Origin of the sequence: Gordonia sp. (in: high G+C Gram-positive bacteria) (genome assembly GCF_020438995.1) — a bacterium.
In the GTDB taxonomy this organism is placed as follows: Bacteria; Actinomycetota; Actinomycetes; order Mycobacteriales; family Mycobacteriaceae; genus Gordonia.
Window position 1 is genome coordinate 1 of the sequence record NZ_JAGQTN010000269.1, and the last position, 45,938, is coordinate 45,938.

Consider the following 45,938-nt stretch of genomic DNA (forward strand, 5'->3'; position numbering starts at 1 on the left):
CACCGCCGGACCCCGCGCGAGGTACCGATTTTCGTGATCCAGGAACATCACGCCCGCCGGCTGCACTACGACTTCCGGCTCGAACACGACGGGGTGCTGGTGTCGTGGGCGGTGCCGAAGAATCTGCCGACCGGCCACGATCAGAACCGGCTCGCCGTGCAGACCGAGGACCATCCGCTCGACTACGCGGATTTCTCCGGCGACATCCCGGCCGGCGAATACGGCGGTGGGCACGTCGAGATCTGGGACAGCGGCACGTATGAACTGGAGAAATGGCGCGACAAGGAGATCATCGTCCGGTTGCACGGACGCCGAATCCAGGGCAGATATGTGCTGATCAAGACCGGTGAACGCAATTGGCTGGCGCATCTGATGCACGACGAACCGCGTCCCATCAAGGCCGATCTGCGCGATCCGCGGCCGATGCTGGCCGTCGATGAACCGATCGAGGGTCTGGACGAACGTGATTGGGCGTTCGAGGGGAAGTGGGACGGGTATCGGGTGCTGGTGCGCTCGGTGGGTGGTGAGTTCCGGCTGTCGTCGCGATCGGGCCTGGATCTGACCGCAGAATTTCCCGAGTTGCGCGGCATCGTCCAGGAGTTGGGCCTGCTCGATGTGGTGCTCGACGGTGAGGTTGTGGCGATCGACTCGTCGGGCCGTACCAATTTCACCATTCTGGCCTCGCGCGGTACGACCGCCGAACCGTACCGGCTGCGGTTGCTGCTGTTCGACATTCTGTACCTGAACGGCAAACAACTTCTCGATGTGCCCTGGTCACAGCGTCGGCAACTGCTCGACGAACTCGCGCCGCTGTTCGCGAAATCGCCTTACACGGAGGTGCCCGCACTACTGGAAGGTTCGGGCGCCGACGCCGTCGCCCACAGTCGCGAACACAACTACGAGGGTGTTGTCGCCAAGCTGCGCACCTCCGTCTACCAGCAGGGACGACGGTCGACGCAGTGGCGCAAACACAAGAACTGGAACGACATCGAGGTGGTGATCGGCGGCTGGCGACCGGGTAACGGCAACCGCGCCGACACCATCGGGTCGTTGCTGCTGGGGCTGCCGGAGGCAACCGGTCTGCGATATGTGGGGCGCGTGGGCACCGGCTTCACCGACGCCCAGTTGCGGGCGCTCGCCGACGAACTGGAGCCGCTGCGAATCCGCATGTGCCCGTTCATCGACGCCCTCGACCGGCCTGTCGCATCGACGGCGACGTGGGTTTTGCCCAAGCTGGTCGGTGAGGTGCGGTTCATGGACTGGACGTCGACGGGGCACCTGCGTCATCCCAGTTGGCGGGGTATCCGGCGCGACAAACTGCCCGGCGACCTGTAGCGAGGCAAACCGTGCGTCCATCAATGTGCTTCAGCGAAGTCGGAGGACTAGGGTGTCTGAGATGTTCGTAGTCGCCCACATCAGCGACCTGCATTTCAACGGCTCGGAACACCACCGCAGCCGCGTCGAATCGGTGCTGCACTACATCAATTCCCGCGCCGAAGGCATCGACGCGCTGCTCATCACCGGCGACCTCGTCGACCGTGGGACGGCAGCCGAATACGACGAGGCGTTCGAGACGATTCACAGTCCGTTGCCGACGGTCATCACCATCGGCAATCACGACGACCGCGAACACTACAACGACCGGTTCCGCCACGATCCCAGCCTGGCGCACGCCAATTCGTCGCTCACCGTGAACGGGGTGCAGTTGCTGCTCGTCGACTCATCGATCCCCGGCCGGGCGGGCGGCTACATCGACGACGACGACCTCGACTGGCTCGAAGATCAGTTGCACGACGCCGAACCCGGTACCCCGGCGCTGGTCGCATTCCATCATCCGCCGGTGACCGTGCACATGTCGTACATGGACACGATCCGGCAGACCGGCGAGGAGCGACTCGCCGAACTCGTCGACCGCTACCCGAATATCGTCGCGTTCCTGTGCGGCCACATCCATTCCGCCGCCGTCACCACTTTCGCGGGTCGCCCCCTGTGCGTCGCCCCCGGTGTCTCCTCCACCCTCAACCTGCCGTTCGAGGGATCAGGTGTCCTCAACGAGGGTCAGCCACCGGGCATCGCGTTCCACCTGATCGGCGACGACAACCGCATCGTCACCCACTTCCGCGCCGTCATGGACTGAGCTGTCGCGACCGGAGTGGTTATGTCATGCGTGTACCTCACCGGACCCTTCGTGACCCTCGCTCGTACCTCGCTTCGGCCTCAGGGATCAAGAAGTATGGTCGCCCACATACCTCGCTTCGGCCTCAGGGATCAAGAAGTATGGTCGCCCACACCGCCCCAGGGATCAAGAAGTATGGTCGCCCACACCGCCCCAGGGATCACGATGGATGGTCGCCCGCAACAACGCATCGAACCGCGATGGCCTATCCGCGACCACACTTCTTGATCCCTGAGGCCGATGCGACGAAGGAGCGAGGGTCGCGAAGGGTCCGGTGACATTCCACCATGGCGTCACCACCTCAAAACCGTTGAAACATCAGGTAAGTGAGGCCATTGCCTTGTCAGCGGTGCCCGGCGAGAAGTAGTTGATGACCGGCAGCACGGCGGCCAGCGGGGCGGGGGCGACGGCCTCGGGACGGTGGGTGATCGCCCGGACGATCCAGCGCGCCGCCTCCTCCACGTCAAGAGCGGGAGCTTCGGCATATTCGGCTGTGGGAGCGATCATTTCGGTACGCACCAGCGGGAAGTAAACGTTGGTGGCGCATACCTGCGGGTGTGGCTTCTCCGCGTTCAGGCTGCGTCCGAAAATGCTCAAAGCGTTTTTGGACGCCGCGTACGCCGAGAATCTCGGGAATGTTCCCGACAGCAGACCCCAGGTGCACACATTGACGAACTGCCCCTGCCCACGGTCGATCATCCCAGGCAGCAATCCGAGCGTAAGCTGCACCGGCGCATAGTAATTGAGCTGCATGGTGCGCTGAAAGTCGTGCAGTCGGTCCGTCGAATCAACGATCTTGCGGCGAATGGACCGGCCGGCATTGTTCACCAGCACATCCACCCCGACACCATTGAGATCTTCGACCAGACCGGTGATAGCGGTCTCCTCCGACAGATCGCATACCCGGTAGTCGGCACCGATATACTTTGCAAGCGTGGATAATTCGTCCTCGCGCCGGGCCACCATGATCACCTCGGCCCCGCGACCGGCCAGGTCGATGGCGGCGGCCCGCCCGATCCCGCCGGACGCCCCGGTCACCACCACCCGCAGCCCCGCGACGTCGCGGCCGGGTCCGCCGAAAAGCTCTTCCACCCGGCCGGGCAGCCAGGTCCGGCGCTGCATCGCACCGGCCACCGCCCGACCGAATCGTTCCTGCGCACCCATGATCAATTCCCTCCGTCGGATCCGCCGACGCCGTTGAGTTTGTCGACCTCGGTGAACAGATCGCCGATCGCATAGTTGTCGACGGCCACGAAATTCGGGATCTGACCACGTTCGGTCCGGCACTTGGCCAGTCGCGGCCCCAGAACCGCCGACGAGTTGACGGTATGGGCGTCACGGATACGGCTGGCGAAGTTGCCCAGCCAGTGATTGATCAGGAACAACGGGGCATCGGCGGCACCCCGATTGGGTCGGCAGTTGAAGTCGGCGACCTTCTTGAACTCGTACGGTGTTTCCTGCACCCAGATATCCGACGGCAACACCCACGGGCGCGCAGTCCCTCCGCCGGTGTTCTCATGAATCCACACCAGACGTTTCCCGGAGTCGATCATCTCCTCCAGCGTCGGCCACGGCTGCCCGAGCGTCGGCGTGTACAGCATGTCGTACATCCCGGCCGATTTCAGCAGCGTCTCAACGTCTTCGGGAGTCACCTTGTCCTGCACCATGAATGTGATGACCTCGCGCGGATGATCACGCATCCATTCTTTGACCCGCACCATCAGCGGCAGCCATTCGGTGGAGCCCAACTCGCAGAGTTCGTGGCACAGATAAGGTTTCACCGCACCCACCGGTTCCAGGTCGAACGAGTCGCGCACCCGCAACGCGCTGCGCACCACGTCCTTGCCGTAGGTCCTCTCCGCCGCGGCGAACGCGTCGGCCCGGCTGGCCTGTGTATTGGCCACCGTCGGTGGACGATCCGACATCTGTCCGTACCAGCTGTCTACGAGAAACACCCGCACCCCGTCGCGCAGTTGGCCCATCACCCCGGTGGGCTGTTCGCCGATGAACCAGCCGTTGCCGTCGGCGGCCGACATCGAGTTATGGGTCGACGGGTACGCGACGTCGTTGTACCTGCGGTCGCACAGTTCGCGATGCCCGTTACAGGCTTTGGGGTCGTAGCCCTTCGCGGCGACGATCGCCATGTCGCGGGCCTTGGGCCAGGCCAGATAAGCAACCGACCCGATCACCAGTGACACCACCGCGAGCGCGGCAAGCGGGATGGTGGCCTTCTCCAGGTGCAGCTTTCGCTCGGCGGATCGCAACCAGCTGAGCCCGGCGACGATCAGATCCCTGCCACCCCAGCCGATCAGCGCCAGACCCGCCGCACTGCCGATGATCGCGAGTACCGCCAGCGGGCGCAGTACCGTCAGAATCCCGATAATCGCGATCAACGATCCACGCGCGGCGAGCGCGGTGCGGGTGGCCCGGCGTGGCCGGATCAGCCAGTGCCCCAGATCGATCCATTCCTGCTGGGTGGTGGGGATCGACCGGATGCCGCCCATCGCATGCCCGATCAGCCCGACCACCAGCGCCAGGGCCGCGATGATCCACAACCGACCGTCGATCTCGTGCCAGGCGGCGACGGTCAGCGCGCCCTTGATGTCATCTGTGGGGATGAGCACCGACGCCAGCGTGGCCCCCAGGATCACCCCGACGATGATTCCGCCCAGCCACATGAACGCCCGGCCGAACGTGCGCGAAATCTGTGCCCACGTCTTCTCCCGCAACAGCGCCGACCCCAGCAGCAGTAGCACCGCCAGCATCGGCTGCAGCCAGGCGGTGATCCGCACCCAGTGCACCGTCGACACGATCTGCTTGTCGAAGCCCGACGCCCCGATCTGCGACAGCGTCACATCCATGTCGTCGGGAAGCTTGGCGGCGGCGTCGGGGGCGATGGTCTTGAGCGCGGCGATCGCAACGGCCCCGATGTCGGCGATCCGCAGGACCGGCAGCGCGGTGTCGCCGGTGGTGAACGCACGATGCAGCGGCACCGCCGCCGACCGCACCACCGGACCCGCCGCGGGCGAGGAGATCACCGACGACGACACCGACTCCACCAGCGGACGCAACGCCACCAGATCGGGCGCGGCGTCCAGCAACCTGTCGGACACCGCCAACCCGACGACGCGTGCCACCTCGGGATCCTGGCGCACCGAGTCGACATGCCGGGCGAACCGCTCGGAGTCGATCACCTCACGGTTCAGCAACCCCGCGAACAACCCCAGCACCAGGCATCCGGTGCCGAGCACGAACAAGATCCGGGCCGCGATCACACGCATGCAGCCCATTCAAACACCCGAGACGTCACAAACCCCACCGATAGCCCCCGGCATCGCAATAATTGTCGTGCCGGGGCTCAGCGGTGGGGTTTGTGACGGGAACCTAGAGTGCCTTCAGTTCCTCAATAACACCATTCACCGACTTCTTGGCATCACCGAACAGCATCGAGGTGCCCTCGCCGAAGAACAGCGGGTTGTCGATGCCGGCGTAACCGGAGCTCATCGACCGTTTGAGGACGATCACCGAGCGGGCCTCGTCGACGTTGAGGATCGGCATACCGAAGATCGGCGAACTCGGATCGTTGCGGGCGGCCGGGTTGGTGACGTCGTTGGCGCCGATGACGATGGCCACATCGGTGCGGCTGAACTCGCCATTGATGTCGTCCATCTCCTTCATCGCGTCGTAGGCGACGTCGGCTTCGGCGAGCAGCACGTTCATGTGGCCGGGCATACGGCCGGCAACCGGGTGGATCGCGTACTTGACCTCGACACCCTTGGCTTCGAGCAGCGCGGCCATCTCCTTAACGGCGTGCTGCGCCTGGGCCACGGCCAGACCGTAACCGGGCACGACGATGACCTGGTTGGCGTACGCCATCTGGATGGCGGCGTCGGCGGCCGAGGTGGCCTTGACCGTGCCACCGGCTCCACCTGCACCGCCACCGGCGGTGCCGTCGGGACCGGCACCGAACGATCCGAACACGATGGCCGGGATCGAGCGGTTCATCGCCTTGGCCATCAGGTTGGTCAGGATCGAACCGGATGCGCCGACGATCATGCCGGCCACGATGAGCGCGGTGTTGTCCAGCGCGATACCGGCGGCGGCCGCGGACAGACCGGTCATGGCGTTGAGCAGCGAGATCACCACGGGCATGTCGGCGCCGCCGATCGGCAGCACCACGAACAGACCCATCACACCGGCGGCGATGAGCAGACCCACCATGAACCAGATCGCCGAACCGTCACCGGAAGCGGCCTTGACACCCATGAAGACGGCCAGGACCAGGGAGACGATCAGCAGGATGATGTTGGCCAGCTGGAACAGTTTGGCGTTGCCGACGGAGAACTTCTCCAGGCCCTTCGGCATGATCTCCTGCAGCTTGGTGAACGCCACCAGCGAACCCCAGAACGAGATCGAACCGATGATCGCGGCGATCAGCGAACCGACCACCATCGGCGAGGCGGGCTCCACACCGTGGAACTCCTTGAAGCCGTCGGTCTCGATGAACTCGGCCCACGCGATGAGCGCGACGGTACCGCCGCCCACACCGTTGAACAGCGCCACCAGCTGCGGCATCGCGGTCATCTTGGTCTTGAGTGCCGGCGGGATACCGAGCGCGACACCGATGATCAGGCCGACGGCGATGAGGATCCAGTTGATCGCGGGCACGCTGTCGCGGCCGTGTGCCCCGGCCTCGGCGACGGCGCCCTGATTCCAGACGAACAGCAGCGTGGCGGCCACGGCCAGGCCCATGCCGACGGCGGCGATCCAGTTGCCGCGGACGGCGGTCTTGGGGCCGGTAAGGCCCATCAGGCCGTAGATGAACAGGGAGAACGCCGCAATGTACAGCGCCATCACGACGTACGAGATCGTCTCGCTGGGGTCATGGGTGCCCTGTGCGAGCAGGAGAACGTTGTTCACTTGGCGGCCTCCTTCTTACCCTTGAACATGCCGAGCATGCGGTCGGTGACGGCGAAGCCGCCGATCACGTTGAGCGTGCCGAACACCAGCGCGACGAACGCGATGATGCGCACACCCCAGCCGGCATCGGCCGGGAGCTGGCCGAGCACCACCAGCGCGCCGAGCACGACGATGCCGTGGATGGCGTTGGTACCCGACATCAGCGGGGTGTGCAGGGTGTTGGGAACCTTGGAGATGACGGCGAACCCGACGAACCCGGCCAGGACCAGGATCGCGAGATTCGCCAGAAGCCCGGTGTACATCAGGCGGTGGCCTCCTCACGGGTGACACACGCCGCGGCGAGCACCTCGTCGTCGAAATCGGGGGTGATGGCGCCGTCGTCGCCGAGCATCAGCTCGATCAGGGCCAGCAGGTTCTTGGAGTACAGCTCGCTCGAGTGCTCGGGCATCGTGGCGGGCAGGTTGAGCGGCGAGGCGATGGTCACGTCGTGCTTGACGACGGTCTGCCCCGGCTCGGTCAGTTCGCAGTTGCCACCGGTCTCGCCGGCGAGGTCGACGACGACGCTGCCGGGCTTCATGCCCTCGACGGCCGCGGCGGTCACCAGGCGCGGTGCGGGACGACCCGGCACGAGCGCGGTGGTGATGACGACGTCGAAGCCCTTGATGGCGTCTTCGAGTGCCTGCTGCTGCTGAGCGCGTTCTGCTTCGGTGAGTTCACGGGCGTAACCGCCCTCGCCGGCGGCCTCGATACCGAGGTCGAGCCACTGGGCACCCACGGACCGGACCTGCTCGGCCACCTCGGGCCGCACGTCGTAGCCGGTGGTGCGGGCGCCGAGGCGCTTGGCGGTGGCCAGGGCCTGCAGCCCGGCCACACCCACGCCGAGGACCAGCACGGTGGCCGGCTTGACGGTGCCCGCGGCGGTGGTCAGCATCGGGAAGAACCGCGTCGATTCCTCGGCCGCCAGGATGACGGACTTGTAACCCGACACGTTGCCCTGCGAGCTGAGCGCATCCATCACCTGCGCACGCGAGATACGCGGAATCGCCTCCACCGCGTACGCCTCGACGCCGGCGGCCTTGAGCGCGCCGATCTTGTTGTCGGCGTTGCGCGGGGCGAGGAAGCCGATCAGCTTCTGGCCCGGACGCAGTTTGGCGATCTCGTCGTCGGACGGCGGGGCCACCCGCAGCACGACGTCGGCCGCGTACGGGTCACCGATGGTGGCCCCCGCATCGACATATTGACTGTCCGGGATCAACGCATCGATCCCGGCTCCGGACTCGACGACGACGTCGACGCCCTTGCCCACGAGCGAAGCGACCACCTTGGGGACCAGCGCCACGCGGCGCTCCCCGTCGGCCGTTTCGCGCACGACACCCACACTCATTTTTCTGTCACCTTGTCTGGTTTCACAATCGTCGTCTGATTCACCATCGCCGCTGGTTCACACCCGGCGATCGCATCGACAACCGATGCGTGGAACGACGGAAAAGGGTGATGTCGTCCCGGTCACAAAACTAGCCAAGAACATAGCATGGCCTAAGTGCCACAAGGTAATGCGGTAAGCTACCTCACTTTCGCTTGACGCGAGGGCCTTCGGCACTGTCGGCGGACCGAACAGCTCGCGCGAATACCTGACCGGACACCTGTCCAGAGATTGTTCTAGAACATGTTCTAGTTTCGGGTTACGCTCTACGACATGGCTGGAAGCACAGAGATCCCGCAGACCGTCGCCCTCGCCGACGTTCCCCACTTCACCGACGAGTTCGACGTCGTGGTCGCCGGCCTGGGCATGGCCGGCGGATGCGCCGCCGTCGAAGCCGCGAGCAACGGCGCCCGCGTCCTCGTCCTCGAACGCGCCGCCGTCGCCGGCGGCACCACATCGCTGGCGGGCGGGCACTTCTACCTCGGCGGCGGCACCGCCGTCCAGGAGGCCACCGGGCACGCCGACTCGGCCGAGGAGATGGAGAAGTACCTGACCGCGGTGTCGGCCGACCCCGACCCGGAGAAGATCCACGCCTACTGCCAGGGCAGCGTCGAGCACTTCACCTGGCTCGAAGCGCTCGGCTTCAGCTTCGAACGCAGCTACTACCCCGAAAAGGCCGTCATCCAGCCCCAGACCCAGGGCCTGATGTACACCGGCAACGAGAAGGTGTGGCCGTTCCGCGACATCGCGGTCCCTGCCCCGCGTGGCCACAAGGTGCCCGTGCCCGGCGACACCGGCGGCGCGTCGCTGGTCATCGAACTACTGGTCAAGAAACTCGCCGAACTCGGCGTCGAGATCCGGTACGAGACCGGCGCCCGGCAACTCGTCGTCGATGATGAGGGCCGGGTCGCGGGGATGGCGTGGAAGTCTCCGGAGGCCTCAGGCTTCATCCGCGCCAAGTCGGTCATCATCGCAGCCGGTGGATTCGTCTCCAACTCCGAAATGGTGGCCGAGAACGTCCCCAAGATGGCCGAGAAGTCGTACCCGCTGGGCACCACCTACGACGACGGCCTCGGCCTGCGCATGGGTCTGTCGGTGGGCGCGCAACTGCGCGGCATGGATCAGACCTTCGTCACCGCTCCCATCTATCCGCCCGCCAGCATGGTCATGGGCGTGATCGTCAACAAGAACGGTGACCGATTCGTCACCGAGGATTCCTACCATTCCCGGACATCGGCATTCGTGATGGATCAACCCGATTCGGCGGCATTTCTCGTCATCAACGAATCACATATGAGCCAGCAAAAGAATTATCTGGTGCCACTGATCGACGGCTGGGAAACGGTCGAAGAAATGGAAGAAGGGCTCGGAATTCCGGAAGGAAGGCTGCGCGCCACCATCGACCGCTACAACGAGCACGCCGCCGCCGGCGAGGACCCCGATTTTCACAAGGCCCCCGAGTACCTCGCTCCGCTGACCCAAGGTCCTTGGGCCGCATACAATCTGAGCCTCGGCAAAGCGATCTACGCGGGCTTCACCATGGGCGGAATGGTCACTTCGGTGGACGGACAGGTCCGCCGCGCCGACGGTTCGGTGATCGACGGACTGTACGCGGCAGGTGCCTGCGCGTCGAATATCGCCGAGAACGGCAAGAATTACGCCAGCGGCACCCAGCTCGGTGAAGGATCGTTCTTCGGCCGCCGGGCCGGACGTCACGCCGCGGCAGCCGCGGCGAACTGACCTACTTCCGCCCCCGCAGCGCGGCGGCGAGCTTGGCCAGCGCCACGGCCACCTCGTCCAGCGCTTTGCTGACGGCTTCGACGTTGGCGACCGCGCCGGCACGGACCACGCTCTGCGCATCCGACACAGCCCGGGCGATCGCCGTCGCCGGCAATTCCGGCAGGGCGGGAGGCCCCGATCGGACAGGAACGGGCGGCTGGGCGGGTACCGGAGTGCGAGCAGGTACGGCTGCCTGAGCGGGTTCGGTCACCTCAGGGGGTGCGGATGTCGGCTGGACCTCCGACGCACGGGGCGCGTGATCGTCGGCATCGGGTGCGCGCCTGCGGCCCCCACCCCGGACGGCACGCTCATCCACCCCCGCACCCCGCATCGGTGACTGGGCTTCCGGGGCAGCGTCGTCGGCCGAACGCCGGGCATGATGCCCGGTGGCGGACTGCTTACCCTGTTTCGGCTGCGGCGGGGGAGATACCGGACGCGGTTTCTGCGGCCCTGAACCGGTGTTCGCCGGGCGCGGGAAGGCACCCGACCCGGACGCGGGCGCCTGACGGCCCGGCGGGCGCGGCGCCGGGCCGGTGGCATGCGGCGCAGGCCCACCCGCCTTGGGCTGACCACCGGTCTGCGACGCCCGTGGCGGCGGCTGCTGCTGCCCGGGACCGGACTGCGGTGCCGGCCGGTGCGCGCGGGGCTCGGGCATCAGGTGCCGCCGCCGTTCGAGTCCGTCCATCGACGCGCCCTCGACCACCGGTGGCTCCATGTTCGTCGAACGACGGCCACCGCGATATCCGTCACCCGGAAGCGGCCCCGACGGAGCGCCGGCCGAACCCGCACCGGGCCCACCGGCGCCCGGTCCGGTATTGATCGGCCCGGTGCCGGTAGATCGGCCACCGGCCGGACCACCGCCCGCCTGCCCGTTACCCGAGGCTGCGGCGATGGCGGTCGGTGCGTGCCCGTTGCCGGTCGCATAGAAGTGCGGACCGCCGTGCGCCTCGAAGAACAGACAGTGCGCCCCCGTGAGAGAGCGCGCGCTGCACGGATTGCGCTCGATCAGCGACTGGGCCTGGGTGTCGAAGTCGTTCCACTCGAGCCAGAGTCTGCGATCGGATCGCGGGTGATCGCTGGCGTCGGTGGCGTGGTTACCGGAGTGCCCGACGGCCAGCCGGCAATGCACGAGCCACTGCAGGTCGTTGGCCAGACCGAGCCGGGCGCGCTCTTCGGGGGTGCACACGACCGTCGACCAACACCCGGCACCGTTCATCGAAGAGCTCCCATCACCACGCCTGTCCCAAACCGCCGGCCCCGGCCCCCGTCCGGTCTCCGGACCAACGGCCAGTCTATGGACCTGGCGCAGCAGTCGCCACCACTCGCCCCCTATCAAGTCCCACCGAACCCTGTCCGCATCGGACAGTCGAGAGACCGGACGGTCTACACCGGCGTCCGAACGTCCCGAACGAGTTCATCCCCACCCAGCACGAATACGTGCGAGGCCGCGTCGGATGAGGTGCCCGGATAGTCGAGCCGCACGTGCGATCCCCGGGTCTCGGTGCGGGCCGCCGCGGCCGCGACCACCGCCCGCGCGGCCAGAGTCAGAGCCGCGTCCTCGACCTCCCGCGTGGTGGCGGGCGCACCCGGCCTGCGCGGGGCGGCGTCGAGGATGCCGACCGCCGCGTCGAGCCCGGCGGCGTCGCGGCCCAACGCGGCGTACCTGGTCATCGTGTCCTGCAGGGCGGTGCGGTCGAGTACGCGCGGTACCGGGCCGTCTGCCTCGTCCGCGATTTCCGATATCGACAGGTCACGACGCGAAATCGCGAGCGAGGCCGCTCGGCGACCCACCACAAGGCCCTCGAGAAGGCTGTTGGAGGCGAGCCGGTTGCCTCCGTGCAGGCCCGTACGGGCGACCTCACCGGCCGCGAGCAGACCGGGCACAGATGTGGCACCCGAGGTATCGGTGACGACACCGCCGCACAGATAGTGCGCGCCCGGCACCACCGGAATACGCCCCGACGACGGGTCGACGCCCGATGCCATCAACCCCGCGGTGACCGTCGGGAACCGGACCTCGAATCCGCCGTGCGCCGCGCCGACGCCGGTGACGTCGAGGTAGACGCACGGATGTCCGGTGCGGGCGATGGCCGCATGCACCGCATTGGCGACAACATCCCGGGGTGCGAGGTCGCCGAGCGGATGCACACCGTCGGTGACGGAGTGGCCGTCGACGTCGACGAGCCTGCCGCCCTCACCCCGGACCGCCTCGCTGATCAGCGTGCGCCTGCCTCGATCACCGTCCACGAAAAGCATTGTCGGATGGAACTGGATGAATTCGAGGTCGGCCACCTGCGCGCCCGCTCGCAGCGCCAGGCCGATGCCGTCAGCGGTGGCCCCCGCAGGGTTGGTCGTCGCGGCGTACAGGTGTCCGGCGCCGCCGGTGGCGAGCAGGATCGTCGGTGCGTACACGGCGTGTTCGGCGCCATCGCGCAGGTAACGCACACCGACCGCCCGGCCGCCCGACCGGATCACGTCGGTGGCGATGGCCTCGTCGAGCACCTCAACGAACGAGCCGGGGGTCGGTGAGTGGGAGGTCAGTTCGGTGACGCGACTACCGAGGGCCCGCTGGATGACCGCGCCGGTCGCGTCGCCGCCGGCGTGGATGATGCGCCGCACCGAATGCCCGCCTTCGCGGGTGCGTGACAGCAGTCCGTCGGGGGCGCGGTCAAAGTCCGCACCCCACTGCATCAGTCCCCATACAGCGTCATAGCCGTCGGCGAGGATGGGCCGCGCGGCCACCGGATCGGTCAGCCCGGCCCCAGCGGCCAGCGTGTCCGTCAGGTGCAGGTCGACCGAATCGGCCGGATCCCCGGGGTCGAGCGGGTCCTCGACGGTGACGACGGCGACGCCGCCCTGGGCGTAGAAGGTGGACGTCGACTGTTCAGCGCGGTCGGCCCGCCATGCCGGTCCTTTGTTGAGGATCACGACGCTGCAGCCGGCCTCGGCCGCACGGATCGCCGCGGTCAGTCCTGCGATCCCCGCCCCGACGACCACGAAATCGGCACGATCGCTCTTGCCCGCGGTCATGCTGTCCGGCATGCGGCCTCCTTGATTCTCGAAGTGGGATTCCGGGAGAGGTTTTCGACTTTCAGTCGAAAACCATACGCCGAGAGTGGCCCTTCTCATAGGTGCACGTATGCGCACATATGAGATACTTTCTCGCATGCCCCTGCTGCACAATCACCTCTTCCGCCGGTTGTATGCCGCGCAGGTGGCCTCCCTACTCGGCTCCGGACTCCTCACGGTGGCCCTCGCATTGCTCGCGGCACGCTTGGCCGGTGACGACGCCGGCGTCGTCCTCGGCACCGCGCTGACGATCAAGATGGTCGCCTACGTGGGCATGGCACCGGTCATGCGCGCCGCCTGCGAACGATTCCCGCGCGCCACGGTGCTCATCGGCGCCGACGCCGTGCGACTGGCGATGGTCGCCGCGCTCCCCCTGGTCACGCAGGTGTGGCAGGTCTACGTCCTGGTGTTCGCACTACAGACAGCGTCGGCCACGTTCACCCCTACCTTCACCGCGACGATCCCCACCGTCGTGCCACACCGCGACGACTACACGCGGGCGGTCGCCGCCTCCCGCATCGCCTACGACCTGGAGGCCCTGGCCTCCCCCATGCTCGCGGCGGCACTGCTGTTCACGGTCCCGCCTTCTGGTATATTCCTCGTCGCCGCAACAGGATTCGCGGCCTCGGCCCTGCTCGTCGGCTCGGTCCGCACCGCCCTGGGCACCGCGACCCCGGCTGCCGGCTCCGCACCGTTTCATCGCCGGGCCACCGCAGGACTGCGAATCATGTTTTCGCGCAGCACTTTCCGCGGTCTCATCGCGATCAACCTGTGCTGCGCGGCTGTCACCGCACCGGTGATGGTGTATTCGGTGGTGTACGTCGACACCGAACTCGACCTGGGCGCCGGCGCCCTCGCCCCCCTGCTCGCCGCCTGTGGTGTCGGATCACTGTGCACCGCAATTCTTTTGCCGATGGCCGGCCGCTACATCACACCCCGGTCGACGGCATTGGCCGGGGCGGTCATCGGCTGCGGGGCCCTGCTGGCCACCACCACCGCACACCTGGCGGGCCTGACCTACCCGGCATTGCTCGCGGTCTGGTTCGTCATCGGCATCGCGACATCCCTGATGAACACGTCCGCCCCCAGACTCATCGCCGATCACACCGACGCCGGCAGCGCCGCCGATGTGTTCACCGCCCAGTTCTCCGCATCGCATGCCGCCTTCCTGATCACCTACCCGCTCGCCGGGGTCACCGCCACGCACGGCGCGGCCGGCCCCGCGACCCTGCTGACGGTGGCGCTGACCGGCCTGACCTGCGCCGCACTCGCCTGGCACACCCCCGTCGGCACTCGCGCGGCCCACCAGCGGGCACCCGCCCCCTCGACTGCTTGAATGGGCCATGGCACCGAGCCTGAATCCCCCGAGCCTGAATCACCGTGTCGAACCCGGAACCGAACATCTGCTGGCGGCGACGGAGATGTTCGCGATGCTCGCCGACCCGACCCGCTTAGGCCTGCTCTGGCACCTCACCAACGGCGAAGCCGACGTCACCGCCCTGACCGGCGCCGTCGGCGCATCCCGCACCGCGGTAAGCCAGCACCTGGCCAAACTGCGCTTCACCGGGCTCGTCGACACCCGCAGGGAGGGACGCCGCGTGGTGTACCGGATCCGCGACGGCCACGTCGCCAGGCTGGTCCGCGAAGGCCTCAATCACGCCGACCACCGCATCACCGGGGAACCCGCACACGACTGAAAACCGCTCCTGTGGCAGAAAACCGCACCATCATGAGACCGTACGTACTATCCGGACGGCAGCGCGGGTTAGGGTAACACCGTCATGTGCAACCACAGGAGTCACGAATGAGACGTTTCTGGCCGGCGCTGCTGGCATTGTTCGGCTTCGCCTTCGTCACCGCGGCGATCCTCATCCCTACCGTCCTGGTGTCGCAGCTCCGCGTGGTGCCGCTGGACCTCGACATCACCTCCGACGCCACCACGGTGTCCGCCGACGGCAACGCCGACGACCGCTTCCCGGCCGTCGTCCTCGACCGCTGCTCGCTCACCGCGCCCAAGGTCCGTCAGCTCGACGCCCACCTGACGCAGCAGCGCCGCTCGGTCATCATCGACCCGTCCAGCAAGACCCGTGCCACCGTTCAGTCGGCGCAGACGGTCCGGATCGACCGCGTCCGCGACGCCGATGGCAAAGAGACCGACCTGTCGTTCGCGGCCGCCGGTGAACCCCGCACCTGCAAGGACGGCCTGCTCAGCGCCACCATCGACCGTGTCTCGGTCAACCGCAAGACGTCCGTCCCCGACGGCAAGGTCCACTCGATCCAGTTCGAGGCCCTGCCCGAAGGCGGCAACCTCGACGACGTGTCGGTGGACGTCCCGCGTCAGGGCTTCCAGTACAAGTTCGGCTTCAACGTCAAGAAGCGTCCCTACCTGTACTTCGACACCAACACCCGCACCGACAACCCGGCCAACTTCGTCGGCGAGACCACCCTCAAGGGCGTCAAGGTGTACGAGTTCGTCAGCGAGGTCCCCGAGACCGACCTGTCCGAACTCCCCAACCCGCAGGGCGAGGCCTCCCTTGGCACGCTGCTGACCCAGCCGGCCAGCTGGTGGGGCATCACCGGCCAGGGCATCAAACCGACCGACCCGGTCACGATGCACCGCTACGGCAAGGCCACCCGGCACGTCTTCGTCGAACCCGTCACCGGCACCATCCTCGACGGCAAGGAAGATCAGGAGCAGTACTACCGCTCCCCCGATCAGAGCCAGTCGCTGCCCACCGCGATCCGCGAATTCAAGCTGCACGCTCTCAAAGGCACGTTCAAGTGGGCCGACAGCACCGTCGCACGCCAGGCCGACAAGGCCGACCACTACAAGGGTCTGCTGAAGATGGCCAAGTTCTGGCTGCCGCTGATCCTGGGCATCATCGGTGCGCTCCTGATCCTGGCCTGGTTGTGGCTGTTCCTGCGGGACCGCCGCCGCACCGCCGCCGACGGACCGTCCGGCGACAGCGCCTTCGACTACGAGGGCCCGGGCACCGCCGCCGGCGCCTGGTCGGAACCCGAGCCGTCCACGGAGGCCACCACGGTGATCCCCACCGACGACGCCACGACGGTGATCCCCACCGACGACGACGCCACCACGGTGATTCCGACGACGGAGGACACAAGCTCCACCGCCGGTGTCGGCCCCTGGGACCGCCCCACCGAACAGATCCGGCCCATCGACTCGGGCGACGAACCGGACGATCCCCTCCGCAAACGCTGAGCTGACAACCCCGCTGAGCTGACAACCACTGTGCCCCCACGATCCGATCGTGGGGGCACAGTGCTGTCAGCCCTCCCTCTACCCCTTTGTGCTGCCCACTTCGCCGGTCGAGGCATGCGTGGATGGCAACCAGCCGGGGATGGCAACCAACCGGGAATGCGTGGATGGGGGGCGGGGTCCGGTGAGAAACCACAGAGCCGGTGACCCGAAGGTCACCGGCTCTGTGTTGTTACCGTCTACGCTCGGCTCAGAAGAAGGCCGGCTTGAAGGTGGTGTTCCAGGACTCCTTGAAGCGGTCCTGCCAGTAGTCCCACCAGTGACCACCGTCGGGCGAGATGTGGGTCTTGAGCTTCACACCGGGTACCGCGGCGAGGCGGGCGATGTAGAGCTGGCTGCTGGTGGAGGCGGCGACCTCCAGCGGAACCATCTGCGCGAACTTGACGGCGTCGAAGTTGGCGCTGCCGGGGACGAGGGCCGCGTTGCGGTTACCGACGCCGCTGCCCGACGACACGTACACGTACTTGCCGGCCAGGTTGTTGGCGGTCAGGAACGGGTCGTTGGCGGTCCAGGCGCCGAACGGTGCGATACCCCACATGTTGATGGGGTTGCCGCCCATCTCCATCACCGACACCTGGATGCCCTGGTTGAAGCCGGGCATGGTGACGGTCGGGTAGCCGCTGTAGGAGGCGACGGCCTTGTAGAAGCCGGGGTGCCGCGAGGCCAGGTTGAGCGCCGCGGTGCCGGACATCGACAGACCGGCGACACCGTTGCGACGGTTGTCGCTGTTGTACTTGCGCTTCATGTAGCCGGGCAGTTCACGGGTGAGGAAGGTTTCCCACTTGTTCTTGCCGAGCTTGGGGTCGGTGGTCTGCCAGTCGGTGTAGAAGGAGCCTCCGCCACCGAACGGGATGGCGACGTTGACACCCTTGCCGACCATGTAGCTGTCGACGTTGGTGTTGATGAGCCAGCCGCTGTTGTTGTTGGGGGCGCGCAGGCCGTCGAGCAGGTAGAGCGTGGGCTTGGCCGCCCCGCCGCCACCGCTGATGATGCGGACCGGGACGTTACGTCCCATGGCTGCCGAGTAGACGTACTCGGTGGTGCCGGCCGCGGCGGCCTCGGGTGCGTGGGCGACCACGGCCCCGCTGGTGACTGCGACCGCGGCGACGACACCGGCCACAAGGCGCTTTCTCACGCGCTTGAACATGTACTGATTCCTAACGATTCTGGCCGGGGTGGCCCCGCTCGACGAGGATGTAGTTATACCGGCCGGCCTCGGATTCGAGGTCGGCCGGTCCATCGCATGACACTGTAACGGATCAATAACAGGCCAGCAAAGGGTACGGCCGGGTCAAAGTTGTTCTTTTCGGCAGTTCGGCGCCGGTTTTCGGTGCTTTCGCACGCTTGGGACAAATCCCGCGCGGCGTGTCGACTGCCAGTACCGGCGGGTAATGTCACCGACGGATTCACCGAGCCACCGCCCGGACGAACCACATGCCGCGATGAATGGAGTTCCTCAGTGACGCAGCAGCAGGCCGACGCCGTCGTCGTCGGAGCGGGCCTTGCGGGTTTGGTCGCCACCTACGAGCTGACGAGGGCCGGCCGCAAGGTGATCGTCGTCGATCAGGAGAACCGGAACAATCTCGGCGGTCAGGCCTTCTGGTCGCTGGGCGGGCTGTTCCTGGTCGACAGCCCTGAGCAGCGTCGTCTGGGCATCTCCGATTCGGCCGAGCTGGCGTTGCAGGACTGGATGGGGTCGGCCGGTTTCGACCGTGAGGTGCAGGACTACTGGCCGCGTCAGTGGGCGCGCGCGTACGTCGAGTTCGCCGCGGGCGACAAACGGCAGTATCTACACGATCTGGGGTTGCGGTTCGTGCCGGTGGTCGGCTGGGCCGAACGCGGCGGCGGTTTCGCCGACGGCCACGGCAACTCGGTGCCCCGGTTCCATCTCACCTGGGGCACCGGTCCCGAGGTGGTGCGGATCTTCGCCGAACCGGTGCTGGAGGCCGAGAAACGCGGTCTGGTGGAGTTCCGGTTCCGGCACCGCGTCGACGAGCTGATCGTCTCCGGCGACGCGGCGGTCGGTGTCCGCGGCGCCGTCCTGGCACCGTGCGACGATCTCGACCGCGGCCGGGCGTCGAATCGCGACGTGGTGGGAGACTTCGAGGTGCGGGCGGGTGCGGTGATCGTCACCACCGGCGGCATCGGCCACAATCATGAACTGATCCGCGAGAACTGGCCCACCGAACGCCTCGGCAAGGCACCCGAGCACATGATCTCGGGGGTCCCCGCGCACGTGGACGGCCGGATGCTGGGTATCGCCGAGGACGCGGGCGCGAGCCTGGTCAACCGCGACCGCATGTGGCATTACACCGAGGGCATCCACAACTGGGATCCGATCTGGCCCGATCACGCGATCCGCATCATCCCGGGACCGTCGTCGTTGTGGCTCGACGCCGAGGGCAATCGGCTCACCGCCCCCAACTTCCCCGGTTTCGACACCAATTCGACGATGCGCGAGATCCTCAAGACCGGCCACGACTACTCGTGGTTCGTGCTCACCCGGAGCATCGTCGAAAAGGAGTTCATGCTGTCGGGGTCCGAGCAGAATCCGGACGTCACCAGCAAGGACTTGAAGATCCTCGCCCGCAGCCGGGTATCCAAGGGCGCACCGGGCCCGGTCGACGCGTTCACCAGACACGGCGTCGATTTCGTCGTCGCCGACGACCTGCCCGCGCTGGTGGCCGGCATGAACAAGATCGCCCGCGGCCCCGCGCTCGACCTGGCCCATATCGAACGCGTCATCTCCGCCCGGGACGCGCAGATCGACAACAAGTTCTCCAAGGACGCGCAGATCATGGCGATGACCAATGCGCGTCAGTATCTCGGGGACAAGGTGGTGCGGGTGGCCAAGCCGCACAAGCTGCTCGACCCGGCACACGGCCCGCTGATCGCGGTACGCCTGAACATCCTGACCCGCAAGACCCTCGGCGGTCTGGAAACCGATCTCGACGCGGCAGTGATGCGCCCGGACGGTTCCCGGTTCGACGGCCTGTACGCGGCAGGTGAGGTGGCCGGTTTCGGTGGTGGCGGCGTGCACGGTTACAACGCTCTGGAGGGCACATTCCTGGGCGGCTGCATCTTCTCCGGCCGGGCTGCGGGACGGGCCGTCGCCCGGGGCTGATCGCTCCCGGAGTCAGGCTAGGCGCGCCTTCATGGAAACGAACGCGTCGCCACACTAACGTGGATCAACGTGACAACTCCGCAGACGATCCTGACCCGAAAGACCAAGGCCGCGATCTTCCTTGTCGCAACCATCAACGAAGGCGCCGAGCAGACCGTCCACGATTTCCTCCCCGAGCTGGGTGGTCTGACGAGTTCGGTGTCCTCTCGTGCACCGGAGGCCGCGCTCGCAGCGATCGTCGGGATCGGCGCCGACGCCTGGGGCCGGTTGTTCGACGCGCCGCGCCCGTCGTCGTTGCGGCGGTTCACACCGCTGTCGGGCCCGGTGCACAGCGCACCCGCCACGCCGGGTGATCTGCTGCTGCACATCAAGGCCGACCAGATGGATCAGTGTTTCGAGGTGGGCCGGCTGATCACCGAAGCTCTGGGCGATGCGATCACCGTCGTCGACGAGGTGCACGGTTTCCGCTATTTCGATCTGCGCGACCTGATCGGTTTCGTCGACGGCACAGAGAATCCGACGGGACAAGACGCTATCGACACCATCACCACGACCGACGACGACGGTTACGCGGGCGGCAGTTATGTCGCGATTCAGCGGTACGTCACCGATTTCGGGGCGTGGCGGGCACTGAGCACCGAGGAGCAGGAGGCGGCCATCGGTCGTTCCAAGGCCGACAACATCGAGATGTCCGACGATGTGAAACCCACCAATTCACATATCGCGCTGAATGTGATCACCGACGACGACGGCAATGAACTCGACATCGTCCGCGACAACATGCCGTACGGAGATGTATCGGGAACCGGCGAGTCGGGTACATACTTCATCGCCTATTCGGCTACCCCTGACATCACAGAACGTATGCTGCGCAACATGTTCCTGGGCGATCCACCCGGAAACCACGACAGACTGCTGGATTTCACCACCGCGGTGACGGGTGCGCAGTTCTTCGCACCGACCGTCGAATTCCTCGACACCCCACCACCGCTTCCCGATACCGATACCGCACCCCGAACACCGCCGTCACGGCCGTCCAACGGCTCACTGGGCATCGGCTCACTTCGCTGATCACCTCACAGACTGACCACATCACTCCAGAGAGGGAGAACCAATGAACAATCTGCATCGCGAACTCGCCCCCATTTCCGAAAGCGCGTGGCAAGAAATCGAGGACGAGGCCACCCGGTCGTTCAAACGCAACAGTGCCGGCCGGCGTCTGGTCGATGTGAATGGTCCGCTGGGTCTGGACACCGCGTCGGTGACGCTCGGCAGCCGCGCCAAGATCGACTCCCCCGCCGACGGCATCTCCGCTTTCCTGCGCCAGACGCAGCCACTCGTCGAGTTGAAGGTGCCGTTCGCGGTGACGCGCGAGGCCATCGACAATGTCGATCGCGGTGCCAAGGATTCAGATTGGGATCCGGTGCGTGATGCGGCCGCACAACTCGCGCTTGCCGAGGACCGGGCGATCTTCGAAGGTTATGAGTCGGCCGGCATCACCGGTATCGGCAGCCGGGCTGCCTCGCATGCGATGGCCCTGCCCGAGGACGTCCGCGACTACCCGGAGGCGATCAGCCAGGCCCTGAACCAGTTGCGCCTGGAATCGGTCGACGGCCCGTACTCGCTGGCCCTGTCGGCCGACCTGTACTCGCAGGTCGCCGAGACCTCCAACCACGGTTACCCGATCCGCCAGCACATCCAGCGCATCCTCGACGGCGAGATCGTGTGGGCGCCGGCGATCGAGGGCGCGTACCTGATCAGCACCCGCGGCGGCGACTTCGAGCTGACCATCGGCCAGGACGTGTCGATCGGTTACGACTCGCACGACGGCGATTCGGTGAACCTCTATTTCCAGGAGTCGTTCACCTTCCTGACCTACTCTCCCGAGGCCGTCATCCCCCTCACCATCCCGTAGCGGCGAGCCCGGCATTTCGGGCGCGAAATCCGTTCGCGCCGTTATTCACTCGCACTGAGTCGGAGCCGGTTGCTAGCGTGGTCGGGTGCCCCAGGTCTGCCGCCCATGTTGATCCGACTCGTCCGAACCTATCTCCCGCCGTACACCAACAACCTCGTCGCTGTCGTGCTGTTCCAGTTCGTCGCGACGGGCGCGATGCTGTATCTGCCCACGCTCAACGCCGACATCATCGACGGTGGTGTGGCCAACGGCGACACCGGCTACATCCTGCGGGTGGGCGGCGTCATGCTCGTGGTCACGGTGTTGCAGGTGTGCACGACGATCGCCGCGCAGTTCTTCGGGGCGCGTGGCGCGCTCGGCATCGGCCGCGACATCCGGCACGACCTGCTGCACACCGTCGACGGCTTCTCGGCGCGTGAGGTGGGCCGGTTCGGTGCGCCGTCGCTGATCACCCGCACCACCAACGACGTCCAGCAGGTGCAGATGCTGATCGTGATGGCCGCGGCGATCCTCGTGTCGGCGCCCATCATGTGTGTGGGCGGCATCGTGATGGGCGTGCACGTGGCCTCTGGGCTGGCGTGGGTGCTGGTGGTGGCCGTGCCCATCCTGGGCGGGGCGATGGCGGTGCTGATCAGCAAGATGGTGCCGGGTTTCCGGGCGATGCAGGACAAACTCGATGCCATCAACCGGGTGCTGCGCGAGCAGATCACCGGCATCCGGGTGGTGCGGGCGTTCGTCCGCGAACGCTACGAGACCGACCGGTTCGCCGTCGCCAACGACGAACTGTCGGCGGCCACGCTGCGCGTCGGCAAGATGATGGCGCTGATGTTCCCGGTGATCCTGCTGGTCTCCAACGTGACCATTGTCGCCATCATCTGGTTCGGCGGGCACCGCGTCGACGACGGCCACCTCGAGATCGGGGCGCTGACGGCGATGATGTCGTACGTCATGCAGATCATGATGTCGGTGATGATGGCCTCGTTCCTGGCGATGATGGCCCCGCGCGCCGCGGTGTGCGCCGAACGCATCCTGGAGGTGCTGGACACCGAGTCGTCGGTGCACGCTCCCGACGCACCGATCGGCTTTTCCGCGGACCCGGCGACAGCGGAGTTCTCCGGCGCCGAGTTCCGCTATCCGGGTGCCGATTCGCCTGTGCTGAGCGATATCTCGTTCCGGATCACCCCGGGCACCACCACCGCGATCGTCGGCTCCACCGGCGCGGGCAAGACCACCCTGCTCAGCCTGATCCCACGGCTCATCGATGTCACCGACGGTTCGGTGTCGGTGGGCGGCACCGATGTCCGCCGGCTCGACCCCGACAAGCTGCGGGAGGTGATCGGGCTGGTCCCGCAGCGACCGTATCTGTTCTCCGGCACCGTCGCGAGCAACCTGCGCTACGGCAAATCCGACGCCACGGACGAACAGATCTGGGAGGCACTTCAGATCGCGCAGGCCGCCGATTTCGTGTCCGCGATGCCGCAGGGTATCGACACCCCGATCGCGCAGGGCGGCACCACCGTCTCGGGTGGTCAACGGCAGCGACTGGCGATCGCCCGGGCCCTCATCCGCCGCCCGGCGATCTACCTGTTCGACGACTCGTTCTCGGCCCTCGACCTGACCACCGACGCCCGGCTGCGTGCGGCACTGGCCCCGGTCACCCGCGATGCTGCAGTTGTGGTTGTGGCGCAACGTATTTCGACGATCACCGAAGCCGATCAGATCGTCGTCCTCGAACACGGACGGATCACCGGCATCGGCACCCACGACGAATTGCTGGCGTCGTGCCCCACGTACGCCGAGATCGCCGAATCCCAACGCGCCGTGGAGGATGTCGCATGACCCGCCCAGGAATGCAAATGGGTAACGTGCCCGGCGACAAGGCGCGCTCGTTCGGTCCGTCGATCAAACGGATCGTGCGGCTGTTGTCTGAGTACCGGGTACTGATGCCGACGATCCTGCTGGCGCTGACCGCGTCGGTGATCTTGCAGTCAATCGCGCCGCGGGTACTCGGGCACGCCACCGATCTCGTGTTCAACGGCGTTATCGGAAAAGTCCTGCCTGCCGGGCAGACCAAGGCCGAGGCGGTCGCCGGGCTACGCGAGAAGGGTCAGGACACATTCGCCGACATGGTGTCGTCGATGGACGTGATCCCCGGTACCGGAATCGATTTCGGCGACGTGGGACGCGTCCTGCTGATCGTGCTGGCGTTGTACGTCGTATCGATGACACTGGCGTGGCTGGCGTCGTATCTGCTCAATATCGTCGTGGTGGCCACGATCCGGCGCCTGCGCGCCGACGTCGAGGCCAAGATCCATCGACTACCATTGCGCTACTACGACTCTCAACCGCGCGGTGATCTACTCAGCCGCGTCACCAACGATCTGGACAATCTGTCGCAGAGTATGCAGCAGACCATTTCGCAGCTCCTCAACTCGGTGCTGATGGTGATCGCCCTGCTCGTGATGATGGTGGTCATCTCCCCGCTGCTGGCGCTCATCGCGATCGTGACGGTGCCCTTGGCTATCGGCGCGACCGCGATCATCGCGAAAAGGTCCAAGCCGCATTTCATTTCGCAGTGGAGTTCGACGGGCAAGCTGAACGCGCAAGTGGAGGAGGCGTTCACCGGCCACGAACTGGTCAAGGCGTTCGGCCGCCAGCGTGAGGTGGAGCAGGTCTTCGACGAACGAAATCAGAAACTGTACGAATCGAGTTGGCGGGCCCAGTTCATCTCCGGTGTCACCATGCCGGTGATCATGTTCCTGGGCAACCTGAACTATGTGGCGGTTGCGGTCGTCGGCGGTCTGCGGGTGGCGTCGGGTTCGCTGAGTCTTGGTGAGGTGCAGGCGTTCATCCAGTATTCGCGGCAGTTCTCCCAGCCGCTCACCCAGATCGGGTCGATGGTCAATCTGCTGCAGAGCGGGGTGGCCTCTGCCGAACGCATCTTCGACATTCTCGACGCCGCCGAGGAATCCCCCGATCCCGTGCAGCCACGGTCCCCTCTCGATGATCACGGGCTCATCGAATTCAACGATGTCTCGTTCCGGTACGCCGTGGAAAAGCCGCTCATCGAGGACCTTTCGCTGGTGGCGCGGCCGGGGCAGATGGTCGCGATCGTCGGACCCACCGGCGCGGGCAAGACCACGCTGGTCAACCTGATCATGCGCTTCTACGACGTCGACACCGGCACCATCAGCGTCGACGGCCTCGACTCACGCCTGATGACGCGTGCCGACCTTCGCGAACGTACCGGCATGGTGTTGCAGGACTCCTGGCTGTTCGGCGGCACCATCTACGACAACATCGCCTACGGCGACCCCACCGCATCCCGCGAGGAGGTCATCGCGGCGGCCACCCTCAGTCACGTCGACGCGTTCGTGCGGCATCTGCCCGACGGCTACGACACCGTCCTCGACGACGAGGGCGGCGGCGTGAGTGCCGGTGAGCGCCAGCTCATCACGATCGCGCGGGCGTTCCTGGCCAAACCGACCATCCTGATTCTCGACGAGGCCACCAGTTCCGTCGACACCCGAACCGAACTGCTCATCCAGAAGGCGATGGCCCGGCTGCGTACCGACCGCACCAGTTTCGTGATCGCCCACCGCCTTTCGACGATCCGCGACGCCGACATCATCGTCGTGATGGAAGACGGCCGCATCGTCGAGCAGGGCTCCCACAAGCAACTCCTGGCCACCCGCGGCGCCTACTACCGCCTCTACAACAGTCAGTTCGCCGGCGCCATCGAATCCGAATAGCAGTAGGACACCGCTCAGTCCCGGCCGCGTTCGATCGCGAGGGCGATCGACCGTTCGATGTGTTCACCGGCCGCGCCCGGAACGTCGATGATGCCGCGCAGTTCGTCGCGGAGTTTGCGGTAGGCAGCCTGCCGTTCGGCCGGAGTGGCACCCTCGTCGGAGGCGGTGGCGGTCAGTTTTCGGGCCCGGTTCAGCGATTCCCGCTCGTCGGCGGTGAAGCCGCTGTCCCGACGACGGCGAGCCTCGCGTTCGGCGGCCTCGAACGACACCACATATTCCCGTACGGCGTCCCGGTAGCGTTCGATGTCGGCCGGGTCATCGAAGTCGTCGGGTTCGGCGGGACGTAGGGTGTCGGCACGAACCCGGGCCCGGTGGAATGCCTCGGTGAGCGGTTCGCGCAGGTCGATCAGCATCGGGAAGTCGATCAGCGTGGCCAGGTCCATCTCGTAGGAGAACCAGCGGTCGTTCACCTTGTCGTGGGTGGCCATCGTCTTGGCGAGTTGCCGCACCCGCGGCGGCGCCGAGGTCGCCACCGCGCGCTGCGCCGCTTCCGCCTCGATGCGGGCCAGTTCGATCTTGTCCCGGCGCCGTCGCTCGCTGTATGCCGCGACCGCTTTGCCCCACCCGCCGACGATCGCGGCGAACGGAAATACCAGCCACCAGTAGCTGGAGAGAAAGCTGAACAGCGGGCCCACACCTTGACCTTACGTGTAGTCAGTAGTCGCGGTCGGCACTCACCGGGGCTATCAGCGCCTCCCCGGCTGTGAAGCGCCGCACGTTCTCGGCGAGGAACGGTGCCATCTCACGGGTCAGACCCGACGCCGGGTTGGCGATGTGCGGGGTGATGATGACGTTCGGCAGCGACCACAGCGGGTCGTCGGGCGACGGCGGTTCGGGGTCGGTCACATCCAGCGCGGCCCCGGCGATCACCCCGTCGCGCAGCGCGTTGTACAGCGCTTTCTGGTCGATGAGCGGGCCGCGGGCCACGTTCACGATCCACGCGTGATCCGGCAGCGCGGCGAGGCTGCGTTCGTTGATGAGGTGCCGGGTTTCCGGTGTCGACGGCGCTGCGAGCACCACATGATCGGTCTGCGCCCACACCTCGTCGAGCCGGTCGGCGGGCAGCGTCAAAGCCGCACCCTCGACGGGCCGTCCCGACCGGTTCACCGCGATCGTCGACGCCCCGCACGCCGTCAGCCGCGGAATGAGCGACGCCCCGATCCCACCGGCCCCGACGATCGCGACTCTCGCCCCGCGCAGCGTCCGCACCCCGGTATCGATGGGTTGTTTGTCCCAGTGCCGCAACACCGACGTGTTGATCTGCCGCAGCCCGGCCAGCAGCAGCGCCAGCGCGTGTTCGGCGACCCCTTCGGCGTAGAACCCCGACGCATTGGTCCACAGTCGTTTGGCGTCGATCACGCCCGCACCTACGAACGCCTCGATGCCCGCCGTCTTGAGCGCCACCCACTCGATATCGTCGGTCAGTTCGGGAAAGCCGCCCGGCCCGGCCCCGATCCACACCAGCACCCGCGCCTGATCCAACGGCACGACCCGACCCCCGGCCCCCTCGACAGCCGCTACCAGATGCGGATCGCGCTCCGGCTCGATCGCCACCGTCACTTCACTCACTGTCAACTCCTTCAGCGCCCCGCGATCTCCCGCGCGGCGCTGGTCGCCAGGTCATCGGCGATCTCGTTGTAGTGATCGCCGTTGTGCCCCTTCACCCATTTCCACGTCACGTCGTGACGCTTCTCCTCCTCGACCAGCTTGCGCCACAGGTCGGCGTTCTTGACCGGCTTGCGGTCCTTGGTCTGCCACCCGTTGGCCTGCCAGCCTTTCACCCACGCCATGATGCCGTTGCGGACATAACTGGAGTCGGTGTACAGAACAACGCTAGACGGCCTGGTCAACGCCGCAAGACCTTCGATCGCCGCGGTTAATTCCATCTGATTGTTGGTGGTGTGTTCCACGCCCCCCGACAGCCGCTTCTCCTGCCCCCGCCAGCGCATGATCACACCCCACCCACCGGGCCCCGGATTCCCCAGACAAGCACCGTCCGTTGATATTTCGACGACGCTCGCCGCTTCTCCGGCCGTCGCCGCCGGTTCCTGTTCGTTCACCACGACAGGTAGGTTACCCAACCTTCGGCCCTGCGAGCGCCTCGCGGAACGGGCTGTGAACTACCCGGCGAGCTCGATGAGTTTGCCGACGGTGCGCCAGTTGCGGCCCGTCCCGGTGACCCCGAGCGTCCTGGCGATCAGCGGTGGTGTCAGCTTCGATGCCGCGACCCCCACGCCGTAGCGGATGTGCAGATCAGCGCCGATGACCTCGATCCGGGTGTCGTCAAATGGCTTTGCCACCAAGGCTTGTACCTTCTCCGGCTCCGGTGTGCCTGTCAGCGGGTACAGATAGTTGAGTTTCTCGTCGACCACCTCGAAGGGATGCGCGTCGACCGCGGCACGCAGTTCGTCGATGGACCGGCTGATGACTTCGCGAAAGTACCCGTACCGGGTCTCGATCGCCGATTCCAGGGCCCGATCGAACTCGGCCGGATCGCCCGGCGGAACACAGAACAGATTTCCCGACGCGATGTAGGTGGACACATCCGAAGCGCCCAGCGACTGCGCGACATCCCGCAGCTCCGCCATCGGCAACTTCGCGGTCCCCCCGACATTCACCGCCCTGATAAGCACAACCCGCCGCGACATCGCACCAGCATCCCACATCTATCCGGAATTCTGGTGCCACATACTGGCACCGGAATTCCGCATTGATCATTCGATCGCCGCACCCGCGCGGAGGGCGTCGGTGACCCGGGTCAAGTCTTCGAGTTGCTGGTCGGTGGGGGCTTCCCAGAGTTTCTTGGGGAGCTTTTCGAGCGCTTTGATCGCCTTTTCGGCCCGCGCGAGCGCGTCGTCGTGGTCGTCCCCGTCGGCGGTCGCCGAGACCGCGATCAGGCGGTCGTCGAGTGCGAAGGCGGCGTCATCGAGGCGGTCCCGGGCGGCGACGAGTGAATCATCGTGCGGCAGCGCGGGGTTCTGGTGGACATCGAGCATGGCGTAGCGGATCCGCTGATGCAGCAGCGCTTCTCGTGAGGTGTCGGTGGTCCATGATTGCGGGGCACGGCCCGCTTTGCCGGGGATCAGGTCGGTGGAGTGGGCGAAGTCGCGGACCCGTTTGTTGGAGTCGTAGGCGAACCACACCACCCCGATGAGCAAGAACAGCGCCGCCACCGCCACCACGACAATGACCACTATCGCTACCGTCGACATCGACGCGCCTCCCTGTTCGAGTTCCCCATCGACCTTAGTCGCCGCCGCCCGGCCTCTTCTGCTCGGCACGCAACGCGGCCGCGTTCACCTTGGTCAGTACGGAGTGCAGTTCGATGAGATCGTCCCAGTCGACACCGAGCGCGTCGACGACGGCCGGCGGGATCGCGAGGGCCTGCTCCCGCAGGTCGCGACCGGTGTCGGTGAGGACGATGTCGACGTTGCGTTCGTCGTCACCGCGTCGGCGGCGCTCGATGAGCCCGTTCGCCTCCAGCCGTTTGAGCAGCGGCGACAGGGTGGCCGAGTCGAGTTGCAGAACGCGTCCGATGTCCTTGACGGCCCTCGGTTCGGACTCCCACAGCGCCAACATCACCAGGTACTGCGGGTGGGTGAGGCCGAGCGGGTCGAGCAACCGGCGGTAGATCCGCAGCACCGACCGGTTGGCGACGGCGAGTGCGAAACACACCTGGCGTTCGAGTAGGAGCGGGTTCTCATCAACAGGGATCGCGGCGGCCATGCGAATCATCCTACGTGAATTAGATCGCACACGATTGAATCGACCAGCCGGCTGTGTGATATTTGATAGTGCACGATCAATTAACCCACGATCACAAAGGGACTCCAATGACCAGCCCAGAAGCCGGCACCGCACCGGCGAACGACGGACGCAACGATCCGATCCACCGCCCCAACCCGCTGCGTTGGATCGCCTACGCGTACGGTGCACGGCTTCCGGAGCGCAACCGCTCGTGGGTGTACAACGACCTCACCGGACGCTTCGCCGTCCCCCGTCACCTGCTGCGCAGCCAGTTCAGCTTCCTGCCGCTTTACCTGATCCTGTACTTCGCCTTCCCCGGCGAGGTGGGCATCCGCCTGGCGATGGTCGCGCTCGGCGCCTCCCTGGCGCTCATCTTCTCCGTCTCCTACATGCCCCAGAACCGCAGTCGGCGACTGCAGAAGAACGGCCTCGGCGGCACCACGCTCACCCAGCGCCGCCAACGTGAGGTCGACGCCGACCGCGACGCCTACCAGGCGATCCACCGGCACCGCGACGCGACGACAGACTGACCCCGCTGCACCCACCGGTGTCGACCATGCCACCGTGTAGGGCATGACCATCGCCGAGATCCTCGCCATCTTCGCCGCAGGCCTGGGTGCCGGCGCCATCAACACGCTGGTCGGCAGCGGCACGCTCATCACGTTCCCGACGCTGGTGGCGTTCGGTTACGCCCCGGTCACCGCCACCATCTCGAACGCGATCGGCCTGGTCGCGGGTGGTGTGTCGGGCACGTGGGGGTATCGGCGCGAGCTGGCCGGGCAGTGGCAGCAGCTCAAGTGGCAGATACCGGCGTCGTTCTTCGGTGCGCTCGTCGGCTGCTGGCTGCTGCTGCATCTGCCGGAGTCGGTGTTCGAGGCGGTGGTCCCGATCCTGCTGGTGGCCGCGCTGATCCTGGTGGTGACGCAGCCCCGCATCCAGCGCTGGGTGGCCGCACGCACCGGTTTCGACGTCCGGGCCGTCGCCGAGGAACGCACCGACCATCATCGGCTACCGATGACGCCGCTGCGGATCACCGCGATGATCGCGGCCACGTTCCTCATCGGCATCTACGGCGGCTACTTCACCGCGGCGCAGGGCATCATGCTGATCGCCGCCCTCGGCGTCATCGTGCCCGACGATCTGCAGCGTATGAACGCGGTCAAGAATCTGCTGTCGCTCGTCGTGAACGTGGTGGCCGCGGTCACCTACACGATCACCGCGTTCGACCGGATCAGTTGGGCCGCAGCCGGACTCATCGCCGCAGGCTCACTGATCGGCGGGGTCCTGGGCGCCCGCTACGGACGTCGCCTGTCCCCCACCGCATTACGCGCGACGATCGTCGTGGTCGGCCTCATCGGCCTGGTCCGGCTCCTGCTCAGCTGACTCACACCTCGATCGGCGGATACAACCGGTCCATCGTGTACACCCGGTTGCGCCTCGCCGCCCACGAGCTGACCGCGAGTGCGGCCAACAGCAACCCGAGCAGCACCGCCACCGCGATAGGAAGACGCTCGTCGACGCCGCCGTTGATGAGTTGGCGCATCCCGTTGACGGCGTAGGTCATCGGGTCGAACGGGTGCAGGATCTGGAACGGTCTGGCGGTGGTCTCCACCGGATAGATACCACCCGACGACACCATCTGCACCATCAGGAATGCCAGCGTCAGGACGCGACCGACGGGTATCCCGAATATCGCGTTGAACATCTGGATGATCGCCAGATACGTTGCGCCGATGAGAATCACGAATGCGATGGCACCGGCGACGTGCGCGACGTCGAGCCCGAGCCCGAAGTGCACCACGAGGTACATGACCAGGCCCTGGCCGACGGCGATCAGCAGTGCGGGCCAGTAGGAGCTGAGAACGGTACGGATGGCGCTGACGCCGTTGACGATGGGCCGGGACTGCAACGGCTTGAGGATCATCCAGATCAGCATCGCCCCGATGAACAGGGCCAGCGTCATGAAGAACGGCGCGAATCCGGACCCGAAGTTGGGTGCCTCGTTGTCGTGGAACATGTCGAGAGCGACCGGCGACGACAACGTCTGGGCTGTTCCGATCCGCTGCTGATCGGACCATTTGGGTACCTGTTTGGCGCCGTCGGCCAGTCCGGCGGCGAGTTGTTCGGCGCCCGCCTTGAGTTGCGGTGTACCCGCGGCGAGTTGCCCTGCCCCGTCGGCGAGTTGTGTTCCGCCCGCGGCGAGTTGCGTGAGACCGCCTGCGAGAGTGTCGATGCCGGTCTTCAGTTGGGCCGATCCGTCGCGCAACCTGGTGACCTGAGTGGTGAGGTCTCCGCTTTCGAGCATCGAGAGCATCGACGTGACCCCGGGATCGGACAGCTGCGTCGTCAGCGTCGTACTCGTCTGCTTCAGACCGTCGATCCGGGCGGTGGTCTGCGGGCTCAGCCCCTGCGTCGACAGGAATTTCTCCACCGGTGCAAGGGTTTTGGCCGCGTTGCGGACGGCCGGGTTCGGGTCGAGTTTGAGGAAGGTGATGATCTGCCGCACCGATCGCAGCGCCTCCCCCTGCGCCGACCCGGCAAGCGAAAGACTGTCGAGAACCGGGGACAATTCGGTGCTCAGTTGTTGCGCCGTAGTCACATACGACGACGGTTTCACTCCCGAACTCTGAAGCTGATTGATAATTCCCAGCAGTGGCCCGGTCGCCGACTCCACCCCGGCTGCCAGTTCGGCCGATCCGGCTTGCAGTTGCGCACTGCCGTCGCGGGCGGTGGCCAGGTTGTCGGCGAGCAGTTTGGATCCCGAAGCGAGTTGCTGCGCAGCCGAATCCGCTGTTGCCAGGTTGGTCGCGAGCAGCTTCGCGCCGGCCGACGCCTTGTCGATGCCCTTGCCCGCGGTGGTCAGGCCCACGAGCACCTGGTCGACGGACTGCTGTCCGATGGTGTCGCCGACTTTCGCGAGCACCTCTCGGGCCGCGTTCTGCCCGATGACGCTGGCGAGGTAGCTGTTGGCGTCGTTGAAGGTGAACTGCAGCAACGCTTTATGCGGGTTGGCGGTGTTCGGGGAGACGACGGCCGCGGAGAAGTCCTCGGGCAGTGTGATCGAGAAGTAATACTTGCCGTCGGCGACGCCACGCCGGGCATCCTCGGCCGACATCTCGGTGAGGTTGAGCTGTCCGGACGACTTCAGCGCCGCCGCCACTTGATCGCCGGCGTTGATTTTCTTACCGCCGTTGACCGCACCCTCGTCCAGGTTGACCAGCGCGGCGGGCATCTTGTTGACCTCGCCGAACGGATTCCAGAACGCCCACAGGTACAGCGCACCGTACAGCAGCGGCAACAGCACCATCGTGATGACGGCGATCCTGGGCAGTGTGCCCCGCGAGTACCGCCTGATCTCGGTGCCCAGCGACATTCCGGCCAGCATCAGCGACCACCTTCCCGGGTTGCGTCAAGTTGGTCGATCAGAAGTTGATGCCGGATCAGGTTGGGCACCGTGGTCTGGGTGCGCCAGCCGACGGCGGGTGGCAGCGGGTTGGCGGATGCGGTGATCACCGTCTGCGTGGTGCCCAGCGCGACGAGCCGCTCCACCAGCAGCCGCTGATCGCGCGCGTTGGCCACCTGGTCGACGGCCCCGACCACCAGCAGCGGGGGTCTACGGGTGTTGCCGAGCGCGATCCGCAGCAGCAGCCCGTCCAGTTCGGGCAGCTCTTCGACGTATTCATCGAGGTCGGGCAGTGGCAGGTCCCCGAACACCGGCCCGCACACCCGCCTCAGGTCGTCGGTGCGCGCCCGGCGCACCAGCGTGTACCAGGGCGCGTCCCAGCGGATCTGTTCGGTCAGGATGTCAACGACGCGCACCGATTCATAGACGGCGTCGAGCCCTTCGACACCCACCATCCCGGCCCGGCGGAAGATCCGGCGGGGCGCGGATTCACCGAGGACGTCGAGGTCACCGCTGCGTGCCTTCATCCGGCCGGCCAGCGTCATCAGCAGGGCGGTGCGGCCGCTGCCCGCGGGCCCCACCAACACGTTCAGCCCGCCTTCGGGTATGTCGAGGTCGAGGGGCCCGTACACCGGCCCCCACGGCCCGGACTGGGTGATCGCACGTGCGGTGATCGCCGACGCGGCCATCAGCACCTCCGTTATCTGATCGCAGCTGACGACGTTCACTATCGCGCATCACGATCGATCCGGAGAAACCGGCGTGGGTGTCAGGCTACTTCCTTACCCTCACCCGACCGCTGCTCCAACTGCTGCAATGCGGTGCGCCCGAACACCTGCTGCTCGGTGATCGCGAGCTGGCTACGGGACCGGGTGGTGAACGCGAGGGTCCAGTCGATGAAGGTGGTGAACCGGCTGCGGTGCCCGACGAGGTACATCAGGTGCAGGAACAGCCAACCGAGCCAGGCGAGGAAGCCGGCTAGCTCGATCTTCTTCTTGGTACCGGGGATCGGGATCTGCGCGACGGCACTGAACCGGGCGATGGTGGCCATCGAGCCTTTGTCCCAGTAGCTGAACGGTTTCCGCGATTCCACCGGGGCACCGGATAATCCGGCCTTGATCGCGTCGGTGGCGTAGCGGGCTCCCTGGATCGCACCCTGCGCCATACCCGGGACGCCGTCGACAAAAGCCATGTCGCCCACCACGAATACGTTGGGGTGGCCCGGAATCGTCAGGTCGGGAAGCACTTTCACGCGGCCGGCGCGGTCGAGCTCCACCTCGCTCTGTGCGGCGAGCAGCTTGCCGAGGGGGCTGGCGGCGACACCCGCCGACCATACCTTGCACTGGCTTTCGATACGGCGGGTGGTGCCGCCTGAGCCCGATGTGTCCGCGTCCTTGACCACGAGGCCGTCGTAGTCCATGTCGACGACCATCGCGCCGAGCTGCACCTCGACGCCGAGCTTGGCGAGTTTCTCGGCGGCCTTCTGGCTGAGCTTGCCCCCGTACGGCGGCAGGACGACGGGTGCGCCGTCGAGCAGGATGACCCGCGCGGTGGTGGAGTCGATGTTTCGGAAGGTGCCTTTGAGCGTCTTGCGTGCCATCTCGGCGATCTGACCCGCCATCTCGACGCCGGTGGCGCCCGCACCGACGACGACGAAGGTCAGCAGCCGGTCCCGTTCTTCCTCGTCGTCGGACAGTTCGGCCTGTTCGAACGCGCCGAGGATGCGGCCGCGCAGCTCGAGCGCGTCATCGATGGTCTTGAGGCCGGGTGCGAACTCGGCGAACCGGTCGTTGCCGAAGTACGACTGCCCGGCGCCGGCGGCGATGATGATGCTGTCGTAGGGGGTGGTGGTGACTCGTTCGAGGAGCCGCGAGGTGACCGTCTTACCGGCGATGTCGATGTCCTCGACCTCGCCGAGGACCACGGTCAGGTTCTTCTGCTTGCGCCGCACCACCCGGAACGGCGGCGCGATCTGGCCTTCGGAGATGATGCCGGTGGCCACCTGGTACAGCAGCGGCTGGAACAGGTGATGGGTCGTCTTGGCGATCACCGTGACGTCGACGTCGGTTTTGGCCAGTTCACGGGCGGCGGTGAGGCCACCGAATCCGGAGCCGATGACGACGACGTGATGGCGTGCCGGTGTGCCGGCCGCGTCCGTGGGTCGTACTGCCTTCGCTGACATGGGCGCATCCTTTCGGTTCATCGGCGGCACCCAGGCGGTCGATGCCATCGTCGAAATACGCTCCATGCCGGTACTCCGGCTACGCCAGTCGCACTGCCGATGCTAATACAAGTAACACGACCGACGCATCCGGCTTTGCGGATGCGTCGGTGGTGGCAGCGGTGTTCTGTGAGCGTGGGCGTTCAGTGCGCGTGGCGGTCAGCGGGCGACGGCCACCAAGGGCGTGGTGGGCATGTCGTCGTCCTCGTCCTGCGCCCCGAAGTCGAGCTTGTCGGCGATGTCGTCGAGCGTGCAGTAGCCGTCTTCGACGGCGCGGATCAGCAACGCGATCTTGGTTCCCGCGGGGCGGCCGACCTCCCGATACTTGGACCGGATCCGGGCCAGGTGCGTGCGCACGGTGGCGACGGTGACGAACAGTTGGTCGGCCACTTCCACCTTGGTGTCGCAGACGAGCCAGGTGGCCAGGATCTCCACCTCGCGGACACTGAGGCGCGGAGAGGCCAAACCATGACCGATCAGCGGTCGCGCACCAGGCAGGGCAGGATGGGCGACGGGGCCGTGGGACACGAGCGAAGCTGTCATCTGTTTCTCCTACATCCAGGCTCGGCATCGCCCAGACGACCGATTCGCATCAGCAACCCGACGATGTGTGAAAGCAAAGCCCCCCGCCGCGAACCTGAATATATGCCAACAACTACCTGTGCGTATAGACGATAAAACGTGCGACACCAGTACTGGTGGCACCGTTACCTGAACTAAGTGGAAAATTGCCCAAAATCAGGGTCTTTAGGCACTTTTCACGACTCACGCCTACGCGGTAGCAGCCTCGCGATATGGACGGAAGGCTTCGTGTAACGCCTGTCTGGCACCCGACGATAGTCGGACGCCGGGCGGCCGTCGATACACCCTCCGGTCTACAGTCCCGGCCCACGCCGGCGGCGGACACCACCGGTCCGGCACCCCCACGACCGGAACCCTTCCGGCCGAGGTGTCCCGACACAAGGTCCATACCCCACATGCTGCGTAATCATGAAAATCTGACTTCATGGTTCTGAATAGTCCTGCGCGAATCGGATTCCACCCTTTGTTCCGACAAATACCCATGTCCCCCAAACGGAGTAACAATCGACAAATGCAGGCCATATTTCAACAGATTCTTCAACCTCGACAGTTGCTTACCGCAGCGTGAGGTAACCACGTTCACCAAGCGAGAACATGCAGGTAGAACCGCTTTCAGGGCGCGCTCGCGACGACGTCGACCCCACCGAACGGTTTGATCCCGGACGCCCGGTTCCGCACGGCAAGCAAGTAACATTCGTGTCATTCTTCCGATTCGTCCTCCAATTGGACGAGTGACCAACTAATCTGCGAGCATCGAGTCGTTGGGGGAGCCTCGTAGCGTCGGCCCCACCGCAGAAGGTTGATATTCGAGGGGAGTCACATGTCCGCGCCGGATAGTTCGACAGGCAGCACAGTGTCGCCCGGCAGCGCAGTGTCGCCCGGCAGCGCCGCACGACCGTACCCACCCGTCGCCCACCTGGGCGATGCCGCCCTCGCCCAGGCGATGCACGACGATTCCAGGATGCGGACCACCGAAACAACCTCTGCCCCCGAGGCCGCGCCCGCCGAATCGTCGACCCGACTCCTGCGGCTGATCACCCTCGTCCAAGACGAGGACACCTCAGCATCGGCCGACGACACCAAGGCCCAGGTACTCGATGAGCTCGAAGCGATCATCGAGGTGCAGCAGGAAACGCTCGCTCGCCTGGAGTGCCTCTACCAGACCATCCGCGAGCTATAGGGCGGCCAACTTAGACGAACACTAGTTCGATTACAAGACTTTGTCAAAGGTTTATCAGACCGCTAGTATGTTCGCATGGTCGCCACCGAAACCTTCACCGAACTCCTGCGCCGCCCCCGCGACGTCGTCGCCCTCACCGACGAGGGGCCGGTCCACATCACGCGCCGCGACGCCGACGACCTCATTCTCATGCGCGCCGACGACCTCGAACAACAGGAGAAGGGCATCGCGCTGGCATCGTCACTGCTGCGGGCCACACTGAGTTCCGACGGCAACCTGACCACGGCATTCGACTCCCTCTACCCGTGGTTCGCACTCCTGTCGGCCGTCGAGCAGAAAAATTGCATCGACGACGTGTCCAAGCACCTATGGAGCGCCGCCGATCTCGGTACGTACGGAACGCTACTGTCGCGGGTGACCGGCTGGCGCACCACCGCGGAGGGGTATGCAAGCGGTGCCACGGCACAAGCCGACTTCCGATGGACCCGTGAACCCGTCACCGAAACCGCAGCCTCCGCCAAGAAGCGACGGCCCACCCGCAGGTAGACCTCATGCAGCCGACGCGACGCCGGGAGCGAGGATCACGAATGGTCCGGTGACCCTGACGGCAATTACCCGGTCACCCAGTACTGCCCTTGAACCCAACCCGAAGCCGCGGCACGACTTTTCGGATGCGCTTTCACATACGCGCGCATCCGCCCCGGGTTCTCCGTCATCCTCTGCGCAACAGCCTGGAAGCCCATGTCATCGCATTGTGACCGCGTCACCCCGGTACGCGCACCGACACACTTGTCGATGGCAACCTTCTTGGGTGCTCCCATACGCCACTTGTCGACGCCCACGAGCACGGCCTTGAGCGTCGGCCCGGTGACGACCCATCCACCCTCAGTACATATCCTGCTCGGGCAATCACTCGGCCGATCGGGCCACAGCACAGCCTGCGCACCCGACGACGCCCGCGCCTCACCCGCCGCCACGAATACCCCGGACATACCCACCACGACGCCCGCGAGGACCGCCACCACATCTTTCATCCGCATTTCTGCTCCTTGCTCCGTAGTTGCCAACTCAGTAGTCATGCGAGAATATCCCGGGGCTGGGACAAGGCGTCCAGCGTCCGACCGACGCCGCGTCCCCGCGAGCATCCACCAGGACCCCACCAATCACATATGGTCAAGTAATGGACACCGGGCGGAAGGTGAACAGTGCCAGCGAACGAAACATGGTCTGCTTCGGAGGTTGAGGCATGCGTCGCCGACTATCTCTACATGATGGCGCTTGAATTCAACGGGCAAAAGTACAACAAGGCGGAACGCGCGCGGACGCTTGCCGCCAACTTAAATGGGCGAACAGATAAGGCGGTAAAGTACAAGTGGCATAATATTAGCGCCGTCATGCTGGAACTCGGATACCCGCACCATCCGGGATACAAGCCTGCGAAGAACTACCATCGGATATTAGTTGACGAGGTATCAAAGCAACTATTGACAAACGAATCACTCCGAGCAGCCGTCGAGGATATCGTGAGCCGACCTGCCGTAGTACCACCTGTCGGAGCGATCCCAGGCGACATCGTGTGGCGAGCGGTCAGTCCACCAGCACCGACAACAATATCCCATGGCTTCCACGACACACCAACGTTCAGCGCCGCGAAACGTGACTACTTTGCAATCGAAGCCAGGAACCGTTCACTGGGGGAAGCCGGTGAAAAACACGTTGTCGAGATGGAGATACGTCGACTGTGGGAGGCCGGACAACAAAAGCTCAGCAACCGAGTTGAGCACGTGTCACAAACGGCCGGTGATGGCCTTGGATACGACATCCACTCATTTGAGGTAGATGGCCGCGAACGTCTCATCGAGGTGAAGACGACATCCTTCGAAATCCGGACGCCCTTCTACGTTAGTCGCAATGAACTGGACCGATCGAGAGCCGATTCCGATATCTACCACCTATACCGAGTTTTCGAGTTTCGTGAGGAGCCCAAGCACTTCATCCTCTCTGGCCACATCAGCGACCACTGCCAACTCAACGCCGAAACGTACCTGGCCCGAGTCGACTGATCTCATCGCGGCACCGTCCAGGCGGCGGGCACCACATGTCAGACGGTTATGGTCTACTCGCACCTGTGACTGAACCCCTCGCGCCGGGCATCTACGAGTCGCTCCACACGCAGCGGCTGCAGAGTTCTGTCGCTCGCACGGAGCTTGAACCCGAGTACCGGCCGCTGGCCGAAGGCGACGAGCCGCATGTGCTCGCGCGCCATGTCGCTTCGGCGGTCGAGCGTCACCTCGCTCACGTCAGGGGTTCCGGGGAACGGATCGCCGTCGTTAACGACATCGTCGCTGGCCTTGGCCACTCCGACGGTGACGATATTTCCGAATCTGCGCACCTTACCGCGCTCAGCCTGGCCGGACAGGCGCCCCCACGACGGCCAGAAACGCCACTGTCCGACGTTGCGCTTCTAACCAACACGCGCGACGAGCCGAACATGGCAAGCGAAATCGGTCGCGAACTGGAGAGCGCCGACCACGTCGATCTGCTCTGCGCGTTCATTCGGTTTGCTGGCGTCGCGGTCATCGGACGTGAGCTCGCACGGCTACGCGAGCGCGGCGTGAAGCTGCGCGTCGTCACCACGACATACCGCGGGGCGACCGAACAGCGCGCGGTCGATGAACTGGTGACAAAATACGGCGCCGAGGTTCGCATCCGCTACGAGACGGCATCGACCCGGCTCCATGCGAAGGCGTGGCTGTTCCGCCGAAACTCAGGGTTCGATACTGGGTATGTCGGCAGTTCCAACTTGTCCCGGTCGGCGATGGTCGACGGCCTTGAATGGAACGTTCGGATCTCGAGCGTCGCAACCCCCGCTTTGACCCGGAAATTTGAAGCGACCTTCGATACCTATTGGGATGACCCTGCTTTCAAGCAGTACGATCCAGAGTCTGACTCTGATCTCCTCGACCGCGCACTTCGCGAGGCGGGCGGCCAAGGCACATCTCGCGATGCTCTCACGGTGTCTGGTCTGGATGTTCGCCCCTATCCACACCAAGAACGGATCCTCGAAGCGCTCGAAGTCGCCCGCGTTGTCCACGACCGACACCGCAACCTCGTCGTGGCAGCAACAGGCACGGGCAAGACGGTCGTCGCAGCACTCGACTACCAGAATCTCTGCGATGCAGCCGGACGACGCCTTTCACTGCTGGTCGTCGCGCACCGTAAGGAGATCCTTGAGCAATCCCTCCGCAAGTATCGGGAAGTGTTGGGTGACGGAAACTTTGGCGAGCTCTACGTCGACGGACACAAGCCGTCGGAGTGGACCCATGTGTTCGCAAGCGTCCAATCTCTGAGCTCACGCGGAGCCAGAGATTTTGACGCTACCCACTTCGATGTCATTGTCATCGACGAATTCCATCACGCGGCAGCCGAAACGTACCGGTCGCTACTGTCCCGCGTCACACCGAGCGAATTGCTTGGCCTTACGGCTACCCCAGAGCGCAGCGACGGCGCCGACATCCTCGGCTGGTTCGATGGGCAAGCCACCTACGAGCTGCGGCTGTGGAACGCCCTCGAACAAGACCTACTGTGCCCATTCCACTATTACGGGATCGCCGACAACACCGACCTACGTGACGTCACGTGGTCGGGTGGCGACTACCAGGTCGCTGCGCTCGAGAACCTGTACACCGGCAATGAAGCGCGAACTCGATTGATTCTCAACGCAGTTCGCGACTACATTGCGTACCCAAAGGTCATGCGCGCCCTTGGGTTTTGCGTGTCGATCGCTCACGCCCACTACATGGCAGACTCGTTCACCAAGCAAGGAATCGCATCTGTGGCCCTGTCCGCGAATACGCCACGCGAGGAACGCGCTCAGGCATTCGCCGACCTGGGGAACGGCAAGGTCCAGTGCCTCTTCGCCGTCGACATTTTCAACGAGGGTATCGACATTCCCAATGTCGATACCCTCCTGATGCTCCGGCCAACGCAGAGCGCAACAGTGTTTCTTCAACAGCTCGGTCGAGGACTACGGCGGAGCGCCACCAAGGCTGTGTTGACCGTTCTCGATTTCATCGGCCACCAGCGTACTGAGTTCAACTTCGCTCCGCGTTTCAGTGCCCTTACCGGCGCGCACTACAAGCACCTCGTCGACGAGGTGGAGGGCGGCTTCCCGTTCCTGCCTGGCGCGAGTCGTCTCGTCCTCGATCGGCAATCGCAAGAGATTGTGCTCAATTCGATTCGACGGCAGCTTCCCACGAACCAACGCCGCGCGCTCGTCGAGTCTGTGCGTTCCACAGGCGAACCCATATTGTCGGACTATCTCGCCAAGACTCGCGGCGAGCTCTCCGACATCTACGCAGGCACCGGCAGTAGCACCAGAGCGTGGACACCCTTGCTGCGCGACGCAGGCATCGACACACCCGCCGCAGGTCCAGCCGAAGCCTCGCTTCTCAAACGGGTCCGAGCCCTCGCCCACGTCGATGACCTGGAACGGATCACCGCGTACCGTACGCTCGCGTCGGCCGATTGCCCGGAGTACACGAATCTTTCCGAGCGGGACCAGGCGTACGCCCGCATGCTCTTCTTCACCCTATGGTCTGATCGCGGTGGATTTGATTCCTACGAGACTGGGTTCGCTCATCTCCGCAACCACCCGGCGATCTGCTCTGAGATCGACCAAGTCCTGGCTGTCGCCACCGCGAGCATCAACCACATCCCTAAATCATTGCAGGATCTGGGCGACTCATGCCCCCTCTACTCACATGCGACCTACCGTAAGGAAGAGGTGCTCGCAGCAATAGGTTTCGCAAACTCTGAAAGGAAGGCTCGAGGTCAGGCTGGAGGTGCTGTCGGTATCGGCCAGTTCGAATCTCTGTTCGTAACCCTCCACAAAGACGAATCGGAGTTCAGTCCAGCGACAATGTACCGCGATTTCCCCGTTTCTCGCGAAACCTTCCACTGGGAATCGCCCAACAACACTGCTGCCAACTCTGACCGTGGCCGCCGTTGGCTCGACCAACGAACCAACGGGGTCAACGTACTGCTGTTCGTTCGTGACCGCACGAACGGACTCTATGGCGCGGACCCGTTCATCCTGCTCGGGCCAGTCGACTACGTCAGCCACCGCGGCGAACGCCCCATCTCCGTCACCTGGAGGCTACGCCGCCCCATGCCGGCCGATGTGTTCGCAAGCGGTTCCATCGTGGGCGAGTAGCGCCCCGTTCCCACTCCCCGACACACGAAAGGCTCACCCGTGACCGACACCCCGTTCCGCATCCCGACTCTCACGACGGCGAAGTTCGACGACCACGGCCCTGGATTCGACGACATGGAAATAGTCTGCGGACTGCAGGAACCCGCCGACTACATACTGAATGGCGTTGAAAACCACGACCGTGCAGGCTTCGCCAGCGTCGGTCTCACTGCGTACGCAAAGTTCACAGGAACCTATCGCAACGAGTCGGTGTTCACCGCGATGCGTGACATGGTCAACGACCTGCACCATCTCGCAGATGCGATGGGCCTCGACTGGGCCGAAGTCTCCGAACAGTGTCAGTACGAGCACGAGATCCGGTTCAATGACTGATTTTCGCTCCTTCCGAACGACCAGTCGGTCTGTCAGTTCAGCCGTTCGGGCGACAGCACTAGAACTCCACACAATGATGTGGCATAATACCGCCTGTTCGCGTCGAACCACGTTGCGGCACTACGTAGGAGAAATTGCCTAATGATGACGGGTAATGCCCAATTAAGCGCCCACGAGCTCGAGCTTTCGAAGGTCTTCAATCGCGATTTCGACTTCAGAATTCCCGAGTACCAACGGCCGTACTCATGGCAGCCTGAACACGCCCGTCAGCTCCTCGATGACCTCAGCGAAGCGCTAGACCGAGAGGACGACGAACCATATTTCCTTGGATCGATCGTACTGGTCAAAGACGAGAAGAACCCAGAAGCAGACGTCATTGACGGGCAACAGCGACTCACCACACTGACTATCTTGCTCGCCACACTTCGCGATCTATCCACCAATCCCCGATTCGCCAGCGAACTCGCTCTCATGATCGAAGAACCTGGGAGTCAGCTTCACGGGCGGGTTGAAAAACCGCGCCTCGCACTCCGGCCACGCGACGCCGAATTCTTTGCTTCCAACGTACAGAAGCCTGGCTCAACGGTTCAGATGGAATCTATGAGCGACCATTACGTGTCGCGAGATTCATTGCGCGCAATCCGCGACAATACCCTGGAATTCCGCAAACAGCTCCAATCCGATTCGTGGCCAGAATCGCGGCGCGAGCAACTGTCGACGCTTCTCAGCATTCGCACACTGATGGTTGTAGTTACAACGACCGATCTCGACAGCGCATATCGCATATTCAGCGTGATGAATGCTCGTGGCCTCAACTTGGAACCTACCGATATTTTCAAGTCACAGCTCGTCGGGTCGATCGACTCGGATGATACACGCAAGAAATATGCGGAGAAATGGGAAGATGCTGAGGCATTTCTCGGCCGTAGCGACTTCAAAGACCTGTTCGGTCACATCCGAACAATCCACACAAAACAACGACCCCAAAAGGTAATCCTCAGCGAATTCCCCCGGCAAGTTCTCAACTCCTACATCAAGACCGGACGGTCCACGGAGTTCGTCGATCAAGTCTTGCAGCCTTACTCGGAAGCTTACAAGCAAATCTGCAATTCCTCCTACGAATCAGGCGCCGCAGGCGCCGACGAAGTAAACTCCTGGCTGCGAAGGCTGAACCGAATCAACAATAGCGATTGGCGTCCGGTGGCGCTGTGGGCACTTCATTCACAAGGCGACAACCCCCCATGGCTAGCAGACATACTCCGACTCCTGGAGCGACTTGCTGCCAGCATGCTGATCCGGCGTGTATACGCAACGCCGAGGGCGCAGCGATACGCAGAGGTCCTGCGGGATCTTGACGAGAAGGGTTTAGGACTCGCCTCGCCTGCCCTACAACTCAGTTCAGCCGAGATTCGCAATACCAGAGAGATCTTGGACGGCGACGTCTACCTCCACGCGAATAGTTGTAGGTACATCCTCCTCCGACTCGACGAAAGCCTCGCTGATATCAAGTCGGTGTGGTCGGACGAGAAGAAGATCACGATCGAGCACGTACTGCCACAGAATCCCACGGCACGCTCACAGTGGACCAAGACTTTCAGCAACAGTGATCGCGAACTGTGGACACATCGGCTTGCGAATCTCGTCCTACTTAGTAGGTCGAAGAACTCGGCTTCGCAAAACTTTGACTTCGACAAAAAGAAGACGCAGTACTTCACCGGAAAGACCGGCGTGGCAACCTTCGCCCTGACCACCCAGGTCCTGGGTCATGCAAAGTGGGACACGAAGGTACTTGAACATAGGCAGCCTGAGCTCTTGCAAACCCTCTACTCTGAATGGCAGCTTCAAGATCGGCCACAGGTTGCTTCCGGCGTTGATTACCGACACCGCCATCGTGCCACCTCGCTGTAACCTCGCCCCCGCCTCGCGAAGCGGCCCGCCAGGTCGAGTTGCTTGGCGTGTGACCACCTGCACATCATGCACCACGAGGACGCCTCCTGTCAGATCAGTCTGTAGAACTACGAACGGTTTTCGCTTCTCAGCTGACGACTTCACGGACAATTGCCGCGACTTGCGGGTTGGTGATGTTCGCGAGAATGGCGAGGACTTGTTCGGATGTCTGTGGACGCGAGTTGACGCCCATGCGGTGTGCGTCGCGAAGGCTGTCGGGATGGGCTGACGCGAGGTGCCGCAGGAGGGTTCCGGCGTCGACCAGGCGGATACCTCGCTTGGCCATCCAATCCTTCGGAAAATGGCGGACGTTCTGTGTCAGCAGCACGTCAGCATCCGCTGAGAGTGCCGCAGCCAGGACATGTCTGTCCTTGGGATCCATGTCGACCTTTGCGACTCGCGCCTCCTCACGCTTGTTGATCTCGACCAACGCGGTCGGCAGATACGCCGACAGTCGGTCGACCAAGATGTCCGCTGCCTCGGGGGTGAAGTTGAACTGCTTGATGAGGTTGCGGGTGGTCTCCTCGAGAATCGGCTCGCTCCAATGGATGTCGAGTACTCCCAGTTTCGCGGAGTAGACGACGTAGTCGCGCAGTGTCCGCGAGATCAGTATGTTCGCGTCGGCGAGAGTGACCGACAGGTTCAATCGAGGTTCCCGTACTTGTTCGCCAGGTCGGCGACGACTGCCATATGGTCCTCGTCGAGGAACTCGCGCATTTTCTGGATCGACGAGGCAGGGATGCGGTGATGCTTGCCGACCATGCGGAACTCGATGCGTTTGCGTTCAATCATCCGCATCAGCGTCGGCCTGGACATCCCGAGGAGCTTTGCTGCCTCAGTGGTGGTGAACTCGTGTTTGGCGGGGATGACGAGGGCTCCGGTGGTTTGCTCGGCGTCGAGCAACGCCAGCACCTTCTTGGCGCTTTCGCGGGGGAGGCGCAGCGTTACCTCGATCTCCGGCTGATCACCGGCCAGTTCTAAACGCAAAGCCTCGACGTCCTCGGTCAGTGAGTGGCTCATATCATCTCCTGGAGGCCATACCCGGCTAAGTGCTCTAAGTGTACGCGGGGCCGGGGCTCCGACGCAGCTCAAAACGGTGGCGGGTTGGCTTCGTCCCATTTGCGCTGGTCGTCGGCCAGTTTGGTGATCCGTTTCTGGCGGGCGGTGTCGAGGGATGCTCGGGCGGGGTGGTCGGGGTCGCGGTGTGGGATGAGGCCAGGGAACAGGGTGCGGCCAGTGAAGAAGGCGGCGTGGAACTCGTGGCCGGTGGGGGATTGGAACCAGCCGTGGCCTAGGTCGTCTTGGTAGTCCTGCCAGCTCGTGAACGTCTTGATGCGGTGGTGGAAGCGGCAGAGTGGTTTGAGGTTGGTGAGGACTGTTTGACCGCCTTGGGTGGGGTTGCGGTGGTCGAAGGGAGTGGTGTGGTCGATGTCGGCTTTCCAGACCGGGGAGTTGCAGCCGGGGAAGGTGCAGCACAACTCCCCTGCCTTGACCAGGTTGATCAGCTTCTTGCTGGGGGTGTACCTGGTGGGCTGCCGGTCGGCTTGCTTGGTGTGGGTGTTGAGGTAGCTGCGTTCGGCTTCGACGACCATCGTGCGCAGGGTGGCGGCGTCGATGATGCCGTGGCCGTCGAGAAAGCCCGGGTCGTTGTCCAGGCCGAGCAGGGTCGACAGGTTGACCACGATGTGAAACACCGGGCGTGCACCCGAACCGCATCCGTCGACACCGCATCCGTCGATCGAGTGCCGTCGCGAGCGGTCGGCGGCGGGAGCA

At 64.9% G+C, this 45,938-nt stretch carries 41 protein-coding genes; 19 read left to right on the top strand and 22 right to left on the bottom strand.

The features are described 5' to 3' along the window. Both ligD and KDB67_RS18755 read left to right on the top strand, forming a co-directional pair. Window positions 1-1,335: non-homologous end-joining DNA ligase (gene ligD, locus KDB67_RS18750; protein ID WP_291019043.1), on the top strand; the 1,335-nt coding region annotated here is incomplete at its 5' end. 61 nt (window positions 1,336-1,396) lie between these two features. Next, entirely contained in the window at window positions 1,397-2,137 is a 741-nt protein-coding gene (locus KDB67_RS18755; RefSeq protein ID WP_291019045.1) for a metallophosphoesterase, read from the top strand. Window positions 2,138-2,494: 357 nt separating this feature from the next. On the opposite strand, the gene KDB67_RS18760 is transcribed toward KDB67_RS18755, so the two are convergent. From KDB67_RS18760 to KDB67_RS18780, 5 genes are all read right to left on the bottom strand, one after another. Next, window positions 2,495-3,340: an SDR family NAD(P)-dependent oxidoreductase gene (locus KDB67_RS18760; RefSeq protein WP_291019047.1), complete on the bottom strand. Its 846-nt coding sequence runs from the start codon at window positions 3,338-3,340 to the stop codon at window positions 2,495-2,497. A 2-nt stretch (window positions 3,341-3,342) separates the two neighbouring features. Beyond that, entirely contained in the window at window positions 3,343-5,457 is a 2,115-nt protein-coding gene (locus KDB67_RS18765; protein WP_291019049.1) for a hypothetical protein, read from the bottom strand. A gap of 103 nt (window positions 5,458-5,560) precedes the next feature. Then, window positions 5,561-7,030 carry an NAD(P)(+) transhydrogenase (Re/Si-specific) subunit beta gene (locus KDB67_RS18770; RefSeq protein WP_333716778.1) on the bottom strand — a complete coding sequence of 490 codons (1,470 nt, stop codon included), beginning with the start codon at window positions 7,028-7,030 and terminating at the stop codon, window positions 5,561-5,563. Window positions 7,031-7,092: 62 nt separating this feature from the next. Beyond that, window positions 7,093-7,398, bottom strand: coding sequence for an NAD(P) transhydrogenase subunit alpha (locus KDB67_RS18775; RefSeq protein WP_005188973.1), 306 nt, complete (start codon window positions 7,396-7,398; stop codon window positions 7,093-7,095). Then, window positions 7,398-8,480, bottom strand: a complete 1,083-nt coding sequence (locus tag KDB67_RS18780) for a Re/Si-specific NAD(P)(+) transhydrogenase subunit alpha (RefSeq protein WP_291019062.1) — start codon at window positions 8,478-8,480, stop codon at window positions 7,398-7,400. Before KDB67_RS18780 ends, KDB67_RS18775 begins: the two co-directional genes overlap by 1 nt. A gap of 312 nt (window positions 8,481-8,792) precedes the next feature. On the opposite strand from KDB67_RS18780, the gene KDB67_RS18785 reads away from it, so the two are divergent. Then, window positions 8,793-10,259: an FAD-binding protein gene (locus KDB67_RS18785; protein ID WP_291019070.1), complete on the top strand. Its 1,467-nt coding sequence runs from the start codon at window positions 8,793-8,795 to the stop codon at window positions 10,257-10,259. A gap of 1 nt (window position 10,260) precedes the next feature. Here the strand turns inward: KDB67_RS18785 and KDB67_RS22425 are convergent, their stop codons facing one another. Both KDB67_RS22425 and nadB read right to left on the bottom strand, forming a co-directional pair. Beyond that, on the bottom strand, window positions 10,261-11,514 hold the full coding sequence (locus tag KDB67_RS22425; protein ID WP_324388044.1) for a hypothetical protein: 1,254 nt from the start codon (window positions 11,512-11,514) through the stop codon (window positions 10,261-10,263). A gap of 167 nt (window positions 11,515-11,681) precedes the next feature. Beyond that, the gene (gene nadB / locus KDB67_RS18795; RefSeq protein WP_291019072.1) at window positions 11,682-13,340 is read right to left on the bottom strand and encodes an L-aspartate oxidase; all 1,659 of its coding nucleotides are present in this window, start codon (window positions 13,338-13,340) and stop codon (window positions 11,682-11,684) included. Window positions 13,341-13,464: 124 nt separating this feature from the next. On the opposite strand from nadB, the gene KDB67_RS18800 reads away from it, so the two are divergent. The 3 genes from KDB67_RS18800 to KDB67_RS18810 all read left to right on the top strand — a co-directional run bounded on the left by KDB67_RS18800 (window position 13,465) and on the right by KDB67_RS18810 (window position 16,590). Beyond that, the gene (locus KDB67_RS18800) at window positions 13,465-14,703 is read left to right on the top strand and encodes an MFS transporter (protein ID WP_291019078.1); all 1,239 of its coding nucleotides are present in this window, start codon (window positions 13,465-13,467) and stop codon (window positions 14,701-14,703) included. A gap of 7 nt (window positions 14,704-14,710) precedes the next feature. Continuing rightward, entirely contained in the window at window positions 14,711-15,064 is a 354-nt protein-coding gene (locus KDB67_RS18805) for a metalloregulator ArsR/SmtB family transcription factor (protein WP_291019104.1), read from the top strand. A gap of 107 nt (window positions 15,065-15,171) precedes the next feature. Continuing rightward, window positions 15,172-16,590 carry a DUF3068 domain-containing protein gene (locus KDB67_RS18810; protein ID WP_291019115.1) on the top strand — a complete coding sequence of 473 codons (1,419 nt, stop codon included), beginning with the start codon at window positions 15,172-15,174 and terminating at the stop codon, window positions 16,588-16,590. Between the two features lie 247 nt (window positions 16,591-16,837). Here KDB67_RS18810 and KDB67_RS18815 read toward each other — a convergent pair whose 3' ends face one another. Further along, complete coding sequence (locus KDB67_RS18815) at window positions 16,838-17,794, bottom strand: alpha/beta hydrolase family protein (protein ID WP_291019121.1); 957 nt, start codon at window positions 17,792-17,794, stop codon at window positions 16,838-16,840. A 312-nt stretch (window positions 17,795-18,106) separates the two neighbouring features. Here KDB67_RS18815 and KDB67_RS18820 point away from each other — a divergent pair, with 312 nt between their 5' ends. From KDB67_RS18820 to KDB67_RS18840, 5 genes are all read left to right on the top strand, one after another. Then, entirely contained in the window at window positions 18,107-19,771 is a 1,665-nt protein-coding gene (locus tag KDB67_RS18820; protein ID WP_291019126.1) for an FAD-binding dehydrogenase, read from the top strand. Window positions 19,772-19,840: 69 nt separating this feature from the next. Continuing rightward, window positions 19,841-20,842: a Dyp-type peroxidase gene (locus KDB67_RS18825; RefSeq protein ID WP_291019128.1), complete on the top strand. Its 1,002-nt coding sequence runs from the start codon at window positions 19,841-19,843 to the stop codon at window positions 20,840-20,842. 43 nt (window positions 20,843-20,885) lie between these two features. Further along, window positions 20,886-21,686, top strand: a complete 801-nt coding sequence (locus KDB67_RS18830) for a family 1 encapsulin nanocompartment shell protein (protein ID WP_291019130.1) — start codon at window positions 20,886-20,888, stop codon at window positions 21,684-21,686. A 105-nt stretch (window positions 21,687-21,791) separates the two neighbouring features. Beyond that, complete coding sequence (locus KDB67_RS18835; protein ID WP_291019132.1) at window positions 21,792-23,525, top strand: ABC transporter ATP-binding protein; 1,734 nt, start codon at window positions 21,792-21,794, stop codon at window positions 23,523-23,525. After that, window positions 23,522-25,438 (top strand): ABC transporter ATP-binding protein, encoded by a 1,917-nt coding sequence (locus tag KDB67_RS18840; RefSeq protein WP_291019134.1) that lies wholly within the window; start codon window positions 23,522-23,524, stop codon window positions 25,436-25,438. Before KDB67_RS18835 ends, KDB67_RS18840 begins: the two co-directional genes overlap by 4 nt. Window positions 25,439-25,452: 14 nt before the next feature. On the opposite strand, the gene KDB67_RS18845 is transcribed toward KDB67_RS18840, so the two are convergent. The 6 genes from KDB67_RS18845 to KDB67_RS18870 form a co-directional block, all read right to left on the bottom strand. Beyond that, entirely contained in the window at window positions 25,453-26,133 is a 681-nt protein-coding gene (locus tag KDB67_RS18845) for a hypothetical protein (RefSeq protein WP_291019136.1), read from the bottom strand. A 19-nt stretch (window positions 26,134-26,152) separates the two neighbouring features. Then, window positions 26,153-27,067, bottom strand: coding sequence for a D-isomer specific 2-hydroxyacid dehydrogenase family protein (locus tag KDB67_RS18850; RefSeq protein ID WP_291019138.1), 915 nt, complete (start codon window positions 27,065-27,067; stop codon window positions 26,153-26,155). 11 nt (window positions 27,068-27,078) lie between these two features. Beyond that, window positions 27,079-27,561, bottom strand: a complete 483-nt coding sequence (gene rnhA, locus KDB67_RS18855) for a ribonuclease HI (RefSeq protein ID WP_291019140.1) — start codon at window positions 27,559-27,561, stop codon at window positions 27,079-27,081. Between the two features lie 57 nt (window positions 27,562-27,618). Beyond that, the gene (locus tag KDB67_RS18860) at window positions 27,619-28,146 is read right to left on the bottom strand and encodes a DUF1697 domain-containing protein (RefSeq protein WP_291019141.1); all 528 of its coding nucleotides are present in this window, start codon (window positions 28,144-28,146) and stop codon (window positions 27,619-27,621) included. A gap of 66 nt (window positions 28,147-28,212) precedes the next feature. Beyond that, window positions 28,213-28,710: a hypothetical protein gene (locus tag KDB67_RS18865; RefSeq protein ID WP_291019143.1), complete on the bottom strand. Its 498-nt coding sequence runs from the start codon at window positions 28,708-28,710 to the stop codon at window positions 28,213-28,215. A gap of 34 nt (window positions 28,711-28,744) precedes the next feature. Then, on the bottom strand, window positions 28,745-29,224 hold the full coding sequence (locus tag KDB67_RS18870) for a MarR family transcriptional regulator (protein WP_291019145.1): 480 nt from the start codon (window positions 29,222-29,224) through the stop codon (window positions 28,745-28,747). Between the two features lie 107 nt (window positions 29,225-29,331). Between KDB67_RS18870 and KDB67_RS18875 the strand changes: the two genes are divergently transcribed. Together KDB67_RS18875 and KDB67_RS18880 are read left to right on the top strand one after the other, a co-directional pair. Beyond that, window positions 29,332-29,775 (top strand): DUF5313 family protein, encoded by a 444-nt coding sequence (locus KDB67_RS18875; protein WP_291019148.1) that lies wholly within the window; start codon window positions 29,332-29,334, stop codon window positions 29,773-29,775. A gap of 43 nt (window positions 29,776-29,818) precedes the next feature. After that, entirely contained in the window at window positions 29,819-30,628 is an 810-nt protein-coding gene (locus KDB67_RS18880) for a sulfite exporter TauE/SafE family protein (protein WP_291019151.1), read from the top strand. Between the two features lies 1 nt (window position 30,629). On the opposite strand, the gene KDB67_RS18885 is transcribed toward KDB67_RS18880, so the two are convergent. From KDB67_RS18885 to KDB67_RS18900, 4 genes are all read right to left on the bottom strand, one after another. After that, entirely contained in the window at window positions 30,630-32,630 is a 2,001-nt protein-coding gene (locus tag KDB67_RS18885) for a YhgE/Pip domain-containing protein (RefSeq protein ID WP_291019154.1), read from the bottom strand. Beyond that, window positions 32,630-33,337: an ATP-binding cassette domain-containing protein gene (locus tag KDB67_RS18890; protein WP_291019165.1), complete on the bottom strand. Its 708-nt coding sequence runs from the start codon at window positions 33,335-33,337 to the stop codon at window positions 32,630-32,632. The genes KDB67_RS18885 and KDB67_RS18890 overlap by 1 nt, the downstream gene beginning before the upstream one ends. Window positions 33,338-33,417: 80 nt before the next feature. Continuing rightward, the gene (locus KDB67_RS18895; protein ID WP_291019171.1) at window positions 33,418-34,830 is read right to left on the bottom strand and encodes an NAD(P)/FAD-dependent oxidoreductase; all 1,413 of its coding nucleotides are present in this window, start codon (window positions 34,828-34,830) and stop codon (window positions 33,418-33,420) included. A gap of 198 nt (window positions 34,831-35,028) precedes the next feature. Beyond that, complete coding sequence (locus KDB67_RS18900) at window positions 35,029-35,412, bottom strand: LuxR C-terminal-related transcriptional regulator (protein WP_291019174.1); 384 nt, start codon at window positions 35,410-35,412, stop codon at window positions 35,029-35,031. A gap of 859 nt (window positions 35,413-36,271) precedes the next feature. On the opposite strand from KDB67_RS18900, the gene KDB67_RS18905 reads away from it, so the two are divergent. Together KDB67_RS18905 and KDB67_RS18910 are read left to right on the top strand one after the other, a co-directional pair. Next, a complete protein-coding gene (locus tag KDB67_RS18905; protein ID WP_291019177.1) occupies window positions 36,272-36,631 on the top strand; it encodes a hypothetical protein in 360 nt (119 codons plus the stop codon). 75 nt (window positions 36,632-36,706) lie between these two features. Then, window positions 36,707-37,177 carry a hypothetical protein gene (locus tag KDB67_RS18910; RefSeq protein ID WP_291019180.1) on the top strand — a complete coding sequence of 157 codons (471 nt, stop codon included), beginning with the start codon at window positions 36,707-36,709 and terminating at the stop codon, window positions 37,175-37,177. 65 nt (window positions 37,178-37,242) lie between these two features. On the opposite strand, the gene KDB67_RS18915 is transcribed toward KDB67_RS18910, so the two are convergent. Further along, window positions 37,243-37,671, bottom strand: a complete 429-nt coding sequence (locus KDB67_RS18915) for a hypothetical protein (RefSeq protein ID WP_291019183.1) — start codon at window positions 37,669-37,671, stop codon at window positions 37,243-37,245. A gap of 165 nt (window positions 37,672-37,836) precedes the next feature. Here KDB67_RS18915 and KDB67_RS18920 point away from each other — a divergent pair, with 165 nt between their 5' ends. From KDB67_RS18920 to KDB67_RS18935, 4 genes are all read left to right on the top strand, one after another. Then, entirely contained in the window at window positions 37,837-38,694 is an 858-nt protein-coding gene (locus KDB67_RS18920) for a DUF3883 domain-containing protein (RefSeq protein WP_291019185.1), read from the top strand. Window positions 38,695-38,759: 65 nt separating this feature from the next. Beyond that, the gene (locus tag KDB67_RS18925; protein ID WP_291019187.1) at window positions 38,760-41,846 is read left to right on the top strand and encodes a DUF3427 domain-containing protein; all 3,087 of its coding nucleotides are present in this window, start codon (window positions 38,760-38,762) and stop codon (window positions 41,844-41,846) included. A gap of 39 nt (window positions 41,847-41,885) precedes the next feature. After that, window positions 41,886-42,218 (top strand): hypothetical protein, encoded by a 333-nt coding sequence (locus KDB67_RS18930; protein WP_291019189.1) that lies wholly within the window; start codon window positions 41,886-41,888, stop codon window positions 42,216-42,218. A gap of 141 nt (window positions 42,219-42,359) precedes the next feature. After that, window positions 42,360-44,126, top strand: coding sequence for a DUF262 domain-containing HNH endonuclease family protein (locus tag KDB67_RS18935; RefSeq protein WP_291019192.1), 1,767 nt, complete (start codon window positions 42,360-42,362; stop codon window positions 44,124-44,126). A 127-nt stretch (window positions 44,127-44,253) separates the two neighbouring features. Here the strand turns inward: KDB67_RS18935 and KDB67_RS18940 are convergent, their stop codons facing one another. The 3 genes from KDB67_RS18940 to KDB67_RS18950 all read right to left on the bottom strand — a co-directional run. After that, a complete protein-coding gene (locus KDB67_RS18940) occupies window positions 44,254-44,811 on the bottom strand; it encodes a PIN domain-containing protein (protein ID WP_291019194.1) in 558 nt (185 codons plus the stop codon). After that, window positions 44,808-45,185 carry a helix-turn-helix domain-containing protein gene (locus KDB67_RS18945; RefSeq protein ID WP_291019196.1) on the bottom strand — a complete coding sequence of 126 codons (378 nt, stop codon included), beginning with the start codon at window positions 45,183-45,185 and terminating at the stop codon, window positions 44,808-44,810. Before KDB67_RS18945 ends, KDB67_RS18940 begins: the two co-directional genes overlap by 4 nt. Before the next feature lie 68 nt (window positions 45,186-45,253). Then, the coding region (locus KDB67_RS18950; protein WP_291019198.1) for an HNH endonuclease signature motif containing protein at window positions 45,254-45,938 on the bottom strand (685 nt) is incomplete at its 5' end.

Excerpts from the sequence above, each read along its gene's own strand:
- KDB67_RS18770 (WP_333716778.1), bottom strand. The coding sequence starts at position 7,030 with ATGGCGCTGTACATTGCGGCGTTCTCCCTGTTCATCTACGGCCTGATG.
- KDB67_RS18815 (WP_291019121.1), bottom strand. The coding sequence starts at position 17,794 with ATGTTCAAGCGCGTGAGAAAGCGCCTTGTGGCCGGTGTCGTCGCCGCG.
- KDB67_RS18810 (WP_291019115.1), top strand. The coding sequence starts at position 15,172 with ATGAGACGTTTCTGGCCGGCGCTGCTGGCATTGTTCGGCTTCGCCTTC.
- KDB67_RS18905 (WP_291019177.1), top strand. The coding sequence starts at position 36,272 with ATGTCCGCGCCGGATAGTTCGACAGGCAGCACAGTGTCGCCCGGCAGC.
- KDB67_RS18880 (WP_291019151.1), top strand. The coding sequence starts at position 29,819 with ATGACCATCGCCGAGATCCTCGCCATCTTCGCCGCAGGCCTGGGTGCC.
- KDB67_RS18805 (WP_291019104.1), top strand. The coding sequence starts at position 14,711 with ATGGCACCGAGCCTGAATCCCCCGAGCCTGAATCACCGTGTCGAACCC.
- KDB67_RS18870 (WP_291019145.1), bottom strand. The coding sequence starts at position 29,224 with ATGGCCGCCGCGATCCCTGTTGATGAGAACCCGCTCCTACTCGAACGC.
- KDB67_RS18780 (WP_291019062.1), bottom strand. The coding sequence starts at position 8,480 with ATGAGTGTGGGTGTCGTGCGCGAAACGGCCGACGGGGAGCGCCGCGTG.
- KDB67_RS18895 (WP_291019171.1), bottom strand. The coding sequence starts at position 34,830 with ATGTCAGCGAAGGCAGTACGACCCACGGACGCGGCCGGCACACCGGCA.
- KDB67_RS18900 (WP_291019174.1), bottom strand. The coding sequence starts at position 35,412 with ATGACAGCTTCGCTCGTGTCCCACGGCCCCGTCGCCCATCCTGCCCTG.
- KDB67_RS18945 (WP_291019196.1), bottom strand. The coding sequence starts at position 45,185 with ATGAGCCACTCACTGACCGAGGACGTCGAGGCTTTGCGTTTAGAACTG.
- KDB67_RS18765 (WP_291019049.1), bottom strand. The coding sequence starts at position 5,457 with ATGCGTGTGATCGCGGCCCGGATCTTGTTCGTGCTCGGCACCGGATGC.
- KDB67_RS18835 (WP_291019132.1), top strand. The coding sequence starts at position 21,792 with ATGTTGATCCGACTCGTCCGAACCTATCTCCCGCCGTACACCAACAAC.
- KDB67_RS18775 (WP_005188973.1), bottom strand. The coding sequence starts at position 7,398 with ATGTACACCGGGCTTCTGGCGAATCTCGCGATCCTGGTCCTGGCCGGG.
- KDB67_RS18785 (WP_291019070.1), top strand. The coding sequence starts at position 8,793 with ATGGCTGGAAGCACAGAGATCCCGCAGACCGTCGCCCTCGCCGACGTT.
- KDB67_RS22425 (WP_324388044.1), bottom strand. The coding sequence starts at position 11,514 with ATGAACGGTGCCGGGTGTTGGTCGACGGTCGTGTGCACCCCCGAAGAG.
- KDB67_RS18875 (WP_291019148.1), top strand. The coding sequence starts at position 29,332 with ATGACCAGCCCAGAAGCCGGCACCGCACCGGCGAACGACGGACGCAAC.
- KDB67_RS18760 (WP_291019047.1), bottom strand. The coding sequence starts at position 3,340 with ATGGGTGCGCAGGAACGATTCGGTCGGGCGGTGGCCGGTGCGATGCAG.
- KDB67_RS18885 (WP_291019154.1), bottom strand. The coding sequence starts at position 32,630 with ATGCTGGCCGGAATGTCGCTGGGCACCGAGATCAGGCGGTACTCGCGG.
- KDB67_RS18755 (WP_291019045.1), top strand. The coding sequence starts at position 1,397 with ATGTTCGTAGTCGCCCACATCAGCGACCTGCATTTCAACGGCTCGGAA.
- KDB67_RS18915 (WP_291019183.1), bottom strand. The coding sequence starts at position 37,671 with ATGCGGATGAAAGATGTGGTGGCGGTCCTCGCGGGCGTCGTGGTGGGT.
- KDB67_RS18800 (WP_291019078.1), top strand. The coding sequence starts at position 13,465 with ATGCCCCTGCTGCACAATCACCTCTTCCGCCGGTTGTATGCCGCGCAG.
- KDB67_RS18830 (WP_291019130.1), top strand. The coding sequence starts at position 20,886 with ATGAACAATCTGCATCGCGAACTCGCCCCCATTTCCGAAAGCGCGTGG.
- nadB (WP_291019072.1), bottom strand. The coding sequence starts at position 13,340 with ATGCCGGACAGCATGACCGCGGGCAAGAGCGATCGTGCCGATTTCGTG.
- KDB67_RS18910 (WP_291019180.1), top strand. The coding sequence starts at position 36,707 with ATGGTCGCCACCGAAACCTTCACCGAACTCCTGCGCCGCCCCCGCGAC.
- KDB67_RS18890 (WP_291019165.1), bottom strand. The coding sequence starts at position 33,337 with ATGGCCGCGTCGGCGATCACCGCACGTGCGATCACCCAGTCCGGGCCG.
- KDB67_RS18840 (WP_291019134.1), top strand. The coding sequence starts at position 23,522 with ATGACCCGCCCAGGAATGCAAATGGGTAACGTGCCCGGCGACAAGGCG.
- KDB67_RS18860 (WP_291019141.1), bottom strand. The coding sequence starts at position 28,146 with ATGTCGCGGCGGGTTGTGCTTATCAGGGCGGTGAATGTCGGGGGGACC.
- KDB67_RS18865 (WP_291019143.1), bottom strand. The coding sequence starts at position 28,710 with ATGTCGACGGTAGCGATAGTGGTCATTGTCGTGGTGGCGGTGGCGGCG.
- KDB67_RS18935 (WP_291019192.1), top strand. The coding sequence starts at position 42,360 with ATGATGACGGGTAATGCCCAATTAAGCGCCCACGAGCTCGAGCTTTCG.